This window comes from Sphingomonas phyllosphaerae FA2, assembly GCF_000427645.1.
GTDB classification, from domain to species: Bacteria; Pseudomonadota; Alphaproteobacteria; order Sphingomonadales; family Sphingomonadaceae; genus Sphingomonas; species Sphingomonas phyllosphaerae.
On sequence record NZ_KE386571.1, the window covers coordinates 622,190 to 678,188 of the forward strand.

Below are 55,999 nucleotides of genomic sequence, written 5' to 3' on the forward strand. Positions count from 1 at the left end.
CTTTTGCTTTTCCAGCGCGACCGGGTCGGTCGTCACCGTTTCCTCGTCCGCGCCATGCCCGCCCGACACCGCCTCGATCACCTTTTCCGCACCCTCGAAGCACAGGAACGCGCCGCCCAGCATCAGCAACGGTGCGAGCGCCCAGGGCGCGACCGCGCTGAGGATCAGCGCGGCGGGCAGCAGGAACAGCAACTTGTTGCGGATCGACCCCAGCGCGATCTTGCCGATGATCGGCAATTCGCGCTTCGGCGAGAGTCCGACGACATAGCGCGGGGTGACCGCGGTGTCGTCGATCACCACTCCGGCTGCCTTCGTCCCCGCCTTGGTGGCGGCGGCCCCGACATCGTCGAGCGAGGCCGCGGCCAGCCGCGTCAGTCCCGCGATGTCGTCGAGCAGCGCGACGAGTCCGCTTGCCATGTCGTTCGATCCTTTTATAAATCAGGCGTCGGCGAGGCCGATGCCGATCGTCGCGCGGGCCGCCTCGGCTTCGTTCGAGACGACGGGATAGGCGCAATAATCGGCGGCGTAATAGGCGCTTGGGCGGTGGTTGCCCGACCAGCCAATCCCGCCGAACGGCGCGGACGACGACGCGCCGTTGGTCGGACGGTTCCAGTTGACAATCCCGGCGCGCGCGCCCGCCCAGAAGCGGTCGAACAGCGCCGGAGTCTGGCTGATCAGCGAGGCCGACAGGCCGTAGCGGGTGTTGTTGGCCTCTGTGATCGCGCCGTCGAAATCGTCAGCGCGGATCACCTGCAGCAACGGGCCGAACAGCTCGATATCGGGGCGGTCGCCAACATCGGTGACGTCGATGATGCCGGGCGTCACGAACGGCCGATCCTCGGCCGGGCGCGCCATATGCTGGATCGGGCGACCGCCCTTCATCATTAACGCGAGGAAACTCTCGGTCAGCCCGTCGGCGGTGTCATTGTCGATCACCGGGCCCATGAACGGCGCCGGATCGTCGTGCGGCGCGCCGACGATCAACCGGCGGGTCAGCGACGCCAGCTCGGCAAGCAACGGTTCCGCCAGCGATTCCTGCACGATCAGCCTCCGCGCGGCGGTGCAGCGCTGCCCGGCGGTGGTGAAGGCTGACTGGACGATCAGCACCGCGGCGGCGTGCAGGTCGGGCGTGTCCCACACGAGGATCGGGTTGTTGCCACCCATCTCCAGCGCGAGAATCTTCTCGGGCTTCTCCGCGAAGGCGCGGTTGAGCGCGATACCGGTGCGCGCCGAGCCGGTGAACAGCAGCCCGTCGATCCCGTCGTGCGCGGCGAGCGCACGGCCCTCGTCGGGGCCGCCGATCACCAGCCGCAGCGTCTCGGGCGGAACCCCGGCGGCGTGAAAACAATCGACCAGAAACGCGCCGGTGGCGGGGGTTTTCTCCGAGGGTTTGAAGACGATGGCGTTGCCCGCGATCAGCGCGGGGACGATGTGGCCGTTGGGCAGATGTGCGGGGAAATTATACGGGCCCAGCACCGCCAGCACGCCGTGCGGCTTGTGGCGCAAAGCCATGCGGGTGTTCATCGGCGCGTCGAGCCGGCGCTGCGCGGTGCGCTCGGCATAGGCGCTGACCGAGATATCGACCTTCGCCGCGACGGTGTCGACCTCGGTGCGCGCCTCCCAGAGCGGCTTGCCGGTTTCGCGCGCGATCAGGTCGGTGAAGGCATCGGCGCGCTGGCGGACGACATTGGCGAAGCGGCGCAGCGTTTCGATGCGGAACGACAAGGACTTGGCCGCCCACGGCACGAAGCCGGCGCGCGCCGCCGCCACCTCGGCATCGACGTCGGTCGTCTCCGCACGCCACAGTTCCGCGCCGGTGGCGGGTTCGAAGGAGATCAGCTCTGCCATGCCGCTGGTCTTAGCCGTAACTTTCATCAGGGCGGAAGGGGGGATCGTCAGCGCAGCGCGTCGCCCATCACGCGGATGTTGGCGATGGTTGCGCCAAATGGCCCCCAATCGTCGGCATCGGCGATCGGCGACCAGATCGCCTCGACCCGGTCGATCAGCATCGAGCACGGCTCCCCCTGCCAATAGGCGTGATCGCGCGCGCGGCGGGGCGAAAAGGCCTGTAGATGTTGACGGACCTCGTCCCATTCATTGCCGTAAGTTTGCGGTAGTGGTTGCGCAAAGGCATCGAAGAAGAACTGGTCGACCGGCGTGAGCGTCGCGCGCAACGCCCGTTCGACCGCCTGTACCAGTGCGCGGTTCTCCTCCGGTGCGCGTGGCACCCGACCCATCCGCCACAACACCGCTTCGGCGATCGCGGGCTGATACTGGCCGGCGAACGCGTCGAGCGCGGCGATCAGCGGCTCGGACTCGCTGATCTGCGCGAGCGAGGAAGCGAGCTGCATCACGTCCCACAGGATTGCCTCGGGCTGGCGGCCGAAGGCGTAGAGCCCGGCGTGGTCGAAATAGGCGGCGACGAACCCCGGGTCCCACACCGGCGCGAACCGCCACGGACCATAGTCGAAGCTCTCGCCGGTGACGTTGATGTTGTCGGAATTGAGCACGCCGTGGACGAACCCCGCCGCCATGTAGCGCGCGGCGAGCGTCGCGGTGCGCGCAACGACCCGCTCCAGCAGCCGGACGGGATCGTCGCTGTCCTCGCCATAGAGTTCGCGCAGCACATAGCCGGTCAGGCGGCGCAGCGCGTCCTCGTCGCGGTGGTAGGCGAGCCGCTGGAACGTGCCGATGCGGATATGCGAATGGCTGAGCCGCACCAGCACGCTGCCGCGCGTCGGCGAGGGTTCGTCGTTGCGCTCCAGCGCCTCGCCGGTTTCGATCAGCGAGAAACTGCGCGAGGTCGGCACGTTCAGCGCCTCGAGCATCTCGGTCGCCAGCACCTCGCGGACGCCGCCCTTCAGCGTCAGGCGGCCGTCGCCGAACCGGCTCCACGGCGTCTGCCCCGATCCCTTGGTGCCGAGGTCCATCAACCGCCCGCGATCGTCGCGGAGTTGCGCGAAGGTGAAGCCGCGCCCGTCGCCGATGTCGGGATTGTACACGCGGAACTGATGCCCGTGGTAGCGCAGCGCCAGTGGCTGTTCGAGCGAGCCGGGTAGCGGCGCGAAGCGGCCGAAATGCGCGACCCATTCGGCATCGTCGAGCGTGTCGAGCCCGACCTGCGCCGCGGCGCGATCGTTGCGAAAACGAAGTATCGCCTGCGGGAAGCGCGCCGCGGCGACTTCGTCGTAAAAGGGGTCACCAAGCGCGGTGAGGGTGCGCTCGGGGCGATATGCTTGCGGGTCGACGGCCATGCCGCGATATGGGGGGCGGTCGGCAGGGGGCGCAAGCGATGGCGGAATTTCGGGACATTTACTGGTGGTCGAGCGACGGGCTGCGGCTCCATGCGCGCGACTATCGGGGCGCCGATGACGCGCCGCCGGTGCTGTGCCTGCCGGGACTGACCCGTAACGCGCGCGACTTTGCCGATGTGGCGCGGTCGATCGCGCCCGTGCGCCGCGTGATTGCGGTCGAGTTCCGCGGGCGCGGCGAAAGCGGCTATGCCAAGGACCCGATGAGCTATGTCCCGCTGACCTATGCGCAGGACGTGGTGGCGCTGCTGGACGATCAGAAGATCGACCGCTTCGTGACGATCGGGACGTCGCTGGGCGGGATCGTGACGATGCTGCTCGCCGGGCTGGCGCCGGGACGGCTGGCGGGGGCAGTGCTCAACGACGTCGGGCCGGAGATCGAACCGGCCGGGCTCGCGCGCATCCGCGGCTATGTCGGCAAGCCGAGCACCTGGCCGACGTGGATGCACGCGGCGCGCGGGGTGCAGGAGGGCAATGCCGGTGCCTATCCCGACTGGGGGATCGAGCAATGGCTGGCGATGGCCAAGCGGCTGTACCGCGTCAATTCCGCCGGGCGGATCGTGCTCGATTACGACATGAAGATCGCCGAGCCGTTCCGCCTGCCCGGCAACGAGGCGGGGCCGGACATGTGGCGCGCGCTGGCGGCGCTGGCCGGGGTGCCGGTGCTGGTGGTGCGCGGTGCGCTGAGCGATATCCTGTCCGCGCGCACCGCCGAGCGGATGGTCGCGACGCTCCCCGACGCCACGCTGGTGACGGTGCCGGAGATCGGCCACGCGCCCATGCTCGACGAGCCGGCGGTGCAACCTGCGTTGCGGCACTGGCTGGCGCGGACCGGGAACCGCCCGGCGGACTGAGGCGCTGTCGCGGGGCTTTACGACCTTGGCCCGGAGAGCCCGCGGATGACAAAATTGTTTCCCAACTCATTCCGTCATCCCGGACTTGATCCGGGATCGCGCTTCTGCGCCGACCGAGGAGAAGCGGGGCCCCGGATCAAGTCCGGGGCGACGTTCTATAGGGCGATGGAGCAGCCCTATCATGGAGCGTCTGCATGACCGGCGTTCGGGACGCTCATACTGCCGTGTTGCCCCTCAAGGGACGCCGCGCCGCGATCACCGGCGGGACGACCGGGATCGGGCGCGCGATCGCGCGGTTGCTCGCCGCCGAGGGCGCGTCGGTGTTCATCGGCGGCACCGATCGGGCGCATCTCGACGCGGCGCTGGCGGACATCCGCAAGGTGGGAACAGGCGAGGGCGCGCTGCACGACCTGTCCGACCCCGACAATGTCGGGGCGTTCCTGTCCGCCGCCGACGCGGCGCTGGGCGGCTATGACATCGTCGTCGCCAATGCCGCGGAGGCGGCGTCGGGGCTGACCGAGATGGACGAGGCGGCGGTGCGACACGCGATCTCGCTCAACTTCACGCACTATCTGCTGCTCGCGCACCGCGCCGCCGCGACGATGGCGCCCGGCGGCGATATCGTGATGATCGGCTCGACCAGCGCCTATGTGCTCGGGCCGCATTCGACCGTCTATGCGGCGATCAAGCACGGGTTGCAGGGCTTCTCGATCGCGCTGCGCCGCGAGCTGGGCGGCAAGGACATCCGCGTCGCTTTGGTCGAGCCGGGCAAGACCGGCTCGGACATGCAGATGCCCGACGTCAGCCCCGAGGAGCAGCGCGAACAGATCGAGGCGGGGACGATGCTGCGCGCCGAGGATATCGCGGTCGGCGTTCGGTACCTGCTGACCCAGCCGCGCCGCACGGTGATCCAGCGGCTGACGATCAGCCCGCGCGTGCAGGAGGAGGAATGATGGTCGACTGGCCGCATGACGCGCTGGTGCTGACCCCGCACGACATCGATCTGTCGCGCTCGCCGCTGGCGGGGAAGATCGACGCCGAGACCTATGTGCTGGGCGCGTTCAATCCCGGCATGACGCGGCTGCCGAACGGCAATCTGTTGCTGATGGTGCGTGTCGCCGAGGCGCTGCGTCATCCGGTGCGGGAGCAGCAGGTTCATGCGATCCGCTGGCACGACGGCGGCTATGTGCTCGATGCGTGGCCGCTGTCGCTGGTCGACACGTCCGACCCGCGCAAGTTCATGATGCGCGGCGGCGGGTGGAAGGTGATGGCGCTGACGTCGCTGTCGTGGCTGTTGCCGGTCGAGCTGGATGCCGAAGGGCGCGGGGTGGTGGCGATCCACTATGATCGCGCGATCGCGCCGCGCACCGACTATCAATGCTATGGCGTCGAGGATGCGCGGATCACGCAGGTCGACGGGCGTTATTACATGACGACCTGTTCGGTCAGCCCGGAGCGGCATTCGACGACGCTCTACACCAGCGACGATGCGCTCGACTGGACGCTGGAGGGGATCGTTCTCGATCACCAGAACAAGGATATGCTGATCTTCGAGGGGAAGGTCGGCGGTAAATTCTGCGCGCAGACGCGGCCGCTCGGCGATTTGTATTTCGCCTATCCGCCTGAGTCCGAATGGCGCGCGGGGCCGTCGATCAATCTCGCGACCTCGCCCGACGCGCTGCACTGGAAGCCGTATGACAAGCCCGGCATCCGCCCGCATGCGCAGACGATGGCGACCGCACGGATGGGCGGTGGCGCGCCGCCGGTGCTGGCGGAGGTCGGCGGACGGCGGGGCTGGCTGTCGCTGTGGCATGGCGTCGAGCCGTCTGGCGTGGTCGGCATCTACCGGACCTATTGGACCTTGCTCGACCCGGACGATCCGTCGCAGGCGCTGGCGACCGATCATGCGCCGCTGCTCGAGCCGGCGCCGGAGTTGCTCAAGCCGCTGGAGAATCTGCTTTACGTGACCGACGTGGTGTTCACGACCGGGATCGCGGACGGCGGCGACCATTGGGCGGTGGCGAGCGGCGAGGCCGATCTGGCCTGCCGAATCACGCATGTGCCGAAGGATCGGATCGGGTGATCGTCGTCTGTCATCCGTCATTGCGAGCGGAGCGAAGCAATCCAGGGCGACCTGGTCCGGCCCTGGATTGCTTCGCTCCGCTCGCAATGACGGCGAACACGAAAAGGCCCGGAGCGCGCGTGCGCCCCGGGCCTTTCATCATCACGCCGGCATACCGGCGCAACGGCTCGGATCAGTTGCTGTCCGAATCGTCGTTGTCGTCGACCGCGATCACGACACCGGCGGCGACGACCGCAGCGGCGAGGACCAGACCGACGATCGCGCCCGGCGCGGCCAGCTTGCTCTTGCCGCTGGTGACGGTGGCGGCGCGTGCCGACTTCGCGACCGACAGCGAGGCCGCCGGGCTGGCAGCCGGAGCGGCGAGGGCGGGGGCGGCAGCCAGCGTGAGCGAAGCGGCAGCGGCGAACATGGAAGCGATCTTCATGGGTGCGTCTCCTGTTAGTCGCGGATAACAGGCCAACCCTTGTCCTGTTCCGTCGCGGCAGGGAAGCGGAACATGGTGCGCGGCAGCATTTGCCGTATTATGTGGCGGGTATGTCACAGTCGCTGTCCCTTCTTTACTTGTTCGACGTCTTCGATCCGCAGGGCGACGATCCGTGGAGCCGGCGGGCGGTGCAGTTGATGACTGCGTTTCGCGAGACGGCGCGGCACGTCGTCGCGGCCGACGACTATCGCAGTGCGCTGCCCGCGGGCGTGGCAGGCACGCTGGCGCAGAACCCGCCGCCGCTCGCCGGCGCGGTGTCGGTCGCGCGCTATGAGGCGATCGCGCGCGCGATGCGCGGTCACGATCTGGTACTGGGTTTCGGGGCGGGCGCGATCGACGCGGTGATGGCGCGGCGGGCGTTTCCGCGCGACACGCCACCGATCGTCCACCACGAGGACCCCGCGGAGGCGACGAGCGACGGCAGCGCGCGGCTGTATCGCCGGATCGCGCTGGGCGCAGCGGCGGGGCTGGTGGTGGGCGGACCGGCGGCGGCGGAGACAGCGGCGGCGCGCTGGAAGGTGCCGGCCGCGCGGCTGCACGTCATTTCCGACGGCATCGACCTGTCAACCTTTGCGCGGGGACCGAATGCGAAGACCGTGGCCGGCTTTCGCCGCAAGCCCGCCGAGGTGGTGATCGGCGTGCAACTGGCCGGCGCAAGTGACGACGAACTGGCGTTGCTGGTGCGCGCGGCCGCGGGGCTCGCCGCGCGGTTCCGGCTCGTTGCCGTCGGCGAGGGTGCGGGGCGCGCGGCGGTCGAGCGCGCGGCGCTGGCGATGGGGATAGACGACCGGCTGGTGCTGCCCGGCGCGTTGGCGCCGACGTCGGCGTGGCTTGGCGGGGTCGATGTGCTGTTGCTGCCGATGCGTTTGGGCGCGGCGCCCGCGATCGTCGTCGAGGCGATGGCGGCGGGGGTGCCGGTGATGGCGTTGCACGGCGGCGCGACCGAGGCTTTGCTCGCCCCGGAGAACCGTGCGTTGCTGTCGCCCTACGCCGCGGAGGTCGCGTTGCGCGATGCGCTCCAGCCGTTGGCCAGCGACGCGACGCTGCGCGCGGCCATCGGCGCGGCCAACCGCGCGCGGGCGCTGGCTTCGCACGATGCCGCAGCGATGATCGCGCGCTCTGCCGCCGTCTATTCGAACGCGATCGGGGGGGCGGCTTTGCTCGGGTGAGTCGCATTTCGGTCGCGTTGCGGCCCGATTGCTTTATATGGGGCCGCTCCATCATTGGTGAAACGGGAATTCGCGTGTTCAAGGGGCTGAAGCCGATCGTCTATGCGGGCCGCGAGGTCTGGCCGCTGGTGGAGGGGGGCAAGGGCGTTGCCGCCACCAATCACGCCTCGGCGGGTGCCTGGGCGGCGGCGGGCGGGATCGGCACGGTCTCGGCGGTCAACGCGGACAGCTACGACCCTGACGGCAAGATCATCCCGCAAATCTATCGCGCGCTGACCCGGCGCGAGCGCCACGAGGAACTGATCGCCTATGCGATCGAGGGCGCGGTGCAGCAGGTGCAGCGCGCATGGGAGATCGCGGGCGGCAAGGGCGCGATCAACATCAACGTGTTGTGGGAAATGGGCGGCGCGCCGCGCGTGCTGCACGGCGTGCTGGAGCGGACGCGCGGGCTGGTGGCGGGCGTCACCTGCGGCGCGGGGATGCCGTACAAGCTCAGCGAGATCGCGGCGTCGTACAATGTCAATTACCTGCCGATCGTCAGCTCGGGCCGCGCGTTCCGCGCGCTGTGGAAGCGCGCCTATTCGAAGGCGAGCGAGTGGCTGGCGGCGGTCGTCTATGAGGACCCGTGGCTGGCGGGCGGGCACAACGGCCTGTCGAACGCCGAGGACCCGCTGAAGCCCGAGGACCCCTATCCGCGCGTCAAGGCGCTGCGCGAGACGATGCGCGAGGGCGGCATCCCGGACACCACGCCGATCGTCATGGCGGGCGGCGTCTGGTACCTGCGCGACTGGAACGAGTGGATCGACAATCCCGAACTCGGGCAGATCGCGTTCCAGTACGGCACCCGCCCGCTGCTGACGCAGGAAAGCCCCATCCCCGAAGAGTGGAAAGCCAAGCTGACTCAGATCGAGGAAGGCGAGGTGCTGCTGCACCGTTTCTCGCCGACCGGTTTCTATTCGTCGGCGGTGCGCAATCCGTTCCTGCGCGCGCTCGAGGCGCGGTCGGAGCGGCAGATCGCCTTTTCGACGCAGGAAGCCGGCGACCATGTCTTCCAGCTCGACGTCGGGGTGAAGGGCAAGAACTTCTGGGTGACGCGCAACGACCTGCTGCGCGCGCGCGAATGGTTCGGCGCGGGCTTCACCGACGCGCTCAAGACCCCGGACAATACGCTCGTCTTCGTGACGCCGCAGGAGAAGGGCGAGATCCGCAAGGATCAGGCCGATTGCATGGGCTGCCTCAGCCAGTGCCTGTTCTCGAGCTGGGCGGATACCGAGACCAATTCGACCGGGCGGCTCGCCGATCCGCGCAGCTTCTGCATCCAGAAGACCTTGCAGGATATCGCGCATGGCGGCGATACCGATGCGAACCTGATGTTCGCGGGGCACGCCGCGTATAACTTCAAGCGCGATCCCTTCTACTCGAACGGCTTCGTGCCGAGCGTGAAGCAGCTCGTCGATCGCATCCTGACCGGCGACTGATGTTCGACGCAGCGCTGGCGCAGGTAGCGACGGCGCTGCGTGACACGCGCGATCCGTGGTGGGTGATCGGTAGCGCAGCGGTGCGGCTGCATGGCGCCGAAACGTCGGTCGCGGATATCGATGTTTTGGTCAGCGAACGCGATGCGGGGAGCGTGTTGCGCGACTGGCCGCGCGCGGTGACGATCGGGGCCGCCAGCGAGCGCTTCCGATCGCACCCGTTCGCGCGGCTGGAAGGCGCGGCGTTGCCGGTCGAGGTGATGGCCGATCTCGAACTATGCACCGATGGTGTCTGGCGTCGGGTGCTGCCGGCCACGCGGGTGGCGGTCGCGGGCGTGTTCGTGCCGGCGCGCGATGAACTGGCGGCTATCCTGCGCGCGTTCGGGCGTGACAAGGATGTGGCCCGGGCGGGATTGCTGTCGCGGTCGGACGTGCGAGCGGGGTGATATTGACGCAGCGCGAGGCAGCGGTCGCGACAGCCTGTCGCCGACGGTGCCGCTCGCGCCGCCCTTCGGCGATGCTATAGGTCCGCGATGAGCATCCACGTATCCCGACGTCAATTGCTGGTCGGCGGCGCGTTCGCGCTCGTCGGCGCCGCCCCGCGGCCGTCAGTCGAGCGGGCGCTTGCCGCGCTGGAGCGTCGCGCGGGCGGGCGGCTGGGCGTCTCAATCGTCGACACGGGCCGCGGGACGACGATCGGCTGGCGAGCGCATGAGCGCTTCACCCAGGCCAGCTCCTTCAAGCTGTCGCTGGCGGCGCTGATCCTCGCCGAAGCGGATCGCGGCCGGCTTGTCTTGACCGAACGACTCGGCTGGTCGGCCGGCGATATCCTCCCGCACAGCCCGGTCACGACCGCGAGCGCCGCGATGACCTTGCCGATCCGCGAATTGGCGCGCGCCGCCGTCGTCACCAGCGACAATACGGCCGCCAACGTCCTGCTGCGCAAGATCGGTGGACCGGCGCGGCTGACCGCCTTCTGGCGGGCGGGTGGCGACCGGGTCAGCCGGCTCGACCGCTACGAACCGGCGTTGAACGTGACCCCGCCGGGCACTACCCTCGATACGACGACCCCAGCGGCAATGGCGGCGACCGTCGCCAGATTGGTGCGTGGCCCCGTGCTGCGACCGGCGAGCCGCGCGCTGCTGACCGAGTGGATGGTCGCGGCGAACACCGGGCGGCACCGCCTGCGCGCGGGGTTCCCGGCGGACTGGTACGCGGGCGACAAGACCGGGACGGGCGGGGGCGAGCGGCGGCCGATCTTCGTCGACCTCGCCTTTGCGTGCCCGCGTGGCCGCGCACCGTTGATCGTGGCGGCCTATTTCGAGCCGGTTCGGTCGGCATCGTCGGAAAGCGCGGAGGCTGTGCTGGCGAAGGTGGGTCGGATCGCGGCGGGCAGCTTTGTGGCGGCCTGATGTATACGGGAGCGGTCGTCAGTTCGGCTCGCGGGCAGGCTTAGGGCAAAGGGATGTTCACGCGGAGGCGCGGAGGCGCAGAGAGGCTGTGCTTGCCGCACTGCAAATCCACCATCGCACGATCTGGAGTGACAGGGCGACGCGTGATTCACGCGATACATCTCCGCGTCCTGCGCCTCCGCGTGATCCAAATTGTTTTTCCGACGCCCGGCGTGGCGACGTCTGATGTCGATCGGTTCCTGTTGTTCTCTCTCCCTGTTCAGGTGAGAGGGCCAGAGCGGCGGGTGTATTGCGCTCACCGCAGGACGGTGGCGATCAGCTGCAGTGGAACGTGCGAACGCCTGCGCGCCGCGACAGGCGACATTCGCGGACCGGCCGGGTCACCGGCGCCAACACCGAGCGGTCGGCGGCATAGCCGCACCGGACATTGAGCGAGCGTCCGGCGCGATAGACGCCCTCGACCCGCCAGACCTGCACCGTCGTCCGGTTCAGCCGCCGCGTTGCATCGGGGGCCAGGACGGCATTGTCGGCGATCGGGCCATCGTAGATCTCGACGTTCTGGAGCGGCGCGCCGCGCTGCTGCGCCGGACAGGTGGCGGTCACCGCCGCCGCCATCGCCACGATCCCGATCATCGCTCCTCCCCCCAAACGAAACGGCGCGCCCCCCGACCGGGTGACGCGCCGTCATCATAGCGCGACGCAGGCGGTGCGTCAGTCCACCACGGTACCCACCACGGCGCCGCCGACGCCACCGACCGCCGCGCCCTTCTCGACATTGCCGCCGGTCGCCGCAGCGACACCCGCGCCGCCGGCCCCGCCGATCGCCGCGCCGCGCAGCGTCGAACAGGCCGAGGTCGACACCGCAGCGGCGACGAGCAAGGCGGAGAGTGCGATCTTTTTCATGTGCTTGGTTCCTGTGCTGGGGGATGCCGCGTCAATGCGGCGGCCGCTGCACGGTTCCGGGCGGACATGCTTCGTCACGTTCCGCTGCCCGATCGGCTGCGACGCAGATTGCGGCGCGGCTACGCGATCGACATGTGCTGGCAACGTCGTCGGGGCATGCCGGTGCGGCCATGATGGAGAGCCCGATGCCGCACGATCGCCACGCCGCCTACCACGCCGACCGCGCCCGCGGTGAAGCCGTACGCGCGATCAGCGCCACCAGCGCCGATGCCGCCGCGATCCATCAGGAGCTGTGCCTGCGCTATAGCGGACGCGTGATCGCCGCACTGATCCTCGGCGCGGTGGGGAGGGGCGTGGGATCGTCTCCTGCCGGGCCGGATTGATTGGCCGGGATGACGTCGACGGACGATTTATGGAACCCAAGCGATCAGGTGAAAGGCGTTCATTTTAGGTGAGCGGCTTGCGCTACGCCCAGCCCTCCAGCACCTGATCGGGCGGGCGGTGGCCGTCGGCCCACATGCGGATATTGGCGATCACCTTCTCGCCCGACGCGACGCGGCCCTCCCATGTCGCGGAGCCCATGTGCGGCGTCATCACGACGTTGGGCAGCGCGAGCAGCCGCGGATCGATCTCGGGCTCGTGCCGCCACACGTCGAGCCCGGCCCCGGCGAGCCGCCCATTTTCGAGCGCTTCGACCAGCGCATCCTCGTCGAGAATGCCGCCGCGGCTGGCGTTGATGACGAAGACGTGCGGGCGCAGCAATGCGATGCGCCGTGCGTCGATCAGCTCGCGGCTGTCGGTATTGAGCGGCGTGTGGATCGTCAGGATGTCGATCGCACCCAGCAGCTCGTCGAGGTTCGGATGCCAGACCGCGTTCAGCTCCGCCTCGACGACCTTCGGCAGCCGGTGGCGGTTGTGATAGTGGATCGAGAGCCCGAAGGCGCGCGCGCGTCGCGCGACCGCCTGGCCGATGCGGCCCATGCCGACGATCCCCAGTGCCTTGCCGCCGATCCGGTAGCCAAGCATCCCGCCCGGGCTCCATCCCTTCCATTCGCCGGCGCGGACCAGCTTCTCGCCCTCCGCCAGCCGCCGCGGCACCGAGACGATCAGCGCCATCGTCATGTCGGCGGTATCCTCGGTCAGCACGCCAGGGGTGTTGGTGACGATGATCCCGCGTGCGCGCGCTGCCTTCAGATCGATATGGTTCACGCCCGCGCCGAAATTGGCGATCAGCCGTAGCCGCGGACCCGCATCCGCGATCAGCGCGGCGTCGATCGTGTCGGTGACCGCGGGGACCAGCACGTCGCACTCGGCCATCGCCGCGGCGAGCGCATCGCGCGACAGCGGGGTGTCGTCGGCGTTGCCGGTCACGTCGAACAATTCGTCCAGCCGCCGCATCACGACATCGGGCAATGCCCGCGTCACGATCACCTTGGGATGGGCGCAGCGTCGCGTATCGGCCATGCGTCGGGATTGGCGAAGCCGCGCGCATGCGTCAACGGTTGATGCGGCAGGGTCGCCGTGGCTAGAGGGTAAATGTGAACAGGGACCTTCTCACGATCGTGGCGGGCGCGACGGCGCTGGCGCTGCTCGCCCCCATGCCCGCCGCGGCGGCCAGCGAGGCGAAGACGCCGCCGTTCGTCGGCTCGATCGCCGCATCGCGCGCGCGGATGCGCACCGGGCCGGGGCGCAACTTTCCGGCGAGCTGGATCTATGTCCGCGCCGATCTGCCGGTGCGCGTGCTGGAGGCGTTCAAGGAATGGCGCCGCGTCGAGGACCCGGACGGGACGCAAGGGTGGATGCTCAACGCGCTGCTCAGCAGCCGCCGCACCGCGATCGTGCGCGGGACCGAGCCCGCCGAGCTGCGGGATCGTCCCGGCGGGCCGACGATCGTGTGGCGGGCCCAGCCCGGGGTGGTCGGGCGCATCAGCCGCTGCGGCAACGGCTGGTGCCGGTTCGACGTGAAGGGGCAGGCGGGGTTCATCCAGACCGACCGGATCTGGGGCGTCGGGCCGACGGAGCAATTGCCATGACCTTCACCCTCGACGGCTTCGATCTCGAGGCATTCGTCGCCGTGACGCTTGCCGAGGATCTGGGGGAGGGCGGCGATGTCAGCTCCGCGGCGGTGATTCCGGCCGATGCGCGGTTCGAGGCGGTGATGGACAGCCGCGACGCGATCACCGTCTGCGGGCTGGGGATCGCGGCGGCGTTCTTCCGGCGGCTCGATCCCGGCGCGGCGATCACGATGCTGGTGCAGGACGGCGACCGCGTCGCGCCCGGGACCGCGCTGATGCGCATCACTGGCAACGCGCGCGCGCTGCTGACCGCCGAGCGGTCGGCGCTCAACACCGTCCAGCATCTGTCTGGGATCGCGACGCTGACCGCGGCCTATGTCGATGCGATCGCGGGGAGCGGCGCGACCCTGCTCGACACGCGCAAGACGATCCCGGGGCTGCGGCGGCTCGAAAAATATGCGACGCGCACCGGCGGCGCGCAGAACCATCGCATGGGGTTGTGGGACGCGGCGATGATCAAGGACAACCACGTCGCGGTGGCCGGCGGGGTCGGGCCGGCGGCGGCGCTGGCGAAGGCCGCCGGCATCGCGACGATCATCGTCGAGGTCGACCGCATTGACCAGATCGAGCCGGCCATCGCGGCGGGCGCCACCCACCTCTTGCTCGACAACATGGGGCCCGACATGCTGCGCACGGCGGTGACGATCGTTGCGGGTCGGGTGCCGACCGAGGCGTCGGGCGGGGTCACGCTGGAGACGATCGGCGCGATCGCACGCAGCGGCGTGCGCTACGTCAGCGTCGGGCGGATCACCCAGTCGGCTCCCGCCGCCGACATCGGGCTGGACTTTGCAGAGCTATGAGCGAGCGCAGGAAGAAGACGGTGGTGTCGGTGGAGAAGAAATCGCCGCTGGCGTATTTCGGTGCGGACGGCCGCCCGCCGTCGATCGTGCGGTTCGAGCGGCTGTATCTCGCGTCGTTCGCGGTATCGCTGATCGGCTGGGCGTTCAGCTGGCAGCAGACCGCCGACCGGCTGGCGATCGACCCGAAGACCGCGAACTATACGTGGCTGTTGCCCGCCGCACTGGTGCTGAGCTGTGCGATCACGCTGACGCTGTGGTATTTCATCGCGCGCCGCGCCAGCCTTGCCGCCAAATGGGTGGTGACGATCCTGACCGGGCTGGCGGCGGTGCGCTTCGCGATCAACCTGATGGTGGTGGCGGGCGGCAAGGTGCCGGTGACCGCGCTGCTGCTGTCGGCCGCGATCCTGGCGCTCAGCATCGCCGCGGCGGTGCAGCTGTTCCGCCCCGACGCACGCTTGTGGTTCGGCGAAGGGCTGGACCCGGAGGAAGAAGAAGCATGACGATGGTGACGAAGCGGGTGATGCTGCTGGGCGCGCTGGCGGCCATCGCCGTGCCCGGCGTCGCGACGGCGCAGGCGCTGTCGTGCGCGATCCCGGCCGATCTGCCGCGCCCGCGCCCCGATCTGCCCTCGGCGAGCCAGCCGGCGCGGCGGCTGCCGATCGGCAGCTACACGCTGGCGATCAGCTGGAGCCCCGAATATTGCCGGACCAGCGGCGACCGGCCGAACGCGCGCTTCCAGTGCGGGGGCAGCAATCGCTTCGGATTCGTGCTGCACGGGCTGTGGCCGGACGGCGTCGGCAAGGACTGGCCGCAATATTGCCGCGCGACGCCGATCCTGTCGCGGCAGGTGATCCGCCGCCACGTCTGCGCCACGCCGTCGCCGCAGTTGATGCAGCACGAATGGTCGAAGCACGGGACGTGCATGGCCGGCTATACGCCCGAGCGCTATTTTACCAAGTCCAACGCGATGTTCCACGCGCTGCGCTTCCCCGACATGGCGCGGCTGGCGCAGGCGCCGCTGACTGCCGGGCGGCTGGCGGAAGCGATCGCCGCGGCCAATCCGGGGCTGCGCGCCGACATGATGCGCGTGACCGGCACGAAGGGCGGTGCGCTCGACGAAGTGTGGCTGTGTACCGACAAGCGCTTCCGCTACGCGCGCTGCCCGGCGCATCAGGGCGGGCTCGACCCGGCGGCGCGGATCACGATCACGCCGCCGCGGTGAGGTGAGCCGGCGGGTTTCCGTCGTTGCGAGCGTAGCGAAGCAATCCAGCGCCGGATCAGGACGCCCTGGGTTGCTTCGCTACGCCCGCAATGACGGTTGGAACTCGGCCTAGTCGTCATTCCCGCGGAGGCGGGAATCCAGAAGCCCTGACGTAGCGACTTTTACGAGGACCTGCGCGTCTGGATTCCCGCCTTCGCGGGAATGACGGAACGGGACGTGCCGGTCGTACCGCCGCGACGACCTACATCAAACCAAACCGCACGAACAAAAAGCCGCCGCCCGGCATCCCGGACGGCGGCTCTTTCACGTCAGGCCGGCGCCTGAGGCGAGGATCACTCCTCGTTCAGATACTCGCCCGCGTCGGCATCGGTGCCGGTGCCCGAGGGAACGACCTCGGCGAGCGGATCACTGCCGGTACCGACGTCCTCGCGCGGGCTGCGCTTTTCTTCCGCGGCGCGGGTCTGCGCGGCGGTGCCGGCCGAACCCGCAGCCACCATCGCCTCCTGCAACTTGCGCTGCTGGACGCGCAGTGCCGCATCGCGCGACGAGGCCGCCACGCGCAGACGGTTCATGCCCGCACCGGTGCCCGCTGGGATCAGGCGACCGACGATCACATTTTCCTTGAGGCCCATCAGCGTGTCCTGCTTGCCCTGGACCGCCGCCTCGGTGAGCACGCGGGTGGTTTCCTGGAACGACGCCGCCGAGATGAAGCTGCGGGTCTGCAGCGACGCCTTGGTGATGCCGAGCAGGATCGGCTTGCCCGCTGCGCGCGCCTGACCGTCCTCCAACTTCTCGTTGATCGCGTCCATTTCCTCGCGATCGACCTGCTCGCCGACCAGCAGCGTCGTGTCGCCGGCTTCGATGATCTCGACCTTCTGCAGCATCTGACGAACGATCGTCTCGATGTGCTTGTCGTTGATCTTCACGCCCTGCAGTCGATAGACTTCCTGGATTTCGCTGACGAGATACTCGGCCAGCGGCTCGATCCCCATCGTCTCCAGAATGTCGTGCGGGTTCGGCGAACCGCCGATCAGGTTGTCGCCACGCTTGACGTAGTCGCCTTCCTGAACGTCGATCACCTTCGACTTCGGCACCAGATACTCGACGACGTCGCCGCCGTCCTCGGGCTGGATACCGATCTTGCGCTTCGCCTTATAGTCCTTGCCGAACACTACCCGGCCGGAGATCTTGGCGATGATCGCCGCCTCCTTGGGGATGCGCGCCTCGAACAATTCGGCGACGCGCGGCAGACCGCCGGTGATGTCGCGGGTCTTGGCGCTTTCGCGCGCGACACGCGCCAGCACGTCGCCGGCATGGACCGTTGCATTGTCCTCGACCGACAGCACCGCGCCCGGCGCCAGCAGGTAGCGGGCGGCCTCGCCCGACCCTTCGTCGAGCAGGGTCATGCGCGGACGCAGATCCTCCTTCGACTTGGTGGTCGCACGATATTCGATCACCACGCGCTGCGCGATACCGGTCGCTTCGTCGACCTGCTCGGTGAGCGTCTTGCCCTCGATCAGATCCTGGAACTTCACGGTACCGCCGGTTTCGGTGATCACCGGCATGGTGAACGGATCCCATTCGGCCATCCGGTCGCCCTTGCTGATGATGTGGCCATCATCGAACATGACGTACGCACCGTACGGGATCTTGTGCACCGCCAGCTCACGGCCGTCCATGTCGACGATCGCGATCTCGCCCGAACGGCTGAGCACGACGCGACGGCCACGCTGGTCCTCGATCAGGCGCAGGTCGCGGAACTCGACCGTGCCGTCGACCGGCGATTCGAGGTTCGACTGCTCGTTGAGCTGCGCCGCGCCGCCGATGTGGAAGGTCCGCATCGTCAGCTGCGTGCCCGGCTCGCCGATCGACTGCGCCGCGATCACGCCGACCGCCTCGCCGATGTTGACCGGCGTACCGCGGGCGAGGTCACGCCCGTAGCACTTGCCGCACACGCCGACCTTGCTTTCGCAGACCAGTGGCGAGCGGATCTTCATCGCCGGGATGCTCAGCGCCTCGATCTGCGCGACCATCGGCTCGTCGAGCAGCGTGCCGACCGGGATGACGACCTTGCCCGTCTTGGCATCCACGACGTCCTCGGCCGTGGTCCGGCCCAGGATCCGCTCGCCCAGCGACGCGATCGTCGAGCCGCCCTGCACGATCGCCTTCATCTCCAGCGCACGCTCGGTACCGCAATCCTCCTCGATGATGACGCAATCCTGCGACACGTCGACAAGACGGCGGGTCAGATAGCCCGAGTTGGCGGTCTTCAGCGCCGTGTCCGCCAGGCCCTTACGCGCGCCGTGGGTGGAGTTGAAGTATTCGAGGACGGTCAGACCTTCCTTGAAGTTCGAGATGATCGGCGTCTCGATGATCTCGCCCGACGGCTTGGCCATCAGCCCGCGCATACCGGCAAGCTGCTTGATCTGCGCGGGGCTACCACGCGCACCCGAGTGGGCCATCATGTAGATCGAGTTGATGTCGCGCTCGCGGCCGACCATCGGGCCGTCCTCGTAGTGGCGCACCGCCTTGATCTCGTTCATCATCGAGTTCGCGACCTGATCGCCGCACCGGCTCCAGGCGTCGATGACCTTGTTGTACTTCTCCTGCTGCGTGATCAGGCCGTCCTGATACTGCTGCTCGAAGTCCTTCACGAGATCGCGGGTCTCGTCGACCAGCTTGTCCTTGTCCGGCGCGATCAGCATGTCGTCCTTGCCGAACGAGATGCCCGCACGGAACGCGTGACGGAAGCCAAGCGCCATGATCGCGTCGGCGAACAGCACGGTCTCCTTCTGGCCGGTGTGACGATAGACCTCGTCGATGACCTCACCGACGTCCTTCTTGGTCAGGACGCGGTTGACGACGTCGAACGGCACCTTGTGGCTCTTGGGCAGGCACTCGCCCAGCAACATGCGACCCGGCGTGGTCTCATAGCGCTTCAGGTACTGGTTGCCCTGCTCGTCGGTCTGCGGAACGCGGCTGACGATCTTGGTGTGGAGCGTCACCGCACCCGCGAACAGCGCCTGGTGCACCTCGGCCATGTCGCCCAGCAACATGCCTTCGCCCGGCTCGTTCTGCTTTTCGAGCGAGAGGTAATAGAGACCCAGCACCATGTCCTGCGACGGCACGATGATCGGCTTGCCGTTCGCGGGGCTCAGGATGTTGTTGGTCGACATCATCAGGACGCGCGCTTCCAGCTGCGCTTCGAGCGACAGCGGGACGTGCACGGCCATCTGGTCACCGTCGAAGTCGGCGTTGAACGCCGAGCAGACCAGCGGGTGAAGCTGGATCGCCTTGCCCTCGATCAGCACCGGCTCGAACGCCTGAATGCCGAGGCGGTGGAGCGTCGGCGCGCGGTTCAGCAGCACCGGATGCTCGCGGATCACCTCGTCGAGGATGTCCCAGACTTCCTTGCGCTCCTTCTCGACCCACTTCTTCGCCTGCTTCAGCGTCATGCTGAGGCCCTTGGCGTCGAGGCGCGCGTAGATGAACGGCTTGAACAACTCGAGCGCCATCTTCTTCGGCAGGCCGCATTGATGCAGCTTCAGCTCCGGCCCGGTCACGATGACCGAACGGCCCGAATAGTCGACGCGCTTGCCGAGCAGGTTCTGACGGAAGCGGCCCTGCTTGCCCTTCAGCATGTCGGACAGCGACTTCAGCGGACGCTTGTTGGCGCCCGTGATCGTGCGACCGCGGCGGCCGTTGTCGAACAGTGCGTCGACCGCTTCCTGCAACATGCGCTTTTCGTTGCGGACGATGATGTCCGGCGCACGCAGCTCCATCAGGCGCTTCAGGCGGTTGTTGCGGTTGATGACGCGGCGATACAGGTCGTTGAGATCCGACGTCGCGAAACGACCGCCGTCCAGCGGCACCAGCGGGCGCAGCTCGGGCGGGATGACCGGCACGACCTCGAGGATCATCCACTCCGGACGGTTGCCGGATTCGAGGAAGCTCTCGACGACCTTCAGGCGCTTGATGATCTTCTTGGGCTTCAACTCCGACTTGGTCGTCGCCAGCTCTTCCAGAAGCTGCACCTTCTCGCCCTCGAGATCGAGGCTTTCGAGCATGATGCGGACCGCTTCGGCGCCGATCCCGGCCGAGAAGGCGTCCTCGCCGTACTCGTCCTGCGCCTCGAGCAGCTCATCCTCGGTGAGCAGCTGATACTTCTCCAGCGGGGTCAGGCCCGGCTCGATGACGATATACGCCTCGAAGTACAGCACGCGCTCGAGCTGCTTGAGCTGCATGTCGAGCAGCAGGCCGATGCGGCTCGGCAGCGACTTCAGGAACCAGATGTGCGCGACCGGCGCGGCCAGCTCGATATGGCCCATCCGCTCGCGGCGGACCTTCGACACCGTGACCTCGACACCGCACTTCTCGCAGACGATGCCCTTGTACTTCATGCGCTTGTACTTGCCGCACAGGCATTCGTAGTCCTTGATCGGACCGAAGATGCGCGCGCAGAACAGGCCGTCACGCTCGGGCTTGAACGTGCGATAGTTGATCGTCTCGGGCTTCTTGATCTCGCCGAACGACCACGAGCGGATTTTGTCCGGCGACGCGATCCCGATCTGGATCTGGTCGAAGGTTTCCGGCTTCGCGAGCGGATTGGCGAAATTGGTCAGTTCGTTCATCTTGATGAACCTCTTTCAATTCGTAGCCCTCTCCCCGCCGGGGAGAGGGTTGGGTGAGGGGCTGCCAAAGGCGGTGGTCTCGATGAGACCCCGACCCCTCACCCCGGCCCTCTCCCCGGTGGGGAGAGGGGGGAGGCAGGCTTACTCGGCCGCGATGGCGATGCCGTCGTCGTCCTTGGCCTCTTCCATCGACTTGAGGTCGACGTTGAGACCCAGCGAGCGCATTTCCTTGACGAGCACGTTGAAGCTCTCCGGGATGCCGGCCTCGAACGTGTCGTCGCCCTTGACGATCGCCTCGTAGACCTTGGTGCGGCCGACCACGTCGTCGGACTTCACCGTCAGCATTTCCTGGAGCGTGTACGCCGCGCCATAGGCCTGGAGCGCCCAGACTTCCATTTCGCCGAAGCGCTGGCCACCGAACTGCGCCTTACCGCCCAGCGGCTGCTGGGTGACAAGCGAGTACGGCCCGATCGACCGGGCGTGGATCTTGTCGTCCACAAGGTGGTGCAGCTTGAGCATGTAGATGATGCCCACCGTCACCTTGCGGTCGAACTTGTCGCCGGTGCGCCCGTCGAACAGGTCCGACTGACCCGAGGTATCGAGCCCGGCCAGCTCCAGCATGTCCGACACGTCCTTTTCGACCGCGCCGTCGAACACCGGGGTGCCCATCGGGACGCCGGGCGTCAGGTTCTGCGCCAGCTCGATGATCTCGCCCGCATCACGCGAGTCGATGTCGTCAAGATAGTGCTCGCCATAGACGGTGCGGAGCCGATCCTTGACCGCGTCGGGCATCTCGCCCGCCTTGGCGTCCGGGTTGGCTTCGCGCCAGTCTTCCAGCGCATGCTTGATCTGCTGACCAAGCCCACGCGCCGCCCAGCCAAGGTGCGTCTCGAAAATCTGCCCGACGTTCATGCGCGACGGCACGCCCAGCGGGTTGAGCACGAGATCGACCGGCGTCCCGTCGGCGAGGAACGGCATGTCCTCGGCCGGCAGGATGCGGCTGATGACGCCCTTGTTGCCGTGACGGCCGGCCATCTTGTCGCCCGGCTGCAGCTTGCGCTTCACCGCGACGAACACCTTGACCATCTTCAGCACGCCCGGCGGCAGCTCGTCGCCGCGCTCCAGCTTCTCGCGGCGATCCTCGAACTTGTCGCGGATGCGCTTGGCCGCCTCGTCATACTGGCCCTTCACGGCCTCGAGGTTCGACTGGACCGCATCGTCGGCCACCGCGAACTTCCACCATTCGTGACGTTCGACGCTGTCCAGCACGTCCATGTCGATGGTCACGCCCTTCTTGACGCCCTTCGGCGCCGCGGTCGCGACCTGACCCAGCAGCATCTCGCGCAGACGCGACCAGGTTGCGCGGTTGAGGATCGTGCGTTCGTCGTCCGAGTCCTTCTTCAGGCGCTCGATCTCTTCGCGCTCGATCGCCATCGCGCGCTCGTCCTTGTCGATGCCGTGGCGATTGAAGACGCGCACGTCGACGATCGTTCCGGCAACGCCCGGCGGCAGACGCAGCGACGTATCGCGCACGTCCGACGCCTTTTCACCGAAGATCGCACGGAGCAGCTTCTCTTCCGGCGTCATCGGGCTTTCGCCCTTCGGCGTGATCTTGCCGACCAGGATGTCGCCCGGCTCCACTTCGGCGCCGACATAGACGATGCCCGCTTCGTCGAGGTTGCGCAGCGCTTCCTCGCCGACGTTCGGGATGTCGCGGGTGATGTCCTCCGGCCCAAGCTTCGTATCGCGGGCCATCACCTCGAACTCGTCGATGTGGATCGACGTGAACACGTCGTCCTTCACGATCCGCTCGCTGATGAGGATCGAGTCCTCGTAGTTGTAGCCGTTCCAGGGCATGAACGCGACGAGCGCGTTGCGGCCCAGTGCCAGCTCGCCGAACTCGGTCGACGGGCCGTCGGCGATCACGTCACCGGCGTTGACCACGTCGCCCACCTTCACCAGCGGACGCTGGTTGATGCAGGTCGACTGGTTCGAGCGCTGGAACTTCATCAGCGTGTAGATGTCGACGCCCGACTTGGCCGAGTCGACCTCGCCGGTCGCCCGCACCACGATACGCGCCGCGTCGACCTGGTCGACGATGCCCGCGCGCTTGGCCGAGATCGCCGCGCCCGAATCGCGCGCCACGGTCTCTTCCATGCCGGTGCCGACGAACGGCGCCTCGGCGCGCACCAACGGCACGGCCTGACGCTGCATGTTCGAGCCCATCAGTGCGCGGTTGGCGTCGTCGTTCTCGAGGAACGGGATCAGCGACGCCGCGACCGACACGAGCTGCTTTGGCGACACGTCCATCAGCGTCACCGTTTCCGGCAGCGCCATCAGGAATTCGCCCGCCTGCCGTGCGGAGACCAGCTCCTCGGCGAACGAACCGTCCTCGTTCAGCTCCGCCGATGCCTGCGCGACGGTGTGCTTCTGCTCTTCCATCGCCGACAGATAGACGACCTCGTTGGTCACCTTGCCGTCGACGATCTTGCGGTACGGCGTCTCGATGAAGCCGTACTTGTTGACGCGCGCGAAGGTCGACAGCGAGTTGATCAGACCGATGTTCGGGCCTTCCGGCGTCTCGATCGGGCAGATACGGCCGTAGTGGGTCGGGTGAACGTCGCGGACCTCGAAGCCCGCACGCTCACGCGTCAGGCCGCCCGGCCCGAGCGCCGAGACGCGACGCTTGTGCGTCACTTCGGACAGCGGGTTGGTCTGGTCCATGAACTGCGACAACTGCGACGAACCGAAGAACTCGCGCACCGCGGCCACCGCGGGCTTCGCGTTGATCAGGTCGTTCGGCATCACCGTCGAGACATCGACCGACGACATGCGCTCCTTCACGGCGCGCTCCATGCGGAGCAGGCCGACGCGATATTGGTTCTCCAGCAGCTCGCCGACCGAACGCACGCGGCGGTTGCCGAGATTGTCGATATCGTCGATCTCGCCCTTGCCGTCCTTGAGGTCGACCAGCGTCTTGACCACCGCGAGGATGTCCTCGGTGCGCAGCGTCGTCACCGTGTCCTCGGCGTCGAGGTCGAGGCGCATGTTCAGCTTGACACGGCCCACCGCCGACAGGTCGTAGCGGTCCGGATCGAAGAACAGGCCGGCGAACAGCGATTCCGCGGTCTCCAGCGTCGGCGGCTCGCCGGGGCGCATCACGCGGTAGATGTCCGACAGCGCCTGCTCACGCTCCTCGGCCTTATCGGCCTTGAGCGTGTTGCGGATCCACGGACCCGTCGCGACATGGTCGATGTCGAGCAACTCGATGCGGTCGATGCCCGCCTTGTCGAGCTTCTCCAAGTTCTCCGGCCCGATCTCGTCGCCGGCCTCGACGTATATCTCGCCGGTCGCCTCGTTGATGAGGTCATAGGCGCTGTAGCGGCCGTAGATTTCCTCGGTCGGGATCAGCAGCGTCTCGAGGCCGTCCTTGCCCGCCTTGTTGGCGGCGCGCGGCGTGATCTTGGTGCCGGCGGCGAAGATCACCTCGCCCGACTTGGCGTCGACGATGTCGAAGGTCGGCTTCACGCCGCGCCAGTTCTCGGCCTGGAACGGAATCTGCCAGCCGCCGTCGCCGCGCACGAAGGTTAGGCGGTTGTAGAAGTGGTTGAGGATCTCCTCGCCGTTCATCCCCAGCGCATACAGCAGCGCGGTGACCGGCAGCTTGCGCTTACGGTCGATACGGACGTTGACGATATCCTTGGCGTCGAACTCGAAATCGAGCCACGAGCCGCGATACGGGATCACGCGTGCCGCGAAGAGGTACTTGCCCGACGCATGGGTCTTGCCGCGATCGTGATCGAACAGCACGCCCGGCGAGCGGTGCATCTGGCTGACGATGACGCGCTCGGTACCGTTGATGAAGAAGGTGCCGTTCTCGGTCATGAGCGGCATGTCGCCCATGTAGACGTCCTGCTCCTTGATATCGAGCACCGAGCGGGTTTCCGTATCCGGATCAACCTCGAACACGATCAGGCGCAGCGTGACGCGCATCGGCGCCGCATAGGTGATGCCGCGCTGACGGCATTCCTCGACGTCGAACTTCGGCGGCTCCAGCTCGTAGTTGACGAAGTCCAGCTCGGCGGTGCCGGCGAAGTCGCGGATCGGGAACACGCTGCGCAGCGTCTTCTCGAGCCCGGAGACGTAGCCGATCGACGCGTCGGACCGCAGGAACTGCTCATAGCTCTCGCGCTGGACTTCGATCAGGTTCGGCATCTGCACCACTTCGTGGATATTGCCGAATACCTTGCGGATGCGACGCTTGCGCGTCCCCGCCTTTTCGGTCCGCGCGGAGCCCGCGTCGATCGGATTGGTCGCCATAAAAGCTTGTGCCTCGTCAGCCGTCAAAATGCAGGCGCAGGGTGGAACGAAGAAAAGCCGATCGCAAAGATGCGTCGGCTTTCAGCGTCCTGAACCGCGGCTTCCCAATCCGATCGACACGCTGCGCAAGGCGCGCCGTTTCCCGGAAGCTGTGGTGATGGAGCGGATATAGGGGCGGGGCGGGGGCGTGTCAAACGGACGGGCTCGACAGATGTCGATCGATCGGCGAAGCTCCGCGCGTCATGAACGGGAGGGGGCGATCGTGGTGATGACAAGAGCAAGGGCGACCGCGTTGGCGATGCTGCTGGTGGCCAGTCCGCTGGCGGCGCAGATGCCGCCGGGGATGGCGGAACTCCGGGCCGAGCAGGCGAAGATGCCTGCCCCGGACGCGGTGGTCCGATATGGCGGCGACGATCTGCGGTCGGGCGAGATCCGGTTGCCGAAAGGCAAAGGGCGGTTCCCCATCGCGATGCTGATCCACGGCGGCTGCTGGAGCCAGGAATATGACACCGTCAAGGGCATGACGCCGCTGGCCGAGGCGCTGCGCCAGCGCGGTTTCGCGGTGTGGAATGTCGAATACCGGCGGCTCGGCAATCCGGGTGGCGGCTGGCCGGGCACGTTCCAGGATATTGCGGCGGCGATGGATTATCTGCCGACGCTGGCGAAGACCTATCCGCTCGACCTGAAGCGGCTGACGATCGTCGGCCATTCGGCGGGTGCGCATCTGGCGGCGTGGGCGGGGAGCAGGACCAGATTGCCCGCACCCTGGACCGCTCCGAAGGCCGTCCGTCCGGTATCGGTGGTGGTGATCGACGGGCCGACCACGCTGGCGCCGTTCGTCGGGGCGGATGCGGAGGTGTGCGGCAAGCCGGTGATCGTGCCGCTGATGGGGGGCACTCCCGCGGAGAAGCCGGCCGAATACCGGATCGCCAGCCCCGCCGATCATCTTCCGCTGGGTGAGCGGCAGGTGATCGTGCTCGGATCGCTTACGCCGTACATCAAGCCCTATGTCGCCGCGGCGCGGGCTGCCGGCGATCCGGTCGACGCGCTGGAGCCGGCCGGCGCCAATCACTTCGACATCATCACGCCCTCCACGCCGAACGGGAAGGCGGTGGCGGACTTCGTGGCCGCGAAGGCGCTCGCGAAATAGCGCACGAAAAAGGGGCGGCACCCGCGTGGGTGTCGCCCCTTTTCTGCTGGCGGCCGCGTCATGGCGCTGAACCAGATGACGTCGAACGAGCGGGCTTGGGCCGCTCGTCGGCCGGCCTCGTGTGAGGGGCTCGCCCCTCACACTTCGGCTTACTTCAGCTCGACGGTCGCGCCGGCTTCTTCCAGCTGCTTCTTGACCTTCTCGGCCTCGTCCTTGCTCACGCCTTCCTTGACGGGCTTCGGCGCGCCTTCGACGAGTGCCTTGGCTTCGGTCAGGCCCAGGCCGGTGATGGCGCGGACTTCCTTGATGACGTTGATCTTCTTGCCACCGTCGCCGGTCAGGATCACGTCGAACTCGGTCTTCTCTTCAGCGGCCGGAGCAGCAGCGCCGCCGCCAGCAGCCGGAGCCGCAACCGCCGCAGCGGCCGAAACGCCCCACTTCTCTTCGAGCAGCTTCGACAGCTCGGCTGCTTCCAGGACGGTCAGTTCGCTCAGCTGGTCAACCAGCGCGTTCAGGTCTGCCATGATCTTACTTCCTAATCTAAACGGGGACAGGGCCCCGAAATCCAAACATCAACCGGAGGCGGCCTGAAATCAGGCTGCTTCCTTCTCCGAATAAGCTGCCAGCACGCGCGCGATCTGCGCGGCCGGGGCCTGGGTGATGGTCGCCAGCTTCGTGGCAGGCGCCACGATGAGGCCGACGATCTTCGCACGCAGCTCGTCCAGCGACGGCAGCGTGGCCAGTGCCTGCACGCCCGCCACGTCGAGCGGGGTCGCGCCCATCGCACCGCCGACGATCTCGAACTTGTCGGTCGTCTTGGCGAACTCGGCGGCAACCTTGGCGGCCGCGACCGGATCGGTCGAGGTCGCTAGGCCGACCGGACCGGTCAGCATGTCGCTGATCGAACCGTAATCGGTGCCGTCGAGGGCGATTCTGGCAAGCTTGTTCTTCGAGACCTTGTAGGTCGCGCCGGCGTCCCGCATCCGGTTGCGCAAGTCGGTCGACTGCGCCACCGTCATCCCCAGGTTGCGGGTGACGACCACCACGGCAACCTCGGAGAAGGTACGGTTGAGCTCGGCGACGGCCGCGGTCTTCTGACTACGATCCATGCCATTCTCCACATTGGGAAGGGACGTGCCGAAACACGAAGCCCTTCCGGGTACGAACCACCGGCCGCGCGGATGCGCAATCGGCGGCATAGTCCAGCGATGGGGAAAATGACCGGGCGACCGGCCGCACGATCATCGTGGCGGCGCGGGGAGCGTCGATCCTGTCCCCGTCTCGGCGGGGAATTAAGGCCCGAGGGGCCACCCGCTGTCTCGGACGGTGTGCCATGCCCGCGAGCGGACCGGCGACGCGGCGGCCTATAGCGGATCGTGAGCGACGGTCAAGCGCGATCAATGTGTCACGAAGTTGACCCCGAATTGTCGTGTGGGTGTCGCCGAACGTTCACGCCGCTGCCTTTCAAGGTCGCGATAGGCACCCGGGAAACCTATCCTCGGGGAAACGTTATGACCACCTTACGCCACGACGACCTGATCATCGGCAATGATTACGATGGCGACGTCGATGCCAATCCGTCTGCCACCACCACGCTCGGCGAGCTGGTCGAGAAGCGCTATTCGCGCCGCCAGATGATGGGCGGGATGAGCGCGATGACGACCGCGGCGTTCGGCGCGTCGATGCTCAGCGGTTGCGGATCGGACGACAATGACGGCGACATCATCACCGTGTCGGACGGTGCCACCGTCCAGACGCAGGGCGGCCGCGTCGTCACGCTGACCTCCACCGCCAGCAGCAACGCCACCAGCTCCAGCTGGGCGCAGGTGAGCGGCCCCAGCGTCGCGCTGACCACCAGCGGTACCTCGGTCAGCTTCGTCGCGCCGAACGTCACGAGCGCGACCAGCGTCGTGCTGGCGTTCACCGCCACCAACGGCAGCGGCTCCAGCACCGAGCGGTCCACGGTCGTCATCAATCCGGCGACGCTCGACTTTACCGCGGTGGCCAAGAACAAGAACGACGTCGTGACGGTGCCGTCGGGCTATACCGTGTCGGTGCTGTACCGCGCCGGCGACCCGATCGCGTCGGGCGTTCCGGCGTTCGCCAACGACGGGACCGACACCAATTACGCGCAGCGTGCCGGCGACAACCATGACGGTATGACCTATTTCGGGCTTGCCGCCAGCGGCACCACCCCGGATGCCAGCAACAGCACGCGCGGCGTGCTGGCGATCAACCACGAATATATCAATCCGGACTATATGCACGTCGGCGCTCCGACGACGACGACCGATGCGAACGGCGTGGCGCGCCGTCCGGAGGCCGAGGTCCTCAAGGAAATCGAAGCGCACGGCGTCTCGGTCGTCGAAGTGGCCCGCGCGGGAAATACCGGCGCATGGAGCTATGTCGCGAACAGCACGCTGAACCGTCGCGTCACGCCCAGCACGCCGGTGTCGTTCAGCGGCCCGGTGCGCGGCGACGCGATGCTGCGCACGGTGTATTCCAAGGACGGCACCACCGGCCGCGGGACGATCAACAATTGCGCGAACGGCGGCATGCCGTGGGGCACCTACGCCACCTGCGAGGAAAACTGGGCGGGCTATTTCGCGCGCGCCTCGACCGACGCCGCGGTGCGGACCGCTGCCGGCAATGCCAAGCAGGTGACGTCGCTGTCGCGATACGGCGTGGGCACCAGCAGCCGTTACGGATGGGAAACGGTCGCCGCCTCCGATGCCACCAGCACGATCTTCTCGCGGTGGAATGCCTCGGCGATCGCAGCCAATCCGGCCGACGGCACCGGCGATTTCCGCAACGAGCCGTTCACGTTCGGCTGGGTGGTCGAGATTGACCCGTACAATCCGGCCTCGACCCCGCGGAAGCGCACCGCCCTCGGCCGCATGGCGCATGAGGGCGTGATGCCGGGCCGCGTGGTCGCGGGCGTCAAGCCGGCGTTCTACATGGGGGATGACGGTCGCAACGAATATATCTATAAGTTCGTCTCGGCGACCGCTTGGGCGGCGGCGGATGCGACCCCGTCGGATCGCCTCGCGACCGGCGACAAATATCTCGACACCGGCACGCTGTACGTCGCGAAGTTCAACGCCGACGGCTCCGGTCAGTGGCTGCCGCTGGTGTTTGGCCAGAATGGGCTGGACGCGAACAACGCGCGCTATCCGTTCGCCAATCAGGCCGATGTGCTCGCCAACGCGCGCCTCGCCGGCGACGCTTTGGGCGCGACACCGATGGATCGTCCGGAATGGACCGCGGTGAACCCGGTCACCGGCGAGATGTATTGCACGCTGACCAACAACTCCAGCCGTCGCGGCGTCGCCAACAGCAGCGGCACGCGCTCGATCGACCCCGCCAACCCGCGCGCCTATGTCGATACCCGCACGGATGGCAAGGCCCCTGCGACGGGCAATGCCAACGGCCATATCGTCCGGCTGCGTGAAGCCAACGACTCGACCGAGTCGCTGACCTTCACCTGGGACGTCTACGCGTTCGGCGCGCGTTCGACCGCTGACAAGACCAACGTCAACCTGTCGGGGCTGGACGACACCAACGACTTCTCATCGCCGGATGGCCTGTGGTTCGGCTTGCCGACCAACGCGGCCGGGCAAGCCTCGCCGCTGCTGTTCATCGAAACCGACGACGGCGCCTATACCGATGTGACCAACTGCATGTTGCTGATCGGCATGCCGGGCCGCGTCGGGGACGGCACCACGAAGTCGGTGACCAGCTCGTCCGGGGGCACCGCCACCACCACTGCGCGCGTCGGCGCGGCACCGGGCGCGAAGCTGAAGCGCTTTCTGGTCGGGCCGAAGGAGTGCGAAGTCACCGGCATCACCTCGACCGCCGATGGGCGCTCGATCTTCATCAACATCCAGCATCCGGGCGAAGATGGCAATTACGCCAACATCACCTCGCACTGGCCGCAAAGCCAGGCGACCGGCACCGGTACCGGCCGCCCCCGCGCGGCGACGGTGGTGATCACCAAGAATGACGGCGGTGTGGTCGGGCTGTAAGATCCAGGACCGAAACGGAAACGACGACCGTAGCGGAAGGGCTACGGTCGTCGTCTTTTTGTCGATCGTCATTCCCGCGATGGCGGGAATCCAGACGCGCAGACCGTCCTGGGAGCCACGACAGTCCGAGGTTCTGGATTCCCGCCTTTGCGGGAATGACGCAGTGAGCGCGATCAGACGCTCCGCAACACCCGTCTTTACCGCCGCGGGCGTGGGCCGCCGCGGGGCGCGCCACCACCGCCGCCGTGGCGCCGCTGCGGCGGACCGCCGGCGTTGCGGATCGGGGCAGCGCCGCTCGGCATCGGCTCGATCCGCACGCCGCTCTCGTCCTCGCCGTCCGCGTTGGCCGACGCCTTGACTGCCGCCGCGAAACGCGCCGCCAGCGCGCGCGGCACCTGGAACTGCGTCTCGGTCGCGCCGATGCGGATCGCACCGATCTCGGCCTTGGTGACATGCCCGCGACGACACAGCAGCGGCAGCACCCAGCGCGGATCGGCATTCTGACGCCGACCGACGTTCATATGGAACCACACCACGTCGTCGAAGCCGTCGCGATGCCCCTTCTGCTGGTTCGCGCTCATCTCGCTACGATCGGCGAGTTCCTCGGGCGCGGGCAGCGCCGCGCGCTGCGCGGCGACCAGCGCTGCGGCGATCTCCTCGGGCGTGCGCTGCTTGAGCAGCTCGGCGGCCAGCGCCTGATCGTCGTCATCGACCTCGACCGGCGCGAGCAGCCGCTCGAGCAACCGCTCGCGATCCTTGGCGCGGATCGCCTCGGCGCTCGGCACCTCGCCCCATTCGGCCGCGATCCGCGCGCCACGCAGCATCATCTCGACACGGCGACGGCGCGGATAGGGGACGATCAGCACTGCGGTGCCCTTCTTCCCCGCGCGACCGGTGCGGCCCGAACGGTGCTGCAACACCTCGGCATCGCGCGGCATCTCGACGTGGATGACGAGGCTGAGCGTCGGCAGGTCGATCCCGCGCGCCGCGACGTCGGTGGCCACGCACACCCGCGCACGGCGGTCGCGGAGCGCCTGCAACGCATGGTTGCGCTCGTTCTGCGAATGCTCGCCCGACAGCGCCACCGCCGCGAAGCCGCGCTCGACCAGACCGGCGTGGAGGTGCCGGACGTTGTCGCGCGTCGCGCAGAACAGTATTGCGGTTTCCGCCTCGTAGAAGCGCAGCAGGTTGATGACCGCATGCTCGATCTCGGACGGCGAGACGGTCACCGCGCGATAGGTGATGTCACCGTGCCCGCGCTGCTCGCTCACCGTCGAGATGCGCAGGGCGTCGCGCTGATACGCCTTGGCCAGCGCCACGATCGGGCGCGGCAGCGTCGCGGAGAACAGCAGGGTACGGCGCTCGGTCGGCGTCTGGTCGAGCAGCGCCTGGAGGTCGTCGCGGAAGCCCATGTCGAGCATCTCGTCCGCCTCGTCGAGCACCGCGGCGCGGATCTGCGACAGGTTCAGCGCGCCACGCTCGGCATGGTCGCGCAGGCGGCCCGGCGTGCCGACGACGATATGCGCGCCGTGGTTGAGCGCGCGGCGCTCGCGGCTGGCGTCCATGCCGCCGACGCAGGTCGCGATCCGCGCGCCCTCATAGAGCCACGTCAATTCCTTGGCGACCTGCAACGCCAATTCGCGCGTCGGCGCGATCACCAGCGCGAGCGGCGGCCCGGCGACCGGCAGATTGCCATCCTCGCCCAGCAATTGCTCGGCCATCGCGAGGCCGAAGGCGACGGTCTTGCCGGAGCCGGTCTGCGCTGAGACGAGCAGGTCGCGACCGTGCGCGACCTCTGCGGTCACCTCGGACTGAACGGGGGTGAGCGCGGTGTAACCACGCGTTGCGAGCGCGCTGGCGAGCGCGGGGGGGAGATTCGGGAAGTCCATGAAGGCCTCCACATGGACCTTTTGGCCGCCAATTGCCAGTGGGAACGCAGTCGGACCGCACCGCGTTGGGGCAGCACTCCTGCCAATCATGGAATTTCGCATGACGCTTCCTGCCGATCCGGTCTGGTTCATCACCGGTTGCTCGACCGGTTTCGGTCGCGAACTGGCCAAGCTGGTGCTTGCGAAAGGGTGGCGGGTGGTGGCGACCGCGCGCGATGCGGCGCGGGTGGCGGATCTTGCGGCCGGGCAGGACGACCGGCTGCTCGCCCTGTCGCTCGACGTCACCGACGCCGCCGCGATCACCGCCGCGATTGCAGACGCCGAGGCGAAGTTCGGGCGCATCGACGTGCTCGTGAACAATGCCGGCTATGGCTATCAGTCGAGCATCGAGGAAGGTGAGGAGCACGAAATCCGTGCGCAGTTCGATGCCAATGTCTTCGGCCTGTTCGCGATGACCCGTGCGGTGCTGCCGGGGATGCGCGCGCACCGGCGGGGTGCGATCGTCAACATCACCTCGGTCGCCGGGCTCGTCGGCTTCCCCTCATCGGGCTATTATGCCGCGTCGAAGCACGCGGTGGAGGGCTTCTCCGACGCGCTCGCCGCCGAGGTCGCGCCGCTCGGTATTTCGGTGACCTGCATCGAGCCGGGGCCGTTTCGCACCGACTGGGCGGGCCGCTCGCTGCGCCAGACCGAAAGCCATATCGCCGATTATGCCGATACCGCCGCGGCAAGGATGGCGTCCACTAAAGGTTATTCGGGCAACCAGCCCGGCGACCCGGTGCGCGCGGGCGAGGCGATGATCGCGGCGGTCACGCGCGACACGCCACCGCGGCATCTGGTGCTCGGCAAATGGGGCTATGACGCGGTCACCGAGCGGTTGCGCGCCCGCGTCGCCGAGATCGAAGGGCTCCGCGACGAAGCGCTCGGCGCGGATTATCCCGACGCTACCAACGATAGTTGAAGCTGACGCTGATCCGCTCGGCCTTGGCGGTGCTGGTCATCACCTCGTGCCGCAGCCAGCTCTCCCACAGGAACAGCGCGCCGTCGCGCGGCTCGGCATAGACGAACGTGCCGTCGCGCGGCGGCGCGGCCATCAGCATCGGCAGCCGCGGGTCCTCCAGCTTGAGCGCGCCCGACCCCTCGGGCACCGCGACGTAGAAGGTGCCGGAGACGACGCTGTGCGGGTGGAGGTGCCCGGAGTGCGTGCCGCCCGGCTTCATGACGTTGACCCACAGGCTGTCGAGCTTGAGCTTGCGCCCGCCGAGATCGAACCCGGCCTCCTTGGCGAAGGCGGCGACGTGGCGGTCGAGCAGTTTCTTGAGATCGGCGAACACCGGGTCGCGCAACGGCAGATCGTTGAGCGAGGCGTAGCTGGTGTAGCCGCGATAGCCATGCGCCTTCGACCAGCGCTTCCCGGCGACGTCCTCCTCGGCCAGCGCCCGGCACGAGGCGTCGAGATCGGCGAGCAGCGCGGCATCGGCGACGTCGGCGTCGTAGAACAGGGTCGGGAACAGCTGGCGGGTCGGCATGGGGAGGGTCCTTAGGTCCGTCCACTCGTCATTGCGAGCGTAGCGAAGCAATCCAGGGCGTCCTGGTCCGTCACTGGATTGCTTCGCTGCGCTCGCAATGACGGCAGGGAGTGCCCGCTCACCCCATTCGCAGCGCCACGTCGTTCATGAACCGCACGTCGTCGCCCTGCGCCAGCCACTCCGCCTCTGCGGCCAGCGCGCCGAGCAGGTCGCTCAGCGCGTCGATCTCGCTCTTGGCGTAATTGCCGAGCACATGACCGGTCACGCGATCCTTGTGCCCCGGATGCCCGATCCCGATCCGGACACGGCGGAAATCCGGTCCAAGATGCTGGTCGATCGAGCGCAGCCCATTGTGACCGGCGGTGCCGCCGCCCTGCTTCACCTTGACCTTCATCGGCGCGAGGTCGAGTTCGTCGTGGAAGACGGTCAGCGCGTCGGTGCCGAGCTTGTAGAAGCGCAGCGCTTCGCCCACCGAACGGCCGCTGTCGTTCATGAAGGTCGCGGGCTTGAGCAGCAGCACCTTGGTCGTGCCGATCCGGCCTTCCTGCAACCAGCCCTGGAATTTCTTGGCCGGCGCGGCGAAGCCATGGACCGCGGCGATCGCATCGACCGCCATGAAGCCGACATTGTGGCGGTGCATCGCATATTGCGCGCCCGGATTGCCAAGCCCCACCCACAATTGCATCGCTGATCCTTCCTTCCAAAAGCAAAGGGCAGGGGAGCGTCGCCGCTGCCCTGCCCCAGAACGATGGTCCGCACGCGATCGGCGGACCGGCGATTACTCGCCCTTGTCCTCGCCTTCGCCAGCTTCCTCGGCGGCTTCGGCAGCCTGCGCCTCGGCTACTTCGGCGTCGGCCTGCTCGTCCGCAGCGGTCGGGACGGTCGGCGCCACCAGCGTCGCGACCGCGACGTCGCCCTCGGCGGCCGGCTTCGCGCCCTTCGGCAGCTTCAGGTCGGAGATGTGGATCGTGTCGCCGATCTCGACGCCCTTGAGCGACACCGTGATCTCGCTGGGGATGTCGGCGGCGTCGACGACCAGCTCGACGTCGTGCTGGACGATGTTGAGCACGCCATTGCCCTTCTTGATGCCCGGCGCGTCCTCTTCGTCGGTGAACACGACCGGCACCGCGATCGTCACGGTCTCGTGCTCGCCGATGCGCAGGAAGTCGACGTGGGTCGGACGGTCGGTGACCGGGTGGAACGCCACGTCCTTGGCCAAAGTGCGCGTGCCGTCGACCATGATGACCGAGTTCATGAAGTGGCCGGTCATCAGAGCCTTGACGAGTGCCTTCTCCTCGAGATGGATCGAGGTCGGCTCCTTGTTCTGGCCATAGATCACGGCGGGGACGCGGCCGTCGCGACGGAGTGCACGGGAGGCTCCCTTGCCAACCCGGTCACGCGTCTCGGCTGCGAGCGTAATGGTGTCGCTCATCTCAAATGCTCCGAAATACGGTGATATGCTTTCCGGGCCACGCCTCCAGGGATGACCATGACCGGAAGCCCGCGCGCTTAGCGGGTGAGGGCGCGAAATGCAAGGTGCCGCCGCCCGGAACGCCGTCGCCCCTCCGTAGGCATACACCGTCGCCTCTGCGGAGGCAGGGGCCCATGTCTGTACCGTCGTTCATCAAGGTCTGACACAAATAGCGCGGCTCATGTGTCCACGTTGCACGAGCACGACACAGCCATAGGCCCCTGCCTCCGCAGGGGCGACGGCCTAATACTTAACCCGCACCGCCTTCAGCCGGTACGCCCCCAACTGATCCTGCACGCTGCCCTTGCCCGCCAGATGCCCCGCGCCGACCGCGATGAACACCGTCCCCGGCCGCTTCATCCGCTCCGCGATCCACGCCGCCCATTGCTTGTTGCGATCGGTGAGCAGCACCTTGGCGACCTCGGGCGAGTCCTTGAGCGACTCGTTCATTTCCTTCGCCACCCCCTCGGGCTTGCCGCGCGCCCAGGCGTCGACCAGCGTCGTGAACGTCGCATCGACCTTGGGCAATTCGTCGAGCGTGCTCTCCAGCAACTGCACCTGCGCAGGCTTCGACAGCTTGCCGAACACGCCCAATTGCCCCTCGAACGTCTCCAGCCCGACGACCGGCTTGCCCGCCGCCTTCGCCGCGTCGCTCAGCACCTTCTCCGGCCCGTTCGCCGGATCATAGCCGAGCTCGCGCACCGGCAGCAGCGACAACGTCACCGCCGCGAACCACGGGCGCATCTTCTCGTAGACCGCCGGTTGGACCTGCCCGTCGCCCATCGCCTTGGCGAAGGCGGCGCGGTAATTGGGCGAGAGCTGCTGCGTCAGCGGCGTGCCGTTCGGGTCGAAGGCGGCGGCGCTCACCACCCGCTGTTGCGTGGTGGCGTCCGGCTCGACCATCTCCAGCACCAAAGTCTGCGAGCGGTCGAAAGCGGTCTTCACCGCCTCGTCGAACCACGACAATCCCGGCTTCAGGACGTGGATCGTCCCGAACAGATAGATGGTCGTGTCCTTGTCCTTGACCACCCACAGCGCCGGATCGGCGTCCTGCGCCGTCGCGGCAGGCGCGGGCGCCGGCTGCGCACAGGCGGGCAGTGGCAAGGCGAGGAGCAGCGCGGGCAGGGGAGCGGCGATCTTCATGCCGCCGCTCATACGGGCGCGTCGCATTCGGCGGAAGAGGCGACCGGTCAGCCGGCCTCCCGATCGCGCCAACGCTGGACCAGCAGCACCGCCACGCCCGTCGCGATCGACAGCCACCACAAGGTTTCCGTCGGGCTAGGTATGTGGAATGCCCGGCCCAGCATCTCCGCGACCGGATTGCCGACGATCGCCACGACACCCACTGCCGCGAAGACGTGCAGCGCGCGCCGGCGAAGCACTTCGTCCGCCTCCCGCCACCCGAGCCCTAGCGTAATCGCCGCTACCGCTACGATACAGAACGCGGTGACCAGTGGGGCGATCGTCACGCCCGAACCGACCGTCGTCCCTCCGATCAGCGATGCCGCCCCCATGACCGCTACCGCAGCTGCGATGGTGAGCGCCTTGCGAACCCGCCGCCGCCGTTGCCGGTCGTCGGCCCGCCTAGCGCCCCATGCGTCAGTCCTTGTCGTGCCCGTCATCGAAAACCTCCTCGATCTGCAATCCGAACAGCCGGGCGATCCGGAACGCGAGCGGGAGCGACGGGTCGTGCTTGCCCGTTTCGATCGCATTCACCGCTTGCCGCGACACGTCCAGCCGACCGGCCAGTTCGGCCTGACTCCAGTCCCGTTCCGCGCGCAGCACTTTCAGCCGGTTCTTCATCGCACCATCGTTGTCGCGCTTACCTGTCGGTATGTCAGGTAATGCTGACATGATGATGCGAGCGTTCGGCTGTGTCAAGCATGGCTGACATCATCCCGTCCTCCGTCGCTCGCTTGATTCGATCCGGCCCTTGCGCCACAGGCTCGGCGCGTGACCGACATCAGCGCTCCCCGCCCGCTCAGCTTCCAGGCGATGATCCTGCGGCTCCACCAATATTGGTCGGAGCGCGGCTGTGCGATCCTCCAGCCCTATGACATGGAAATGGGGGCCGGCACCTTCCACCCCGCCACCACGCTGCGCGCGCTGGGGCCGGACACGTGGAACGCCGCTTATGTCCAGCCGTGCCGCCGCCCGACCGACGGCCGCTATGGCGAGAACCCCAACCGGCTCCAGCATTATTACCAATATCAGGTGATCCTGAAGCCGAGCCCGCCCGACCTGCAGGAACTCTACCTTGGCAGCCTCGCTGCGATCGGCGTCGATACCGGGCTGCACGACATCCGCTTCGTCGAGGACGATTGGGAGAGCCCGACGCTCGGCGCGTGGGGGCTGGGCTGGGAGGTCTGGTGCGACGGGATGGAGGTGACGCAATTCACCTATTTCCAGCAGATGGGCGGGTTCGACATGAAGCCGGTCGCGGGCGAGCTGACCTACGGGCTCGAACGGCTGGCGATGTACATCCAGAATGTCGACAACGTCTACGATCTGGCGTTCAACGATGCCGGGGTCTCCTATGGCGACGTGTTCCTCGAGAACGAACGCCAGATGTCGACGTGGAATTTCGAGGTCGCCGACACCGACGCGCTGTTCGACCTGTTCAGAAAGGCCGCGGCGGAATGCGAGCGCAGCCTTGCCGCCAAGCTGCCGATTCCTGCCTATGAGCAGGCGATCAAGGCCAGCCACACCTTCAACCTGTTGCAGGCGCGCGGCGTGATCTCGGTCGCCGAGCGGCAGGCCTATATCGGCCGCGTCCGCGACCTCGCGAAGGCGGCGTGCGCGGCGTATATGGAAAAGAACGGCTGGGCGGAGCCGCTCAAGGTCCCGGCGGCGTGACGCGCTGCCGACTCGCCGCGCAGAGATTGTTCGCGCAGGGGCGCGGAGGCGCAGAGATGGTGCGCGCGCGGCGCATGTCCGCGGTAGCAATCTCGTCAAGCGCCGGCGGCTCCGGCGATGCGCTGGCCGCTGACGCGCCCTCTCTGCGCCTCCGCGCCTCTGCGCGAACTAACCTTCTTCTTCCTCTTCGCGTCCTCGCGGCTTCGCGTGACCCCAACCAAACGGCCCGCCCAGCATGACCGACTTCCTTCTCGAACTCCGCTCCGAGGAAATCCCCGCGCGGATGCAGGCCAAGGCGCGTGAGGATCTCGCGCGGCTGTTCGCGGCCGAGCTGGCGAAAGCCGGCCTCACCGCCGCCGCGACCGTCACCTATGCGACCCCGCGTCGCCTGACGCTGATCCTACGCGAGCTGCCCGACGCCACGCAGGCAGTCAGCGAGGAAGTAAAAGGCCCTCGCGCCTCCGCCCCGCCGCAGGCGCTGGACGGCTTCCTCCGCAAGACCGGGCTGACCCGCGAACAACTCACCGAGCGCGACGGCGTGCTCTACGCGGTGACCGAAAAGCCGGGTCGCGCGACCGCCGACGTGCTCGCCGAGGCGATCCCCGCCGTGATCCGCGCCTTCCCGTGGCCGAAGTCGATGCGCTGGGGCGACGCCTCGCTGTCGACCGAGAGCCTGCGCTGGGTCCGCCCGCTGCAAGGGATCGTCGCCTTGCTTGGCGAACAGGTCGTGCCGGTCACGATCGCCGGGATCGCCAGCGGCGCGGCGACGCTCGGGCATCGCTTCCACCATCCGGGCGTGATCACGATCGGCTCGGCGGCGGATTATGTCGAGAAGCTGCGCGCCTGCCACGTCATCGTCAATCAGGACGAGCGCGCCGCGCTGATCCGCGACCGCGCCGCCGCGCTCGCCGCCGAGGCCGGGCTGGTGCTGGTCGAGGACGAGGGGCTGGTCGCCGAGAATGCCGGGCTGACCGAATGGCCGGTGCCGCTGCTCGGCCGCTTCGACGCGGAGTTCCTGTCGGTGCCGCCCGAGGTCATCCAGTTGACCGCGCGGGTGAACCAGAAATATTTCGTGTGCCGCGACGGGACGGGCAAGCTCGCGAACGCGTTTGTCTGTACCGCTAACATTGACGCGCACGACGGCGGCGCGAAGATTGTCGAGGGCAACCGCAAGGTGCTCGCCGCCCGGCTGAGCGATGCGCGCTTCTTCTACGACACCGATCTAAAGGTGCCTCTGGCGGAGCAGGCGAAGAAGCTCGACCGGATCGTCTTCCACGAAAAGCTCGGCACCGTCGCCGACAAGGTCGAGCGCGTCGCCAAGCTGGCGCGCTGGCTGGTCGAGGAGGGCGTGGTCGGCACGCCTGACCTCGCCGACAAGGCCGAGCGCGCCGGGCGGCTCGCGAAGGCCGACCTCGTCACCGGCATGGTCGGTGAATTCCCCGAGCTACAGGGGCTGATGGGCGGTTATTACGCCGCCGCGCAGGGCGAGGACGAAGCCGTCGCGAACGCAATCCGCGACCATTACAAGCCGGTCGGGCAGGGCGACGACGTACCGACCGAACCGGTGACGGTCGCGGTGGCGCTGGCCGACAAGCTGGATAGCCTCGAGCAGTTTTTTGCGATTGGACAGGCGCCGACCGGATCGAAGGACCCGTTCGCGCTCCGTCGCTCGGCGCTGGGTGTCATCCGCCTGATCACCGAGAACAACCTGCGCTACCGTGTGCCGCCTGATCTACTCGATTTCTTCGCCGACCGCCTCAAGGTCCAGCAACGCGAAGCCGGCGTCCGCCACGATCTGATCGACGCGGTCTTCGCGCTCGGCGGCGAGGACGATCTCGTCCGCCTGCTCGCTCGCGTACGTGCGCTGCAATCGTTCGTCACCACCGACGACGGTGCGAATCTGCTCGCCGGCTACAAGCGCGCCGCCAACATCCTGAAGAAAGAAAACTTCCTCGTCGCCCCTGCGCAGGCAGGGGCCCATGTCTCTGTCGATCAGGCGGTGCCGCCCGTGGCCGCGGACGAAGGGCTGTCCTACACGCCCGAAAGGGACGAAGTTGCGCTGATCGCGGCGCTCGACGCTGCCGAGCCCGCCGCCGCGCAGGCGATCGAACGCGAGGACTTCGAAGGCGCGATGGCCGCGCTCGCGACGCTCCGCGCGCCGATCGACGCGTTCTTTGATAGCGTTATCGTAAACGATGCTGATCCGCAAAAGCGTTCAACACGTTTAAAGCTGCTGGCGCGCGTTCGCGCCGCAGTGCACAAGGTCGCCGATTTCTCGAGAATCGAGGGCTGACGGACACCCGCCAGCGTCTCAACTTTCGCAACATTCGCGTGGCCAACCGACGCGAGATCAAGGACTTGGCACGATGACCCAGCGTTACGTCTATCGCTTCGGTGGCGGCGTCTCCGACGGGGGCAAGGGCGACAAGAATTTGCTCGGCGGCAAAGGCGCGAACCTCGCCGAGATGGCGTCGATCGACCTGCCGGTGCCGCCGGGCTTCACGATCTCGACGGCGATGTGCACGCGTTACTACGAGGAAGGCGAGCGCTTCCCCGATTCGCTCAAGGCCGAGGTCGCCGAGGGGATCGCGCATATCGAGCGGATCACCGGCAAGGCGTTCGGCGACGCCGCCGATCCGCTGCTGGTGTCGGTGCGGTCGGGCGCGCGGGTGTCGATGCCGGGGATGATGGACACCGTCCTCAACCTGGGGCTCAACGATGCGACGGTCGAGGGGCTGGCCGCGACCAGCGGCGACGAGCGCTTCGCCTGGGACAGCTACCGCCGCTTCATCCAGATGTATTCGGACGTGGTGCTCGAACTCGATCACGGCGCGTTCGAGGAAGCGCTGGAGATCGCCAAGGAAGACCGCGGCTACACCCTCGATACCGAGCTGTCGGCGGCGGACTGGCGCGAACTGGTCGCCGAGTACAAGGCGATCGTTGCCAAGGAATGGGGCAAGCCGTTCCCGCAGGACGTGCATGACCAGCTCTGGGGCGCGGTCGGCGCGGTGTTCGGCTCGTGGCAGTCGGAGCGCGCGAAGGTGTATCGCCGCCTCAACCACATCCCCGGCGACTGGGGCACCGCGGTCAACGTGCAGGCGATGGTGTTCGGCAACATGGGCGACACCAGCGCGACCGGCGTCGCCTTCACGCGCGATCCCGCCAAGGGCGACCGCGCTTATTACGGCGAATTCCTCATCAATGCGCAGGGCGAGGATGTCGTCGCCGGCATCCGCACCCCGCAATATCTGACGAAGGCCGCGCGCGAGGAAGCGGGGGCGAAGCCGCTGTCGATGGAAGAGGCGTTGCCCGAGGTTTATACCGAACTGGCGGCGGTCTTCGACAAGCTCGAAACCCACTACCGTGACATGCAGGACATCGAGTTCACGGTCGAGCGCGGGAAGCTGTGGATGCTCCAGACCCGCTCGGGCAAGCGCACCGCCAAGGCCGCGCTCAAGATCGCGGTCGAGATGGCGAGCGAGGGGCTGATCACGCGGGAGGAAGCGATCGCGCGCGTCGAGCCGCAGGCACTCGACCAGTTGCTCCATCCGACGCTCGACCCCGATGCGCCGCGCGACGTGCTGACCAAGGGGCTGCCCGCCTCGCCCGGCGCGGCGAGCGGACTCGTGGTGTTCGACGCCGACACCGCCGAGCGGATGGCGGCGGACGGCAAGGCGGTGATCCTCGTCCGCACCGAAACCAGCCCCGAGGACATTCACGGGATGCACGCCGCGAAGGGGATCCTCACCGCGCGCGGCGGGATGACCAGCCACGCGGCGGTGGTCGCGCGCGGCATGGGGCGGCCGTGCGTGTCGGGTGCCGGGTCGCTGTCGATCTCCGCGAAGGACAAGGTATTGCGCGTCGGCGGGCGTGAGGTGCGCGAGGGTGATACGCTGACGATCGACGGCGCGACCGGCGAGGTGATGGTCGGCGAGGTCGCGACGATCCAGCCCGAGCTGGCCGGCGATTTCGGGACGTTGATGGAATGGGCCGATGGCGTGCGTCGCCTCAAGGTCCGCGCCAATGCCGAGACGCCGCTCGACTGCCGCACCGCGCGTGATTTCGGCGCGGAGGGTGTCGGGCTGTGCCGCACCGAGCATATGTTCTTCGACGCGGCGCGGATCACCGCGGTGCGGCAGATGATCCTCGCCGAGGACGAGGCGGGGCGGCGCGCGGCGCTGGAGAAATTGCTCCCCGAACAGCGCGCCGATTTCACCGCGATCTTCGAGGTGATGGCGGGGCTGCCGGTGACGGTGCGCTTGCTCGACCCGCCGCTCCACGAATTCCTGCCGCATGAGGAAAACGAGTTCGCCGAGGTCGGGCGCGCGACCGGGTTGTCGGTCGAGCAATTGAAGCGCCGCGCGGCCGAGCTGCACGAGTTCAACCCGATGCTCGGGCATCGTGGCTGCCGGCTGGGCGTGACCTATCCCGAAATCTACGAGATGCAGGCGCGTGCGATCTTCGAGGCGGCGATCGACGTCGCGGAGAAATCCGGCGAGGCGCCGATCCCCGAGGTGATGATCCCGCTGGTCGGGACGAAGCGCGAGCTGGAGTTGATGAAGACCGTCGTCGACGCAGCGGCGAAGGCGGTGTTCGCCGAGCGCGGGCGGACGCTCGACTATCTGGTCGGCACGATGATCGAGCTGCCCCGCGCCGCACTGCGCGCGGGTGAGATCGCAGAAGCGGGCGAGTTCTTCTCGTTCGGCACCAATGACCTGACGCAGACGACGCTCGGCGTCAGCCGCGACGACGCCAGCCGCTTCCTCGGTGCCTATGTCGAAAAGGGCATTTACGCCCGCGATCCGTTCGTCAGCCTCGATGTCGAGGGTGTCGGGGAACTGGTTGAAATCGCGGCCGAGCGCGGGCGCAAGACGCGACCTGGTATCAAGCTCGGCATCTGCGGCGAACATGGCGGTGATCCGGCGTCGATCGCGTTCTGCGAACAGGTCGGGCTCGATTACGTCTCTGCTTCGCCGTACCGCGTGCCGATCGCACGACTGGCGGCGGCGCAGGCAGCGTTGCAGGCGCGCGCATGATCCGGCGGGCGGCGGCGGCGGCGGTGTTTGTGTTGACGCCGGCGTCGGCGAGCGCCGCGGTGACGATCGGGACGCAGATCGTCGACACGCGCATCACCGGGACGATTGCCGCGGCACCGCTCGATTCATCGGGCAGCGACGCGGCGACGCGCGTCGGCACGATCAGCGCGGCGGCGCAACTTGTTGAGCGGGGCGGATTTCCTGCGGTGCGGGGACGGTCTTCGGTGGTGGCGGAACTGGGGAGCGCGGAGCGTGGACGGGTGACGTTTCAGCGTACGTTGACGCCCGGTGGGATCGCCAGCGGTAACGCGGTGACGGCTAGCAGCGCGAATTACCGGTACTTCTTCACGACCGATACGGAAGCGGTGTTCGAGGTCGACTGGGGTGTTTCGGCGTTCGGCGAGGGTGCGGACGGGCAGCTGCCGGGTCAATCGGTATCACTTGCGGCACGGAGCGGTGCCGCGGCGTTGCTGAAAATAGGACCCTTGGGGAACGGTGCGAGCGGCGATACGCAGGTTTTGCTCGGGCCCGGTAGCTATGAATTCCGCATCGAGGACGCGTTTTCGCCACAAGCGTCGGCCGGACAGAGCAGCGGCCTGTCGAGCCAGTACAGCTTCGCGATCCGCGCGGTGCCGGAGCCGGCGACATGGGCGCTGATGCTGGTCGGGTTCGGTGCCGTCGGGATGGCGGCGCGGCGGGCGCGGAAGGGCTCTGCCTTTTCGGTGCGTCGGACGTGATGTGATCGAGCGGTATCAGAAGAAGCGGGGCCCCGGATCAAGTCCGGGGCGACGGTGATTGCTCAATGACGCGATGGATGAAACCCGTTTGGACCGTTGAACCGTCATTGCGAGCGTAGCGACGCAGGCGAGAGCTGGATCAAGACGCCCTGGATTGCTTCGCTACGCTCGCAATGACGGAGGTGTTGGACGTCCTCCGCCGCTGATCGGTGGGATCAGATGAAGCCCCGGTCGCGCGGGTGGCCGGGTGCCAGGCGGTCGCCTTCATAGCGGTCGCCATCGAACGGGCGATCGTCGCGTACGTAGCGATCGTCGGCGATCGGCCGGGCGGCGGACAGGCGGCTGTTCTCGCGCTCGAGTTCGTCGTTCTCGCGCTTCAACTCTGCGACACGCTCGTTGGCGAGATCGCGCTCACGCTCCAGCTCGGTGACGCGGGTGCCGACCGTGCCATAATCGCGCTCCAACTCGGCGGCGCGCTTCGTGGCGGTGTCGTGGTCGCGCTCAAGCTCGCTGATGCGCTTGCTGGTCACCGCATGCGCGTCGCGCTCCGCGACGTAGCGCGCCTTCCACTTGCGGCCGCCGGGATGGCTGGCGAGGCCGAACAGCCATCCGGCAATCAGCGCGACCGCCAGCGCGATATATTGCGTCGTCGTGGTGAACAGCATGACGGTCCTCCGTTCGTTATCGTCGCTGAACGACGGAGGCGGGAGGCTGTTCCTACGGCTTGGCGTTGATGAACGAGTCGTTGAGCGAGCAGGCCGCCGGGCCGAGGATGACGATGAACAGCACCGGCAGGATGAACAGGATCAGCGGCACCGTCATGATCGCCGGCAGCCGCGCGGCCTTCTCCTCGGCGCGCATCATGCGTTCGTGACGGAACTCCGCCGACAGCACGCGAAGCGCGCTGGCGAGCGGGGTGCCGTATTTCTCGGTCTGGATCATCGTCGTCACCACGCCGCGCACCGCATCCAAATCGACGCGATTGGCGAGATTCTCGAACGCCTGTCGACGATCGGTCAGGAAGCCAAGCTCGATCGCGGTCAGCGCGAATTCCTCGCCGAGTTCGGGGTACGCCTTGCCCAGTTCGCGCGAGACGCGGTGGAAGGCGGCGTCGACGGTCAGCCCGGCCTCGGCGCAGATCACCAGCAGGTCGAGCGCGTCGGGCAGCCCCTTGCGGATCCCGTCGGTGCGCTTCGTGATCTTGTTCTTCAGGAAGATGTCGGGCGCCTTGTAGGCGAGCACGAACGTACCCGCGACCAGCCCGTAGCGCTTGAGCGCGCCCCATTCCGGAAAGGCGTCGAGCAGATAGACCCAGACCACCATCAGCCCGCCGAACACGATCGGCAGCACCAATCGGCCGAAGATCACCGCGACCGCCCATTCCTTGTTGCGGATACCGGCCTGGATCAGCTTGCGCTGCGCCTCCTTGACCTGTTCGTCCTGCAACACGCGCAACGACGACAGCAATGCACGGACACGGTCAGCGGTGTTGCTCTGGTGCACCAGCTTGGTACGGCGCTTCGCAGTCGAGGCGGTGATGCCCGCCTTCAACTGCTCGCGCCGATCGTTAAGTGCGCGCACGCGGCGCGTCATCGGATCGCGCAGGCTGCGCGTCGCATAGCCGGCCACCAGCAGCGCCGCCCCGACCGCGGGCAGCAGGGTGAGAAGCATCAGCAGGTCGAGGCCGAAGATCATGGGCATATCAGATCTCGAAGCTCACCATCCGGGACATGATGAAGGCGCCGATCGCCATCCAGATCAGGCCGCCGACGGCGGTGACGGTCAGCCGCATGTCGCTGAAGAACGTCTGCATATACGGCGGGTTGATCGCGTAGATCAGCCCGAAGACGATGAACGGCAACGAGCCAATGATATAGGCCGATGCCTTCGATTCCGACGACATCGCCTTGATCTTCAGCTTCATCTGGCCGCGCTGGCGCAGCACGGTGGCGAGATTCTGGAGCGTTTCGGCCAGATTGCCACCGGTTTCGCGCTGAATCGCGATCGTAATGACGAAGAACTGGAATTCGGCGGTCAGAAGCCGGTCGGCGGTTTCCTGCAACGCGACGTCCATCGAACGGCCGATACGCATCTTGTCGGACACCGAGCGGAATTCCTCGCCGACCGGGCCGGGGACCTCGGCAGCGACGACCTGCATCGTCTCCGAGATCGGCAGACCCGAGCGCAGGCCGCGGACCAGCAGCTCGATCGCATCGGGGAATTTGGCGATGAACGCGCCGATGCGGCGCTTGATGAGGAACGCCACCGCGAGATGCGGGATGAGGGCACCCAGCATCATCGCGACGAACAAAGCGATCAGCACCGGCACGCCCTGCAGCAGCATCAGCAGCAGCGTGACGATCGCGATCGTGACCGCGGCGATGCCATATTGGCCGACGGTCCACGGCTTGCCGGTCATCGACAGCCGCTTTCGCAGCTCCGCGGCGTTGGGGAGGATGCGGATGACCGCGAGATCGGCGCGCGTCGCGCTCTTCCCGGTGATGCGGCGCATCTGCGCCTCGATCGTGTTGGTCGGCGCGGGCACATGGCGCTCACGCAGCACCGCCAGCCGGCGTGCACCCGCCTTCTGCGTCGATGGCGCGGCAAGCGCGAAGACCAGCAGCCCCAGCGTCAGCGCACCCGCCAGCAGCAACAGGATCAGCGGGGACATGGCGGCTCCACGTCGAGGGGGCGGATGCCGCTCACTTCCGCGCCGGCTTCTTCGCGACCAGTTCGGTGATGCGCGCGAGCAGCGACCCGCCGCGTCCTGCGCCGCCGTTCAGCGGCACCGGATCATCGCCGGTCGCAGCCAGCAAGCGGTTCGCCAGATCGGCGAGCGGCGCGACAGTCTTCGAATTCTTGCCGACCGCCGCCATCGGCTTGCCCGTTTTCGCAGCCTGCGCCGCGAGTTTGTGATCATAGGGGATCGCGACGTCGATCTTGTGCTCGATCGATCCCTCGAAATCCTTGCGCAGCACCTCCTGTTGCGCGCCGGGATGGACGCGATTGGCGAGGACGCAGACCTGCGCCTGCGGCGCGTTGGTGCGCAGCCACGACAGCAACCGGATCGTATCGCGCGCCGCGGCCAGCGTCAGCTCGGTCACCAGCACGACCGCCTGTACCTCGGTCATCAAATGCGGGTGCTGGATCAGCATCGCGCGCGGCAGGTCCATCACGCTCATGTCGAACGCGCTGCGCAGTTCCTCCTGCAACTGGTAATAGGCCGTGCCGTCGGTGACGATCGGGTTGCTGATCGGCGCCTCGGCCGACAGCACCGACAGCGTGTCGGACGCGCGGACGAGCGCGCGTTCGAGGAACAGGCCGTCGATGCGGCTGGGATTGTCGATCGCGTCGATCAGCCCGCGCCCCGGCTCGACGTCCATGGCCAGCGCATTGGTGCCGAAGTGTACGTCGAGGTCGAGCAACGCGGTCGAGCGCTTGCCGGTCTCGCTCATCTGCCACGCCAGCGATGTCGCGATCGTCGAGGCGCCGACGCCGCCGCGGCAGCCGATCACCGCGAGCGCGGCGTGAACGCGCTCCGCCGCGCCATCGGCATAGCGCGGCGCGTTGAGCATCGCCTGTGCCGAGGCGAAGGCATCGCGCACCGCGTCGACGCCCAGCGGCTTCAGCAGATAATCGTGGATGCCGCTGGCCAGCAGATCGCGATAGAGGCGGACGTCGTTGACCGGCCCGGCGGCGATCACGATCGTGCCGGGCTCGCAGACTTCGGCGAGGCTGTTGATGTCGGTGAGCGGATCGCTGGTTTCGCTGAGATCGACGAACAGCAATTGCGGGCTGGAGGAAACCGCCAGCGTCTGCACCGCCTGCCGCAGCCCGCCCTTGTAGACGTTTTCCTGCGGCCAGCCGAGTTCGTCGACCACAGCGCGCAGCGTCATGCTGGCATTGTCGTCGCAGCAGAAGGCGAGGAACGGGGCGCGCGTCGCTGCGCCCGCGACTTTCCACGGTGCGTTCATGTCAGCGGCCCCCCGTCGATTCGCTCTTCACGACGGTGCCGCCGCCGCCGGTCGGCGCGGCCTTGCGCCACACGCCGATCGCCTTCGCGCCGCTGGCCGCCGCGCCGGCGCCATCGTCGCGCTTGCCGCGGATCAGGTCGTTCGGATCGGCGATCATCGCCGCGAGCGTGCCGTTGATCGCACAGCCGAACGCGCCGCTGGTGTGTGCGTCGAAATTGACGAGCGTGGCGGACGCGCCGGGCGCCTGGCAGCTGGGCACCGAAGCGGTGGCGCGCGTCACGACGACGCGCAGCGTGCCCGGCGGCGGGGCGTCGCCGTGCGCGGCGGCGGCGGGCGCGAGCCGCAGCCCGCGGGCGCTCGCCAGCGCCGCAATCTCTGCCCGTGCCCCCGGCGAGGCGGCGGGATCGTCGATCGCGATCGTCGCGCCGGCGGCGGGCGCGAGCACGTCGAGCCAGCCGCGCAGCCGTTGCGCTTCGCCGCCGCCCAGACCGTCGGGCCCGGCGAGCAGATCGAGCGCATAGTCGGTCTGCGCGACGACCGGCTGGTGAACGGTTTCCAGCCCGCGATATTCGCCGCACGCGGCAAGCGGCAGCGCGGCGACGAGGGCGCACAGGAGGAGCGGACGCGGGGTCATGAAGGGCATCCTCACTTGATCGAGAAGCCGGGCGCGGCCGGCGCGGGCGGGGTCGCGAGCTTCGGCTTGGGGCGGTCGGCGGCGCGATCGCCGCTGTCGAGCTTGCCCAGCAGCGCGCGTTCGAGATCGGTCGGCGCCTTGTAGCCGTCGGTCGGCAGCTTGATGTCGGCGGCGTCGACGGGGCGCACGAGATACGGGGTGATGACGATCACCAGCTCGGTTTCGTTGCGCTGGAACCCGTTCGAGCGGAACAGCGCGCCGAGGATCGGCAGGTCGCCGATGCCGGGCGTCTTCGTGTAGCTGTTGTTGTGCGTGTTCTGCATCAGCCCGGCGATCATGAAGCTCTGGCCCGAGCCCAGCTCGACGGTGGTTTCCGCACGACGCGTGGTGAGCGCCGGGACGCGTGCGCTGCCTACCGACACGGCGTTGCCATAGTCGAGCTGCGACACCTCGGGCTTCACGCGCAGCGAGATGCGCCCGTCCGACAGGACGGTCGGCGTATAGGCGAGGCTGACGCCGAACTGCTTGTATTCGATCGAGTTGGTGCCGAGCGCCTGCGCGATCGGGATCGGGATCTCGCCGCCGGCCAGGAAGGTGCCGGTCTCCCCCGACAGCGCGGTCAGGTTCGGGCTGGCGAGCGTCGTGACCTGGCCCAGCGTCTCACCGAGATCGAGCGCGTTGATGAAGTCGGTGCCCAGCAGGCTGCCGAACAGGCTGAACGTGCCGCCGCTGCTGCTGACCGCGGGGAGCGTGAACAGCGTGCCGCCACTTTGCAGGTTCGGATCGGTGCCGGGCAGCACGTTGGTGATCGTGCCCTGACGCCCGAAGCCGAGGCCGAGTAGCGGGTTCTTGCGGCCCAGCGTGCGGGTGGTGATGTTGTTGGCGATGTTCTTCAGGAACGAGCGGCTGACCTCGGCGAACTTGACCTGAAGGTTGACCTGGAGCGGGGTCGCCACCTTGATGCGGTTGATGACGCCGATCTTGAAGGTGGCGCCTTCGGCGCTGGGATCGACGCCGGGGTTCAGCAGGCCGGTCACCAGCCGCTGCGCCTGCTCGGCGTCCGCAGGAGCGGCGGCGTTGCCGTTCAGCACCGCGATCTGCCCGACCAGCGTGACGTGGAAGTCGCTGCCCGGCAGTGCGGCCTGGAGCATCCGATCGATCTGCGTCGCGTTCTGCGCAACGCGGACCGAGGCGGAATAGATCACCGCGCCCGCACGATCGGTGGCGAAGATCGTCGCCTCGCCGTCCGCCTTGCCGAACAGATGGATCTGGCGCGGGTTGGCGACATAGACGTCGGCGGTCGCGGCGTTCGAGGTCCATACCTCGGTCACCGCGGCGGGAAGGGTGATGAGTTCACCCTCGCCGATCGAGAGCCACTTTTCGATGCTCGGCTTGGTGACGCCGACCGGCGGCAGGCCGCTGCGGACGACCGGGCGGGCCGCTAGGGCGCGCTGCGCGCCGCGCGGGGCGGCGGCGATGGTGGCGGGGGCGAGCGCCGCCGTCAGCGCCGCGGCCAGCGCCGCGCCATGATACAGGGGGGAGCGCATCTCAGTTCTTTCCTGCGACGGAGACTTCGGTCACGGCATTGCCGCGGGCGATACGGACCTTGGGGCCGGCGGCGATGGCAGCGACGACGGGCGTGCCGGGGATCGAGGGGCCAGCGGGTTGCGTATTCGCGCGCGGCGGCGCGGTGCGACGCTGGAAGCGCGAGACGTCGGCACCGACCGCATAGGTGGTGTTGCCGGTCTGCGGCGTGTTCTGGAGCCGGTCGAGCACCGCTTCCTCGCCCTTCGCGTCGTGCGTGTCGCCGACGCTGACGCTGCCCGAGGCGATCGCGCGGTCGAGTTCGGAGGCGTTGTCGGCGAGCGATCGCAGCGACAGCGACAGCGTGCCGATCGTCTGCGCCACCGCGATCTGCTCGGCGATCTTCGGGGTCGCCTCGACGGTAATCGTTGAGAAGGTCTGGACGACGGTGTTGCCCTGTTCGTCCTTCTGATCGGTGGTGCGCTGATCGGTGGCGAGGACGCGCAGGTTGCGCATCACCGTCTCGCTGGCGCGCAGCGGCGGGCCGTCGCCTTCGACCGACTGGGTCAGGATCAGGTCGATATGGTCGCCCGGGAAGACGAAGCCGGCGACGCTGGTCTGCGCCGACACCGGCACCGTCACCGCGCGCATGCCCGGCCCGAGCGCGGCGGCCAGGAAGCCGCGATCACCGGGCTTCACCAGTTGCCCCTGCGTCACCGGCTGGCCGGCGGTGATCGGCAGGCGGACGACCGTGCCGATCAGCTTGCCCAGATCGGTGCCGCTGCGCATGTAATAAGCGTTCTCCACCAGCTCCTTGGGCCAGGGCTGGAACTTCAGCGCGCTGGCGTCGAGGATCGTGCCGACCGGCAGCGCGCGCGTGGCGACCAGCACCTCCGGCCCGTCGATCTTCGGCGCGGCGGCCAGCGCCGCAGCCTCCGGCGCGGGCGAGCCGACCAGCATCGAGCGCGCGGCGAACGCGGTGATCGCGGCCACCATCAAGGCTCCGACCAGCAGAATGAGCTTGCGACTGTCCATGAATGACCCTGTCCCCGCGCGGCGCCACCGGCGCCCGTCTGCCTGCGATTATTGGATAAATTGGTTAAGGAGCGGTTCGCGAAGCGCGAGCAGCCCGGCGAGTGCGATCGCAACGCCGTACGGCACCTCGATCGCGGTGGTGCGGCATCGAACGCGATGCTCGACCAGCATCGCCAGCGTCAGCGCGCCGCCGATCACCGACATCGCCAACAGCATGTCGAGCAGGTGCAGCGGCGCGAGCCACAGCGAGAGCGCGCCGATCAGCTTGACGTCGCCACCGCCCATCTGCCCGATCGCGAACGCGCCGACGAAAAGGGCGAAGACGAGCAAGGCGACGCCGAATTGTATCGCCATGCCCGGCCAGGGATTGAGCCCGATCGCCACCCACCACAGCGGCGCGAGCAGCGCGATCGCGGCGTTCTTCCAATTGGCGATCTCACGCGAGCGCACGTCCTGGATACCCGCCGACAACAGCAACGCGCCCATCAGGACGGGCAGCAGCCATGCAAGAAATCCCCAGCTCATGCCGCATGGCGCTAGACGGAATGGTTTGAGAAACCGTAACCATGCCGCGATGCCGACGACGACCGATCCCGCCGCGGTGCGCCGCGCCCTGCCGGCCGACGCTCGCCTGTCCTTCGATCGTGCGGCCGACGGATGGCCGTTGCGCCGTTTCTCCCGGCCCGGTCGCGGCCGCGGTGCGTTGATGTTTCAGGGCGGGCGCGGCGACATGATCGAGAAATATCTGGAGTCGTTTGCCGACTGGCATGAGCGCGGCTGGGCGGTCACGGCGTTCGACTGGCGCGGGCAGGGCGGGTCGGGACGTTTGTGCGCGAACCCGCATGTCGGCCATTGCGACGACTTCGCGCCGTTGATCGACGATCTGGCCGGGCTCTGGCGGGACTGGACCAGCGAACAGGACGGGCCGCATGTGATCGTCGGCCACTCAATGGGCGGTTATATGGTGCTGCGTGCGCTGCTCGACGGCGCGATCCGCGCGGATGCGGTGGTGCTGGTCGCGCCGATGCTGGGGCTGCGCTCGCCGGTCGGATCGTGGCTGGGAACGCGGGTGGCGCAGGCGATGCGACGGCTGGGTGATCCGACGCGCCCCGCGTGGAAGAGCCATGAACGGCCGGGCATGTTGCCGCGCCAGCGGCTGCTGACGGCCGACGATGCGCGCTATTCGGACGAGGCGTGGTGGCTGGAGGCACAGCCCGACCTGCGGCTTGGTCCGCCGAGCTGGGCGTGGCTGGCGGAGGCGTTCAGCGCGACCGCGCGATTGCGACGCGACCCTGGGCTTGCGACGCTGAGGACGCCGGTGCTGATGCTGGTGGCGGACAATGATCGGCTGGTGGACCCGCGTGCCGCGGCGGAGGTGGCGGCGCAACTGCCGAATGCGACGCTGGTCCGGTTCGGGCGGGAAGCGGCGCACGAGTTGCTGCGCGAGGCCGATCCGGTGCGTCGGCGCGCGATAACGGCGATCGACGACTTCCTCGATCGGCATGCGGCATGAGCTTCGACATCGCGATTGTCGGGGCCGGGATCGCCGGCGCCAGCCTGGCCGCGGCGATCGGCGATCGTGCGCGGGTGCTGCTGCTCGAGGGGGAAGAGCGGCCCGGCTATCACGCGACCGGGCGGTCCGCGGCCTTCTGGTCAGAGACATATGGCGGGCCGCATATCCAGCCGCTCACCACCGCATCGGGGCCGATGCTACAGGCAGGCGGCTATCTCGATCCGCTCGGCGCGGTGCATATCGGGCGCGACGAGGATGCGGCGGCGATCGAAGCGCTGCTGGACGAATTCGCCGCCACCCCGGTCGCGCTGTCGGCGGTCGATCCGCAGCCGCTGATCCCCGGGCTGCGGGCCGAATGGACGTTGGGGGTAGGAGAGCCGACCTGCGCCTATATCGATGTGGCCCGGCTGCACGGTGACTATCTGCAACAGGCGACGCGTAGCGGCACCAGGATAGAAAGCGGCGCGCGGCTGGAGGCGGCGTCGAGGCAGGCGGGCGTGTGGCGGATCGAGACCGAGCACGGGCGCTCGTTCGAGGCGACCATTCTGGTCGATGCGGCGGGGGCGTGGGCGGACGAGGTGGCGACGCGCTGCGGCGTCGCGCCGATCGGGATCACGCCGTACCGCCGGACGATGGTGCAATTGCAGACCGATCCGGCGGCGCCCGCGACGCTGCCGTTCGTCATCGATGTGAACGGCGGCTTCTATTTCAAGCCGGAGGCGGGCGGACGTTTGTGGCTGAGCCCGCATGACGAGCATCCGGTGCCGGCGCACGACGTGGCGGCGGAGGAGCTGGACGTGGCGATCGCGATCGATCGACTGGAGCGGGCGGTCGACTGGCGCGTGGTGCGGGTCGAGCGGCGCTGGGCAGGATTGCGGTCGTTCGCGCCGGACCGGCTGCCGGTGTACGGCAGCGCAGAGTCGTGCTTTTTCTGGTTCGCAGGGCAGGGCGGGTTCGGCATTCAGACCGCGCCGGCCGCCGCGCGGATCGGTGCGGCGTTGCTGCTCGATACCGCGATGCCGGACGGGATCGATGCGGCGCGTTACGCGCCGTCACGCTTCAAGCGCTGACTCCTGGAGTGTGATCCATACAAGCTGAAGCGCCACCCCGGCCTTCGCCGGGGTGACGACGGGAGATGGTTCAAGCCGGGTGGATCAAACTCTAATCGCGCTTGCGTTCCGGAACGGCGGGCACCTGGCCGAGCAGGGTCAGCAAGGTCGGAATGTCGCCGGTGATGTAGGTGTCGGTGGGAACGCGCAGGCTGGTGCGCAGCGCGCGGCCCATCGTGCTCAATTGCTCCTGCTTGTCCCGCTCCTTCGCCTGCACGACTTCGATCCTACGCATTACGATGATGCCGCAACCCGCGGCGTTCGAACGAAGAACCTGCCGACAGGCTTGCATGTTCCCGCGTCCGAGCAGCGGTTCGTCGCACCGGAGATGCCGGTCGCCGGATCAATTTGTTCAGCGCCGCGCAACCTTTGATGGCGGTGGCGATTGTGCAGCCAACGACGATAACGGATCGCGAAGGCCGCCATGTTGAAGCAGATCATGCCCCTGACACTCGCGCTCCTGCCGCTGGTCGCCGTGGTGAGCGCGGTGTGGAACGTCCCCTGATTTCCAAGTTTTACGGCCCCCCGAAGGCGCCGCCGTTCCCCCCCGACTGGCGGTGCCAAAAGGAAAGGCCCGCCCGGAGCGATCCGGGCGGGCCTTTCTTCGTGCAGGCGATGCGTAAGGCGATCAGCCCTGCGCGTCGTCCGACTGAGCCTCGGCGGTCGCGCCCGGCTCGGCGTTGGGATCGTAATCCTCGGTGAAGCCGCCCTGATCGCGGCCTTCCTCGAAGACCTGCTGCATGACGTCGACACCCGCCGACTGCATCTCGGCCTCTTCAGGCGAGCGCGCGACGTTGACCTTGACGTTCACGACGACTTCCGGGTGCAGCTGCACCTTGACGTCGTACAGGCCGATCGACTTGATCGGACGGTCCAGCACCACCTGGCTCTTGGTCACCTTGTGACCATCGGCCACCAGCGCCTCGACCAGATCGCGCACCGCGACCGAACCGTACAGCTGGCCGGTGTTCGACGACTGGCGGATCAGCGTGATCTGCGCGTCCTTGAACGAACCGGCTTCCTTCTCGGCCTCGCCGCGACGGTTGGCGTTCTCGCTCTCAATGCGGGCGCGGTTCGCCTCGAACACCTTGCGGTTGGCTTCGTTGGCGCGCAGCGCCTTCTTGTTCGGGAGGAGGTAGTTACGGGCGAACCCGTCCTTGACCTTCACCACGTCGCCGATGCCGCCGAGCTTCTCGACGCGCTCAAGCAGGATGATATCCATCTGCTCTTCTCCTTACTTCACGACGTAGGGCAGCAGGCCCAGGTGGCGGGCGCGCTTGATCGCCTGCGCCAGCTCGCGCTGCTTCTTGGCGCTCACCGAGGTGATGCGCGACGGGACGATCTTGCCACGCTCGGACACGAAGCCCTGGAGCAGACGGACGTCCTTATAGTCGATCCGGGGCGCATCCTTGGCGCTGAACGGGCACGACTTGCGGCGGCGGAAAAACGGACGCGCCATTATGCGGCCTCCTCTTCACGGTCACGACGGGGGCCACGATCGCCACGATCGCCGCCGCGGTCACCACGCTCGCCACGGCCGCCTTCGCGGTCGCTGCGGCGCTCACGGTCGCGCTCCTGCTTGCGCATCATCACGGTCGGGCCCTCTTCATGGCCGTCGACGCGGACGGTCATGTAGCGGATCACGTCCTCGTTGATGCTGGTCTGACGCTCCAGCTCGGCGACCGTGTCGCCCGGTGCGTCGATCTCGAGCATCACGTAGTGCGCCTTGCGGTTCTTCGCGATCCGATAGGCGAGCGAACGCAGGCCCCAGGTCTCGGTCTTGACGACCTTGCCGCCGCGTTCCTCGACGATCTTGGTGGCGGTTTCCGCCAGCGTGTCCACCTGCGCCTGTGCCAGATCCTGGCGCGCAAGGAACACATGCTCGTACAGAGCCATGCATGTACCTTCATGTTGGCCGATCGCTGACGTGCACCCCATGTGCAACGCCCCTCCGGCTGTCGTTCCAATGGCAAAGGGCGGCAAGGGTGATTCCCTTCCGCCCGACGCCGTCGCGCTATGACGACAAATCGCGTCCGGCGCAACCGAATGTTGGGCCGCGAATGTTGCGAATGTTGAGACGATCGCGCGTTGGAACGGGCGCTTCGGCCCTCTGACATCCTCATAGCGGAAAGTGCGCCGAATCGCCAGTGGTTGACCCGGTGGCGGCGCGCGGCCTAGCAGCGCGGGCGATTTTCACGGAGGCCTTCATGCGCGCGTTCATCTTTCCCGGTCAGGGCAGCCAGGCGGTCGGCATGGGCGCGGCGCTGGCCGATGCCTCGGCGGTGGCGCGCGAGGTGTTCGGCGAGGTCGACGAGGCGCTGGGGCAGAATCTGCGCCGGTTGATGGCGGAAGGTCCCGGCGACGAACTGACGCTGACCGAGAATGCGCAGCCGGCGATCATGGCCAATGCGATCGCGACGCTGCGCGTGCTGACGCGTGAGGGCAATGTGCGGCTGGCCGAGAAGGCCGATTATGTGGCCGGGCACTCGCTGGGGGAATATACCGCGTTGTGCGGGGCGGAGGCGCTGGACCTCGGAACGACCGCGGGGCTGCTCAGGACGCGCGGGCGCGCGATGCAGGCGGCGGTGCCGGTCGGCGAGGGCGCGATGGCGGCGCTGCTGGGCGCGGACGTCGAGAAGGCGCAGGCGATCGCCGGCGCGGCGGTCGACCTGATCCTGACGGAGACCGGCGAGACATTGGTGTGCACGGTCGCCAACGACAATGATCCGTCGCAGGTGGTGATCTCGGGGCATCGCGTCGCTGTCGAGCGTGCGGTGG

General features: G+C 67.8%; 52 protein-coding genes (2 of these 52 cut by a window edge). 22 read left to right on the forward strand and 30 right to left on the reverse strand.

Going from position 1 to position 55,999, the window contains the following annotated elements:
- The 3 genes in view from SPHPH_RS0103440 to SPHPH_RS0103450 are tightly spaced (at most 47 nt apart) and all read right to left on the reverse strand, a layout consistent with a single transcriptional unit that may run on beyond the window.
- On the reverse strand, positions 1-417 hold the start of the coding sequence (locus SPHPH_RS0103440) for a DUF808 domain-containing protein (RefSeq protein ID WP_028965428.1). Its footprint begins 498 nt before the window's first position; only the first 417 of its 915 coding nucleotides appear in the window; the start codon lies at positions 415-417; the stop codon falls past the left edge of the window.
- A gap of 21 nt (positions 418-438) precedes the next feature.
- A complete protein-coding gene (astD, locus tag SPHPH_RS0103445; RefSeq protein WP_051272810.1) occupies positions 439-1,848 on the reverse strand; it encodes a succinylglutamate-semialdehyde dehydrogenase in 1,410 nt (469 codons plus the stop codon).
- Between the two features lie 47 nt (positions 1,849-1,895).
- A complete protein-coding gene (locus tag SPHPH_RS0103450; protein WP_028965430.1) occupies positions 1,896-3,254 on the reverse strand; it encodes a protein adenylyltransferase SelO family protein in 1,359 nt (452 codons plus the stop codon).
- 38 nt (positions 3,255-3,292) lie between these two features.
- Between SPHPH_RS0103450 and SPHPH_RS18830 the strand changes: the two genes are divergently transcribed.
- The 3 genes from SPHPH_RS18830 (at position 3,293) to SPHPH_RS0103465 (ending at position 6,248) form a co-directional block, all read left to right on the forward strand.
- The gene (locus SPHPH_RS18830) at positions 3,293-4,165 is read left to right on the forward strand and encodes an alpha/beta fold hydrolase (protein ID WP_037487998.1); all 873 of its coding nucleotides are present in this window, start codon (positions 3,293-3,295) and stop codon (positions 4,163-4,165) included.
- A 194-nt stretch (positions 4,166-4,359) separates the two neighbouring features.
- Entirely contained in the window at positions 4,360-5,118 is a 759-nt protein-coding gene (locus tag SPHPH_RS0103460; protein ID WP_028965431.1) for an SDR family oxidoreductase, read from the forward strand.
- Positions 5,115-6,248, forward strand: a complete 1,134-nt coding sequence (locus SPHPH_RS0103465; RefSeq protein WP_420329285.1) for a glycoside hydrolase family 130 protein — start codon at positions 5,115-5,117, stop codon at positions 6,246-6,248. Before SPHPH_RS0103460 ends, SPHPH_RS0103465 begins: the two co-directional genes overlap by 4 nt.
- A gap of 172 nt (positions 6,249-6,420) precedes the next feature.
- Here SPHPH_RS0103465 and SPHPH_RS0103470 read toward each other — a convergent pair whose 3' ends face one another.
- Entirely contained in the window at positions 6,421-6,672 is a 252-nt protein-coding gene (locus SPHPH_RS0103470) for a hypothetical protein (protein ID WP_028965433.1), read from the reverse strand.
- A 110-nt stretch (positions 6,673-6,782) separates the two neighbouring features.
- Between SPHPH_RS0103470 and SPHPH_RS0103475 the strand changes: the two genes are divergently transcribed.
- From SPHPH_RS0103475 to bla, 4 genes are all read left to right on the forward strand, one after another.
- Positions 6,783-7,901: a glycosyltransferase family 4 protein gene (locus SPHPH_RS0103475; protein ID WP_028965434.1), complete on the forward strand. Its 1,119-nt coding sequence runs from the start codon at positions 6,783-6,785 to the stop codon at positions 7,899-7,901.
- A 74-nt stretch (positions 7,902-7,975) separates the two neighbouring features.
- The gene (locus tag SPHPH_RS0103480) at positions 7,976-9,379 is read left to right on the forward strand and encodes an NAD(P)H-dependent flavin oxidoreductase (protein ID WP_028965435.1); all 1,404 of its coding nucleotides are present in this window, start codon (positions 7,976-7,978) and stop codon (positions 9,377-9,379) included.
- Positions 9,379-9,822 carry a nucleotidyltransferase family protein gene (locus SPHPH_RS18835; protein ID WP_037488001.1) on the forward strand — a complete coding sequence of 148 codons (444 nt, stop codon included), beginning with the start codon at positions 9,379-9,381 and terminating at the stop codon, positions 9,820-9,822. The genes SPHPH_RS0103480 and SPHPH_RS18835 overlap by 1 nt, the downstream gene beginning before the upstream one ends.
- Positions 9,823-9,909: 87 nt before the next feature.
- Positions 9,910-10,788: a class A beta-lactamase gene (gene bla, locus SPHPH_RS18840; protein ID WP_037488004.1), complete on the forward strand. Its 879-nt coding sequence runs from the start codon at positions 9,910-9,912 to the stop codon at positions 10,786-10,788.
- 315 nt (positions 10,789-11,103) lie between these two features.
- Here the strand turns inward: bla and SPHPH_RS18845 are convergent, their stop codons facing one another.
- Both SPHPH_RS18845 and SPHPH_RS0103500 read right to left on the reverse strand, forming a co-directional pair.
- Complete coding sequence (locus SPHPH_RS18845) at positions 11,104-11,421, reverse strand: STY0301 family protein (protein WP_037488006.1); 318 nt, start codon at positions 11,419-11,421, stop codon at positions 11,104-11,106.
- Between the two features lie 78 nt (positions 11,422-11,499).
- Positions 11,500-11,691: a hypothetical protein gene (locus tag SPHPH_RS0103500; protein WP_028965436.1), complete on the reverse strand. Its 192-nt coding sequence runs from the start codon at positions 11,689-11,691 to the stop codon at positions 11,500-11,502.
- 185 nt (positions 11,692-11,876) lie between these two features.
- Here SPHPH_RS0103500 and SPHPH_RS0103505 point away from each other — a divergent pair, with 185 nt between their 5' ends.
- The gene (locus SPHPH_RS0103505; protein WP_156025808.1) at positions 11,877-12,074 is read left to right on the forward strand and encodes a hypothetical protein; all 198 of its coding nucleotides are present in this window, start codon (positions 11,877-11,879) and stop codon (positions 12,072-12,074) included.
- A gap of 82 nt (positions 12,075-12,156) precedes the next feature.
- Here the strand turns inward: SPHPH_RS0103505 and SPHPH_RS0103510 are convergent, their stop codons facing one another.
- Entirely contained in the window at positions 12,157-13,155 is a 999-nt protein-coding gene (locus tag SPHPH_RS0103510) for a 2-hydroxyacid dehydrogenase (protein WP_028965438.1), read from the reverse strand.
- Positions 13,156-13,229: 74 nt separating this feature from the next.
- On the opposite strand from SPHPH_RS0103510, the gene SPHPH_RS0103515 reads away from it, so the two are divergent.
- From SPHPH_RS0103515 to SPHPH_RS0103530, 4 genes are read left to right on the forward strand one after another with little or no spacing between them, the layout of a single operon-like run.
- Complete coding sequence (locus SPHPH_RS0103515) at positions 13,230-13,724, forward strand: SH3 domain-containing protein (protein WP_420329286.1); 495 nt, start codon at positions 13,230-13,232, stop codon at positions 13,722-13,724.
- On the forward strand, positions 13,721-14,566 hold the full coding sequence (gene nadC, locus SPHPH_RS0103520) for a carboxylating nicotinate-nucleotide diphosphorylase (protein WP_028965440.1): 846 nt from the start codon (positions 13,721-13,723) through the stop codon (positions 14,564-14,566). Before SPHPH_RS0103515 ends, nadC begins: the two co-directional genes overlap by 4 nt.
- Positions 14,563-15,066: a hypothetical protein gene (locus SPHPH_RS0103525; RefSeq protein ID WP_028965441.1), complete on the forward strand. Its 504-nt coding sequence runs from the start codon at positions 14,563-14,565 to the stop codon at positions 15,064-15,066. The genes nadC and SPHPH_RS0103525 overlap by 4 nt, the downstream gene beginning before the upstream one ends.
- Entirely contained in the window at positions 15,063-15,788 is a 726-nt protein-coding gene (locus tag SPHPH_RS0103530; RefSeq protein WP_420329287.1) for a ribonuclease T2 family protein, read from the forward strand. The genes SPHPH_RS0103525 and SPHPH_RS0103530 overlap by 4 nt, the downstream gene beginning before the upstream one ends.
- Positions 15,789-16,120: 332 nt before the next feature.
- On the opposite strand, the gene rpoC is transcribed toward SPHPH_RS0103530, so the two are convergent.
- The gene (rpoC, locus tag SPHPH_RS0103535; protein ID WP_028965443.1) at positions 16,121-20,419 is read right to left on the reverse strand and encodes a DNA-directed RNA polymerase subunit beta'; all 4,299 of its coding nucleotides are present in this window, start codon (positions 20,417-20,419) and stop codon (positions 16,121-16,123) included.
- 141 nt (positions 20,420-20,560) lie between these two features.
- The gene (rpoB, locus tag SPHPH_RS0103540; protein WP_028965444.1) at positions 20,561-24,739 is read right to left on the reverse strand and encodes a DNA-directed RNA polymerase subunit beta; all 4,179 of its coding nucleotides are present in this window, start codon (positions 24,737-24,739) and stop codon (positions 20,561-20,563) included.
- Positions 24,740-25,007: 268 nt separating this feature from the next.
- Here rpoB and SPHPH_RS18850 point away from each other — a divergent pair, with 268 nt between their 5' ends.
- The gene (locus tag SPHPH_RS18850; RefSeq protein WP_162143912.1) at positions 25,008-25,889 is read left to right on the forward strand and encodes an alpha/beta hydrolase; all 882 of its coding nucleotides are present in this window, start codon (positions 25,008-25,010) and stop codon (positions 25,887-25,889) included.
- A gap of 149 nt (positions 25,890-26,038) precedes the next feature.
- On the opposite strand, the gene rplL is transcribed toward SPHPH_RS18850, so the two are convergent.
- Together rplL and rplJ are read right to left on the reverse strand one after the other, a co-directional pair.
- A complete protein-coding gene (rplL, locus tag SPHPH_RS0103550; protein WP_028965445.1) occupies positions 26,039-26,413 on the reverse strand; it encodes a 50S ribosomal protein L7/L12 in 375 nt (124 codons plus the stop codon).
- 69 nt (positions 26,414-26,482) lie between these two features.
- Positions 26,483-26,998 (reverse strand): 50S ribosomal protein L10, encoded by a 516-nt coding sequence (gene rplJ, locus SPHPH_RS0103555; RefSeq protein WP_028965446.1) that lies wholly within the window; start codon positions 26,996-26,998, stop codon positions 26,483-26,485.
- Positions 26,999-27,400: 402 nt separating this feature from the next.
- Here rplJ and SPHPH_RS0103560 point away from each other — a divergent pair, with 402 nt between their 5' ends.
- Entirely contained in the window at positions 27,401-29,914 is a 2,514-nt protein-coding gene (locus SPHPH_RS0103560) for a PhoX family protein (protein ID WP_037488012.1), read from the forward strand.
- 197 nt (positions 29,915-30,111) lie between these two features.
- On the opposite strand, the gene SPHPH_RS0103565 is transcribed toward SPHPH_RS0103560, so the two are convergent.
- Complete coding sequence (locus tag SPHPH_RS0103565) at positions 30,112-31,803, reverse strand: DEAD/DEAH box helicase (RefSeq protein WP_028965448.1); 1,692 nt, start codon at positions 31,801-31,803, stop codon at positions 30,112-30,114.
- A 100-nt stretch (positions 31,804-31,903) separates the two neighbouring features.
- Between SPHPH_RS0103565 and SPHPH_RS0103570 the strand changes: the two genes are divergently transcribed.
- Positions 31,904-32,764: an oxidoreductase gene (locus SPHPH_RS0103570; protein ID WP_028965449.1), complete on the forward strand. Its 861-nt coding sequence runs from the start codon at positions 31,904-31,906 to the stop codon at positions 32,762-32,764.
- On the opposite strand, the gene SPHPH_RS0103575 is transcribed toward SPHPH_RS0103570, so the two are convergent.
- From SPHPH_RS0103575 to SPHPH_RS0103600, 6 genes are all read right to left on the reverse strand, one after another.
- Entirely contained in the window at positions 32,748-33,332 is a 585-nt protein-coding gene (locus SPHPH_RS0103575) for a TIGR02466 family protein (protein WP_028965450.1), read from the reverse strand. The genes SPHPH_RS0103570 and SPHPH_RS0103575 overlap by 17 nt on opposite strands.
- Positions 33,333-33,450: 118 nt before the next feature.
- Positions 33,451-34,017 (reverse strand): aminoacyl-tRNA hydrolase, encoded by a 567-nt coding sequence (gene pth, locus SPHPH_RS0103580; RefSeq protein WP_028965451.1) that lies wholly within the window; start codon positions 34,015-34,017, stop codon positions 33,451-33,453.
- A gap of 93 nt (positions 34,018-34,110) precedes the next feature.
- A complete protein-coding gene (locus SPHPH_RS0103585) occupies positions 34,111-34,764 on the reverse strand; it encodes a 50S ribosomal protein L25/general stress protein Ctc (protein ID WP_028965452.1) in 654 nt (217 codons plus the stop codon).
- A gap of 282 nt (positions 34,765-35,046) precedes the next feature.
- The gene (locus SPHPH_RS0103590; RefSeq protein ID WP_028965453.1) at positions 35,047-35,946 is read right to left on the reverse strand and encodes a TraB/GumN family protein; all 900 of its coding nucleotides are present in this window, start codon (positions 35,944-35,946) and stop codon (positions 35,047-35,049) included.
- 47 nt (positions 35,947-35,993) lie between these two features.
- Positions 35,994-36,425, reverse strand: a complete 432-nt coding sequence (locus SPHPH_RS0103595) for a hypothetical protein (protein ID WP_156025810.1) — start codon at positions 36,423-36,425, stop codon at positions 35,994-35,996.
- The gene (locus SPHPH_RS0103600; RefSeq protein ID WP_028965455.1) at positions 36,403-36,606 is read right to left on the reverse strand and encodes a helix-turn-helix transcriptional regulator; all 204 of its coding nucleotides are present in this window, start codon (positions 36,604-36,606) and stop codon (positions 36,403-36,405) included. Before SPHPH_RS0103600 ends, SPHPH_RS0103595 begins: the two co-directional genes overlap by 23 nt.
- Positions 36,607-36,798: 192 nt before the next feature.
- Between SPHPH_RS0103600 and SPHPH_RS0103605 the strand changes: the two genes are divergently transcribed.
- From SPHPH_RS0103605 to SPHPH_RS0103620, 4 genes are all read left to right on the forward strand, one after another.
- The gene (locus SPHPH_RS0103605; protein WP_028965456.1) at positions 36,799-37,659 is read left to right on the forward strand and encodes a glycine--tRNA ligase subunit alpha; all 861 of its coding nucleotides are present in this window, start codon (positions 36,799-36,801) and stop codon (positions 37,657-37,659) included.
- Between the two features lie 235 nt (positions 37,660-37,894).
- Entirely contained in the window at positions 37,895-39,952 is a 2,058-nt protein-coding gene (gene glyS / locus SPHPH_RS0103610; protein ID WP_028965457.1) for a glycine--tRNA ligase subunit beta, read from the forward strand.
- A 73-nt stretch (positions 39,953-40,025) separates the two neighbouring features.
- Positions 40,026-42,695 carry a pyruvate, phosphate dikinase gene (gene ppdK / locus SPHPH_RS0103615; RefSeq protein ID WP_028965458.1) on the forward strand — a complete coding sequence of 890 codons (2,670 nt, stop codon included), beginning with the start codon at positions 40,026-40,028 and terminating at the stop codon, positions 42,693-42,695.
- On the forward strand, positions 42,692-43,432 hold the full coding sequence (locus SPHPH_RS0103620; protein ID WP_028965459.1) for a PEPxxWA-CTERM sorting domain-containing protein: 741 nt from the start codon (positions 42,692-42,694) through the stop codon (positions 43,430-43,432). Before ppdK ends, SPHPH_RS0103620 begins: the two co-directional genes overlap by 4 nt.
- A 215-nt stretch (positions 43,433-43,647) precedes the next feature.
- Here the strand turns inward: SPHPH_RS0103620 and SPHPH_RS20390 are convergent, their stop codons facing one another.
- Genes SPHPH_RS20390 through SPHPH_RS0103660 form a run of 8 tightly spaced genes read right to left on the reverse strand, consistent with a single transcriptional unit; the run spans position 43,648 to position 51,124 of the window.
- Positions 43,648-44,097 (reverse strand): hypothetical protein, encoded by a 450-nt coding sequence (locus tag SPHPH_RS20390; RefSeq protein ID WP_051272813.1) that lies wholly within the window; start codon positions 44,095-44,097, stop codon positions 43,648-43,650.
- Positions 44,098-44,149: 52 nt separating this feature from the next.
- Entirely contained in the window at positions 44,150-45,133 is a 984-nt protein-coding gene (locus SPHPH_RS0103630) for a type II secretion system F family protein (RefSeq protein ID WP_028965460.1), read from the reverse strand.
- A 1-nt stretch (position 45,134) separates the two neighbouring features.
- Positions 45,135-46,103, reverse strand: a complete 969-nt coding sequence (locus SPHPH_RS0103635) for a type II secretion system F family protein (RefSeq protein ID WP_028965461.1) — start codon at positions 46,101-46,103, stop codon at positions 45,135-45,137.
- 31 nt (positions 46,104-46,134) lie between these two features.
- Complete coding sequence (locus SPHPH_RS0103640; protein WP_028965462.1) at positions 46,135-47,406, reverse strand: CpaE/TadZ family protein; 1,272 nt, start codon at positions 47,404-47,406, stop codon at positions 46,135-46,137.
- Position 47,407: 1 nt separating this feature from the next.
- A complete protein-coding gene (locus SPHPH_RS0103645) occupies positions 47,408-48,040 on the reverse strand; it encodes a CpaD family pilus assembly lipoprotein (protein WP_028965463.1) in 633 nt (210 codons plus the stop codon).
- A gap of 11 nt (positions 48,041-48,051) precedes the next feature.
- Entirely contained in the window at positions 48,052-49,587 is a 1,536-nt protein-coding gene (locus tag SPHPH_RS18860) for a type II and III secretion system protein family protein (RefSeq protein WP_037488017.1), read from the reverse strand.
- A gap of 1 nt (position 49,588) precedes the next feature.
- Positions 49,589-50,599: a Flp pilus assembly protein CpaB gene (gene cpaB / locus SPHPH_RS0103655; protein WP_028965464.1), complete on the reverse strand. Its 1,011-nt coding sequence runs from the start codon at positions 50,597-50,599 to the stop codon at positions 49,589-49,591.
- 48 nt (positions 50,600-50,647) lie between these two features.
- Positions 50,648-51,124, reverse strand: coding sequence for an A24 family peptidase (locus SPHPH_RS0103660; RefSeq protein ID WP_028965465.1), 477 nt, complete (start codon positions 51,122-51,124; stop codon positions 50,648-50,650).
- Positions 51,125-51,173: 49 nt separating this feature from the next.
- Between SPHPH_RS0103660 and SPHPH_RS0103665 the strand changes: the two genes are divergently transcribed.
- Both SPHPH_RS0103665 and SPHPH_RS0103670 read left to right on the forward strand, forming a co-directional pair.
- Positions 51,174-52,112 (forward strand): alpha/beta fold hydrolase, encoded by a 939-nt coding sequence (locus tag SPHPH_RS0103665; RefSeq protein ID WP_028965466.1) that lies wholly within the window; start codon positions 51,174-51,176, stop codon positions 52,110-52,112.
- Positions 52,109-53,182, forward strand: a complete 1,074-nt coding sequence (locus SPHPH_RS0103670; RefSeq protein ID WP_028965467.1) for an NAD(P)/FAD-dependent oxidoreductase — start codon at positions 52,109-52,111, stop codon at positions 53,180-53,182. The genes SPHPH_RS0103665 and SPHPH_RS0103670 overlap by 4 nt, the downstream gene beginning before the upstream one ends.
- A gap of 91 nt (positions 53,183-53,273) precedes the next feature.
- Here SPHPH_RS0103670 and SPHPH_RS0103675 read toward each other — a convergent pair whose 3' ends face one another.
- From SPHPH_RS0103675 to rpsF, 4 genes are all read right to left on the reverse strand, one after another.
- Complete coding sequence (locus tag SPHPH_RS0103675; RefSeq protein WP_028965468.1) at positions 53,274-53,456, reverse strand: hypothetical protein; 183 nt, start codon at positions 53,454-53,456, stop codon at positions 53,274-53,276.
- Between the two features lie 393 nt (positions 53,457-53,849).
- On the reverse strand, positions 53,850-54,443 hold the full coding sequence (gene rplI, locus SPHPH_RS0103685; RefSeq protein WP_028965469.1) for a 50S ribosomal protein L9: 594 nt from the start codon (positions 54,441-54,443) through the stop codon (positions 53,850-53,852).
- A gap of 12 nt (positions 54,444-54,455) precedes the next feature.
- A complete protein-coding gene (gene rpsR / locus SPHPH_RS0103690; protein WP_007403456.1) occupies positions 54,456-54,680 on the reverse strand; it encodes a 30S ribosomal protein S18 in 225 nt (74 codons plus the stop codon).
- Positions 54,680-55,117: a 30S ribosomal protein S6 gene (rpsF, locus tag SPHPH_RS0103695; protein ID WP_028965470.1), complete on the reverse strand. Its 438-nt coding sequence runs from the start codon at positions 55,115-55,117 to the stop codon at positions 54,680-54,682. The genes rpsR and rpsF overlap by 1 nt, the downstream gene beginning before the upstream one ends.
- A gap of 311 nt (positions 55,118-55,428) precedes the next feature.
- On the opposite strand from rpsF, the gene fabD reads away from it, so the two are divergent.
- A protein-coding gene (gene fabD / locus SPHPH_RS0103700) for an ACP S-malonyltransferase (RefSeq protein WP_028965471.1) crosses the window boundary here: on the forward strand, positions 55,429-55,999 show its 5' portion. 389 nt of this gene lie beyond the right edge of the window; the window shows 571 of its 960 coding nt (coding positions 1-571); it begins with the start codon at positions 55,429-55,431; its stop codon lies beyond the right edge, outside the window.

Coding starts and splice junctions, on each gene's coding strand:
- rplL (WP_028965445.1), bottom strand. CDS start 26,413: ATGGCAGACCTGAACGCGCTGGTTGACCAGCTGAGCGAACTGACCGTC.
- SPHPH_RS18835 (WP_037488001.1), top strand. CDS start 9,379: ATGTTCGACGCAGCGCTGGCGCAGGTAGCGACGGCGCTGCGTGACACG.
- SPHPH_RS0103585 (WP_028965452.1), bottom strand. CDS start 34,764: ATGAGCGACACCATTACGCTCGCAGCCGAGACGCGTGACCGGGTTGGC.
- SPHPH_RS0103640 (WP_028965462.1), bottom strand. CDS start 47,406: ATGAACGCACCGTGGAAAGTCGCGGGCGCAGCGACGCGCGCCCCGTTC.
- SPHPH_RS0103530 (WP_420329287.1), top strand. CDS start 15,063: ATGACGATGGTGACGAAGCGGGTGATGCTGCTGGGCGCGCTGGCGGCC.
- SPHPH_RS0103605 (WP_028965456.1), top strand. CDS start 36,799: ATGATCCTGCGGCTCCACCAATATTGGTCGGAGCGCGGCTGTGCGATC.
- SPHPH_RS0103635 (WP_028965461.1), bottom strand. CDS start 46,103: ATGTCCCCGCTGATCCTGTTGCTGCTGGCGGGTGCGCTGACGCTGGGG.
- astD (WP_051272810.1), bottom strand. CDS start 1,848: ATGGCAGAGCTGATCTCCTTCGAACCCGCCACCGGCGCGGAACTGTGG.
- SPHPH_RS0103675 (WP_028965468.1), bottom strand. CDS start 53,456: ATGCGTAGGATCGAAGTCGTGCAGGCGAAGGAGCGGGACAAGCAGGAG.
- SPHPH_RS18850 (WP_162143912.1), top strand. CDS start 25,008: ATGACAAGAGCAAGGGCGACCGCGTTGGCGATGCTGCTGGTGGCCAGT.
- SPHPH_RS0103505 (WP_156025808.1), top strand. CDS start 11,877: ATGCCGCACGATCGCCACGCCGCCTACCACGCCGACCGCGCCCGCGGT.
- SPHPH_RS0103645 (WP_028965463.1), bottom strand. CDS start 48,040: ATGACCCCGCGTCCGCTCCTCCTGTGCGCCCTCGTCGCCGCGCTGCCG.
- SPHPH_RS18860 (WP_037488017.1), bottom strand. CDS start 49,587: ATGCGCTCCCCCCTGTATCATGGCGCGGCGCTGGCCGCGGCGCTGACG.
- SPHPH_RS0103665 (WP_028965466.1), top strand. CDS start 51,174: ATGCCGACGACGACCGATCCCGCCGCGGTGCGCCGCGCCCTGCCGGCC.
- rpsF (WP_028965470.1), bottom strand. CDS start 55,117: ATGGCTCTGTACGAGCATGTGTTCCTTGCGCGCCAGGATCTGGCACAG.
- SPHPH_RS0103570 (WP_028965449.1), top strand. CDS start 31,904: ATGACGCTTCCTGCCGATCCGGTCTGGTTCATCACCGGTTGCTCGACC.
- glyS (WP_028965457.1), top strand. CDS start 37,895: ATGACCGACTTCCTTCTCGAACTCCGCTCCGAGGAAATCCCCGCGCGG.
- SPHPH_RS0103670 (WP_028965467.1), top strand. CDS start 52,109: ATGAGCTTCGACATCGCGATTGTCGGGGCCGGGATCGCCGGCGCCAGC.
- SPHPH_RS0103620 (WP_028965459.1), top strand. CDS start 42,692: ATGATCCGGCGGGCGGCGGCGGCGGCGGTGTTTGTGTTGACGCCGGCG.
- SPHPH_RS0103450 (WP_028965430.1), bottom strand. CDS start 3,254: ATGGCCGTCGACCCGCAAGCATATCGCCCCGAGCGCACCCTCACCGCG.
- SPHPH_RS0103565 (WP_028965448.1), bottom strand. CDS start 31,803: ATGGACTTCCCGAATCTCCCCCCCGCGCTCGCCAGCGCGCTCGCAACG.
- SPHPH_RS0103660 (WP_028965465.1), bottom strand. CDS start 51,124: ATGAGCTGGGGATTTCTTGCATGGCTGCTGCCCGTCCTGATGGGCGCG.
- SPHPH_RS0103510 (WP_028965438.1), bottom strand. CDS start 13,155: ATGGCCGATACGCGACGCTGCGCCCATCCCAAGGTGATCGTGACGCGG.
- SPHPH_RS0103630 (WP_028965460.1), bottom strand. CDS start 45,133: ATGCCCATGATCTTCGGCCTCGACCTGCTGATGCTTCTCACCCTGCTG.
- SPHPH_RS0103600 (WP_028965455.1), bottom strand. CDS start 36,606: ATGAAGAACCGGCTGAAAGTGCTGCGCGCGGAACGGGACTGGAGTCAG.
- ppdK (WP_028965458.1), top strand. CDS start 40,026: ATGACCCAGCGTTACGTCTATCGCTTCGGTGGCGGCGTCTCCGACGGG.
- cpaB (WP_028965464.1), bottom strand. CDS start 50,599: ATGGACAGTCGCAAGCTCATTCTGCTGGTCGGAGCCTTGATGGTGGCC.
- SPHPH_RS0103575 (WP_028965450.1), bottom strand. CDS start 33,332: ATGCCGACCCGCCAGCTGTTCCCGACCCTGTTCTACGACGCCGACGTC.
- SPHPH_RS0103500 (WP_028965436.1), bottom strand. CDS start 11,691: ATGAAAAAGATCGCACTCTCCGCCTTGCTCGTCGCCGCTGCGGTGTCG.
- SPHPH_RS0103470 (WP_028965433.1), bottom strand. CDS start 6,672: ATGAAGATCGCTTCCATGTTCGCCGCTGCCGCTTCGCTCACGCTGGCT.
- SPHPH_RS0103465 (WP_420329285.1), top strand. CDS start 5,115: ATGATGGTCGACTGGCCGCATGACGCGCTGGTGCTGACCCCGCACGAC.
- SPHPH_RS18830 (WP_037487998.1), top strand. CDS start 3,293: ATGGCGGAATTTCGGGACATTTACTGGTGGTCGAGCGACGGGCTGCGG.
- SPHPH_RS20390 (WP_051272813.1), bottom strand. CDS start 44,097: ATGCTGTTCACCACGACGACGCAATATATCGCGCTGGCGGTCGCGCTG.
- rplJ (WP_028965446.1), bottom strand. CDS start 26,998: ATGGATCGTAGTCAGAAGACCGCGGCCGTCGCCGAGCTCAACCGTACC.
- rpoC (WP_028965443.1), bottom strand. CDS start 20,419: ATGAACGAACTGACCAATTTCGCCAATCCGCTCGCGAAGCCGGAAACC.
- pth (WP_028965451.1), bottom strand. CDS start 34,017: ATGCAATTGTGGGTGGGGCTTGGCAATCCGGGCGCGCAATATGCGATG.
- nadC (WP_028965440.1), top strand. CDS start 13,721: ATGACCTTCACCCTCGACGGCTTCGATCTCGAGGCATTCGTCGCCGTG.
- rpsR (WP_007403456.1), bottom strand. CDS start 54,680: ATGGCGCGTCCGTTTTTCCGCCGCCGCAAGTCGTGCCCGTTCAGCGCC.
- SPHPH_RS0103460 (WP_028965431.1), top strand. CDS start 4,360: ATGACCGGCGTTCGGGACGCTCATACTGCCGTGTTGCCCCTCAAGGGA.
- SPHPH_RS0103560 (WP_037488012.1), top strand. CDS start 27,401: ATGACCACCTTACGCCACGACGACCTGATCATCGGCAATGATTACGAT.
- bla (WP_037488004.1), top strand. CDS start 9,910: ATGAGCATCCACGTATCCCGACGTCAATTGCTGGTCGGCGGCGCGTTC.
- rpoB (WP_028965444.1), bottom strand. CDS start 24,739: ATGGCGACCAATCCGATCGACGCGGGCTCCGCGCGGACCGAAAAGGCG.
- rplI (WP_028965469.1), bottom strand. CDS start 54,443: ATGGATATCATCCTGCTTGAGCGCGTCGAGAAGCTCGGCGGCATCGGC.
- SPHPH_RS0103475 (WP_028965434.1), top strand. CDS start 6,783: ATGTCACAGTCGCTGTCCCTTCTTTACTTGTTCGACGTCTTCGATCCG.
- SPHPH_RS18845 (WP_037488006.1), bottom strand. CDS start 11,421: ATGATCGGGATCGTGGCGATGGCGGCGGCGGTGACCGCCACCTGTCCG.
- SPHPH_RS0103595 (WP_156025810.1), bottom strand. CDS start 36,425: ATGACGGGCACGACAAGGACTGACGCATGGGGCGCTAGGCGGGCCGAC.
- SPHPH_RS0103525 (WP_028965441.1), top strand. CDS start 14,563: ATGAGCGAGCGCAGGAAGAAGACGGTGGTGTCGGTGGAGAAGAAATCG.
- SPHPH_RS0103590 (WP_028965453.1), bottom strand. CDS start 35,946: ATGAAGATCGCCGCTCCCCTGCCCGCGCTGCTCCTCGCCTTGCCACTG.